This is a genomic window from Paraburkholderia sp. J11-2 (assembly GCF_905220185.1).
GTDB lineage: Bacteria > Pseudomonadota > Gammaproteobacteria > Burkholderiales > Burkholderiaceae > Paraburkholderia.
On sequence record NZ_CAJMYY010000009.1, the window covers coordinates 113825 to 170599 of the forward strand.

Consider the following 56775-nt stretch of genomic DNA (forward strand, 5'->3'; position numbering starts at 1 on the left):
CAGTCTTAAACATCGCTCGCTCCTGCGGGCCGCGCGTCTTCTTCGTCATCGCCTGGCGCGCGCTTGCGGCTCAGCCATCTGCGCGCCACCACATAGAACACGGGCGTAAAGAAGATGCCGAACAGCGTGGCCGTGAGCATGCTGCCCATGATCCCGGTGCCTACCGCCTGGCGGCCCGCCGCACCCGCGCCCGTGGCGACCACGAGCGGCAGCATGCCGAGCACGAAGGTCACGCTCGTCATCAGAATCGGGCGCAGGCGCTGGCGCGCGCCGTTCACCGCGGCACTCACGGTATCGCTGCCCGCAGCCTCTTCCTTGATGGCGAATTCCACGATCAGAATGGCGTTCTTGGCCGCGAGACCGATGATCGTCACGAGGCCGATGTTGAAGTAGACATCGGCGGAAAAGCCGCGCGCCATGGTAAGGAGAACCGCGCCCAGCACGCCCAGCGGAATGATGAGCAGCACGGCAACGGGAATCGCCCAGCTCTCGTAGAGCGCGGCGAGCAGCAAGAACACCACGACGAGGGAAAGCAGCAGCAGCGCGCCGATCTGCCCGGCCGCCTGCTGTTCCTCGAAGGCCGTGCCGGTCCATTCGTAGCTCAGGCTGCCGGAAAGCACGTGGTCCGCAATACGCTCCATCTCCGCGAGCGCCGCGCCGCTGGAGCGGCCAGGCGCCGCCTGCCCCGAGATCGTGGCCGAGGGAAATCCGTTATAGCGTTCGACCTGCTGTGGCCCAGCGGTCCAGTGCACGCTCGTGAACGCCGAAAACGGCACCATCTCCCCCACGTTGTTGCGCAAGCGCAGCGCGCCGATGTCCTCGGGCCGCATGCGCTGGTCGGCGTCGGCCTGCATGAGCACGCGCAGCACGTTCCCCTCGTAGACAAAATCGTTCACGTAGTTCGCGCCGAATGCGAGCGCGAGCGCGCTGTTCACCTGGCCGATCTGCAACCCCAGCGCGCGCGCCTTCACGCGATCGATATCGACATAGAGTTGCGGCGCGGGCGGCAAGCCGTCAGGCCGCACGCCCACCAGCAAGGGGCTGCGCGCGGCCTCGGCTAGCATGCGCGCGCTCGCCTGCTGCAATGCCGCGCCGCCTACGCCGCTGCGGTCCAGGATCTTCATCGTGAAGCCGCTCGCGTTGCCAAGCGAGGGAATGGCGGGCGGGTCGAGTGCGAAGACGAGCGCTTGAGGGATATTGCGGAATGCCGCGTTCGCACGCCCAACGAGCGCTCCTGCCGAATTCGCCGCACCGGGCCGGTCCGACCACGGCTTCAGATCGACGAACGACATGGCTGCCGACTGCCCCTGGCCGAAGAAGCTGAATCCCGTGACCGACGCGATATTGCGTACCTGAGGCTGCTGCCTGAGAAAGGCCTCGACCTGATCGACGACCTGTTGCGTGCGCTGCGCCGTGGCGCCGGGCGCCGCCGTATACGCGACGAAAATGTGCCCCTGGTCCTCGCCCGGTATGAAGCCGCGCGGCAACTGGGTAAAGAGGAACCCGGTCGCCCCGCAGACCACGACGAATACGAAGAGCCAGCGCACCGGCTTGCGCAGCATGGCCTCCACAGCCAGCACGTAGCGCTCGGTGGCCGTTTCCATGCCGCGGTTGAATGCGTCGAAAACGCGCTGCTGGATGCGCGCTGGCCAATGCCGGGCAGCGGGTTTGCCTGTACCGTCATCGGTCTTCGTCTTGCTGCCGAGCAGCGTCGCCGACATGGCCACGCCCAGCGTCAGCGCGAGCAAGGTGGACAGGAAGATCGAGACAGTGAGCGTGACCGAGAACTGGCGATAAATCGCGCCAGTGGAGCCCGGAAAGAACGCCATGGGAACGAACACCGCTATGAGCACGAGCGTACTCGCGATGGCGGCGCCCGCAATTTGCCCGATGGCCTTCACAGTCGCACGCCGCGCGCTGAGCCCCTCGTCCTGGATCACGCGCTCGACGCTTTCCACCACCACGATCGCGTCGTCATTGAGCACGCCGATCGCCACGACCATGGCGAACAATGAAAGCAGATTAATGGAGAGTCCGAACAAATAAATGCCGACGCAAGTGCCGACGAGCGCGATCGGCACGACCAGCGTGGGAATGAGCGTCGCGCGCCACTTCTGCAGGAACAGGAACACGATGACTGTCACGAGCAGCAGCGCTTCGACCATCGTGCGCAACACGCCGCTCAACGAGGTCGTGATGAACGGTGTGGTATCGAACGGCACGACCCATGTCACGCCCTTCGGGAAAGTCGGCTGCAGCTGCGTGAGACGCTGCCGCACGGCGTTCGCCACGGCCAGCGCGTTCGCACCGCTCGCGAGCTGGATGGCGATCCCGGCCGACTCCTTGCCGTTCACGCGAAAGCGAAAGCCATAGCTGTCGTTGCCCAGCTCCACGCGCGCCACGTCGCCCACGCGCACGGTCGACCCATCCGGGTTCGAGCGCACGATGATCTCGCGAAACTGCTCGGGCGTCGAAAAGCGGCCTCGCGTAACGATCTGCGCATTGAGTTCGGCGCCCGGCGCAAGCGGTTGGTCGCCGAGGCTCCCGCCCGCGGTCTGGCTGTTCTGCTCCTGGATGGCCGTCATCACTTCGTTGGCCGAAAGACCGAAGCTGCTCAGTTTTTCCGGATCGATCCATATCCGCATGGCATAGGAGGAACCGAACAGCTGCGCGTCGCCCACGCCGGGAATGCGGCGCAATTCGTTGACGATGTTATTGGCGGCGAAGTTGCCCAGTTCGACCGCCGGTATCGACGCATCGGCGGATTGCAGCGCAATGAGCATCAGAAAGCCCGACGACGCCTTCGTGACGGTCACCCCTACCTGCCTCACCTCCAGCGGCAAGCGCGGCTCCACGCGGCTCAAGCGGTCCTGGACCTGCGAGAGCGCGACGTCGAGATTCGTGCCGGGCCTGAGCGTGACGGTGATCTGCGCCGTGCCGTTCGAGCGGCTTTGCGACGACATGTAGAGGAAGTTCTCGACGCCGTTCATTTCGTCTTCGATGATCGACGTGACCGTGCGGTCCAGCGTTTGCGCGTCCGCGCCGCTGTATGCCGCCGATATCGTGAGCGAGGGGGGCGCGACGTCGGGGTACTGCTCGACGGGCAGCAGCATGAGCGCGAGGCCGCCAAAGAGCGCAATGAAGAGCGCAACCACCCACGCGAAGACCGGCCGGTAGACGAAGAATCGGTTCATGGCGCGCGCCGCTCAGGAGTGGCTCGGAGCGGCGAAGGGATGGGCGTCCACGCGCTGCCCCGGCTGCACCCTCTGCCAGCCGTCGACGATCACACGCTCGCCGGGCTCGAGCCCATCCTTCACGACCCATTGCCCCGCTTCCTGCGGCCCGAGAACGACATTGCGCCGCACGACGGTGCCATCGTCGGCCACGAGCGAGAGGCTCGCCCCGTTGTTGTCGAACTGCACGGCGCGCGCGGGGACAATCAGGCCGTTCGGTATTGTGCCGATCACGATGTGTCCGCGCACGAACTGCCCCGGCAACAAAATGCGCGACGCATTGTTGAAGCGCGCGCGCAGCACCTGCGTGCCGGTGGACGGATCGACGACGAGATCGGTAAAGTCGAGCACGCCCGGCTCGCTATAGTCGACGCCGTTCGAAAGCGTCAGCCGCACTTGCGCGCGGTCTGCGGCCGGCGCGGCGAGCGAGCCCGACGCGATCTGTTTGCGTACTTCCAGCAACGAGATATTCGACTGCGTGAACACGGCGTTCACGGGCGAGAGCTGATTGACCTGCGTGAGCAAGGTCGCGCCAGCCGCACTGACGAGCGCGCCTTCGGTCACGAGCGCGCGGCCGACACGGCCCGCAATGGGCGCGCGAACCGTGCATCGATCGAGGCGAAGCTGCGCGAGCGTCACGGCGGCGCGTGCGTCCGCAACATTCGCGTCGGCCTGCTGCAGTGCGGCCGTCGCGGCCTCGAATTCCTGGGCGCTCACCACCTGGCGCGCCACCAGCGGCTTGAAGCGCGCCACTTCCGAAGCCGCATTGCCCTGCACGGCCCGGGCCCGGTTGAGCGCCGCCTGGGCCTGCTGCAATGCAGCCTGGTAGTCGCGTGAATCGATGAGAAAGAGCGGCGCGCCAGCGCGCACGTCGGTGCCTTCCTCGAACAGACGCCGCTCGACTATGCCGTCTACGCGCGCCCGCACCTCCGCCGAGCGGATCGCTTCGATGCGCCCAGGCAATTCGATCACGCGCGGAATGGATTGCGCCGCAACCGTTTCGACCAGCACGCTCGGCGGCGGCGCAGCGCCGCCCTGAGCCTGGCGGTCGCGACATCCGAAGCCCGCCAGCAGCAACGCTGCCGCAACGACGATCAACAACGGTCGATAGCGTTTGAGTTCGCAGTTTGACACGCGAGGCTCCACCGAAAAATAGAGTCGGTACACGCGCGCCCGAACGGCTCGTTGCGCATGTTTTCGAACGGCTCACTGCGATGTTCTCTCAAACTGCGATTTGCGGCCCCCGATGTGTGCAGTCCGCAAGCGCGGACGCGTGGGAAAAGCACACCGCATTTCGATCGTTATCTAACAGATAACGCTTTCATGCATTCACAGGATTTACGCAAAACGGCCACAAAATCAACCATTCGCAAATTTCTTGAAGTCGGAATTCCGTTTACTACTATGGATAGACGCTTCACACCCTTATTCACACCGCTGGATTTCTCCGTATTCCAGCCATTGCCCATACGCTTTTAAGGGCACGTTCGTACAGTCGGACATCACGGCTTTCAGGTTGTTCTATAACCGAATAAGCCATACGTCATGGCGACGTCAATCATCTTCTTGCCTCAGGAGATCGAATCATGAAAAGCCAACTCGTCCTCTCAGTCATCGCTGCGCTCGTCGTCGGTGTCTCCTCGTCAGCAATTGCACAAGGCTCCGGCGGCGATCAAAGCCAGGGGACAGGCCGCCAGCAGGTCATGCCGACCATGCCACATCGCGACTGGCACGAGGGCGATCAGGTCCCCTCGAAATACCGGCATTACAACTATCAGATGAAGGACTGGAAATCGCATAACCTGGACGCACCGAAGCGCGGGCAGCAGTGGCTCGGCGTGAACGGCGACTACGTGCTGGTGTCGAGAAGCAACTGGAAGATCGCGAAGATCGTTCCGGGTACTGAATAAGCGGGATCACACAACGGGCTACGTGTGCGTAGCCCGCGCGATTGCTGCCTGATTCATGCCGGGGCGGTTGCCGTGCCGGCCGCCCCGCTTAATCGACGAGCCGCGAGCGAAGGCGCTTGTACTCGTCGTCTGAAATCGACCCTGTCGTTCTGAGCTTGTCCAGCTTCTCGATTTCGTCTGCGACACTGTAGCCCACAATGTGGCGCAGTTCTTCGCGTGCCTTCTGCGCCCGCTCCTGGTTGCGATGCGCCATGTCCCTGCCTTGCGTGAGCACATAGGCGAATATGCCGATATACGGCAAAACAATCAGAAATATCACCCAGACGATCTTCATGAATCCCGATATATCGGTTCGGCGAAACAGGTCGCTCGTGATCGTGATGAACAACCAGAACCACAGAATGAACATGAATATCGAAAACGCATCGATAATGAAGTTCGAAAACGTAAAGCCATTTGCGAAGATCATGAATCGCCTCCGTCGGTTTTGCGTGTGGAAAACGGTAACTGTGCGCTGACACGAGCATCGAAGGCTACACCGAGCGCGCGAAACGTGATGCACGGACGTGACGCGCCAGCCAGCTTCGCTTTCATCAGGTCAGACAAGGCTGCGCCTGCGCTCCCGGCCGGCTAACGGCACCAAACCCATGGAAATGAGATCCAGCCCGAGGAACAGTCCGAGCAAGGGCAACGGCACGCTCGGGAAATTCGCGGCCAGAAAAATGGCGAGCAGGAAAGACAGCGCCGCGCTGACAATGCCGATATTGTTGAGCTTCACGTCTTGCCCGACCGACGCAATGATCTTGAAGAAGCCGTCGAGCACGAAGAAGATCATCAGCATCACGGTAAGACCGCGCGCCCGCGCGCTGTCGTTGACCAGAATGAGAATGCCGATGAGAACGGGCACGATGACTGGCGGAATGCGCCTGATGGCGAGCTTCCAGTCTTTCGTCGTGAAGAGATTCAAGGCATGCACGAAGCCGCAGAACAGCAGCATCCTTGCGATGAAAAGCGTTCCGATCATTGACCTTGTCGTGAGCGACAAGACGATGCAGATAATTCCCGCCGCGACGAGAAGGGTTGAACTGGCAATTGGAAAAATAGCACGCTTTGGCATATTCGAATGTAACTGCGTCAATACGGTTACATAGCTCGGCATTCTGACTTGCGCGTATTCTTGCCGAATTATAGGCTTAAGCGAAATTAAGCGTTCTACGATCAGCCGTGGAAGTATAGTGCTTGAGTCCGCAAATACAAGGGCGCGATTGCACTGTGAACCTCGAACGCAGCCACACCTTCTCGTTCAGCCCCGACGGCCAGCAGTTCCTGCTCGACGGCGAGCCCTTCCAGATTCGCAGCGGCGAGATGCATCCCGCGCGCATTCCACGCGAGTACTGGCTGCATCGTATCCGCATGGCCAAAGCGATGGGCATGAACTGCATCGCGTTGTACATCATGTGGAATTACCACGAGCCGCGCAAAGGCGTGTTCGACTTCGAGAGCGGCAACCGCGATATCGAAGCGTTCATCCGTCTGTGTCAGGAAGAAGCGCTCTGGGTGCTGTTGCGGCCAGGGCCGTATGTTTGCGCCGAGTGGGACCTGGGAGGCCTGCCCTCTTATCTGCTGAGCGACCCGGACATTCAACTGCGCACCGACTCGGCCACCGACGCGCGTTACATGGCGGCGGTTGCGCGCTACATCGGCGAGCTGGTTCCGCGTATCAAGCCGTTGATGCTCGAAGCAGGCGGGCCGATCCTCATGATCCAGATCGAGAATGAGTTCGGATCGTACGCCAGCAATCCCGCATATCTGGAAGAACTCAGGCAGCTTTGGCTACGAGGCGGCATAACAGGGCCGTTCTATACCGAAGACGGCCTTGCGCAACTCGAACGCAATCGCAGCACCGTGAAAGGCGGTGCGATTGCGTTGAGCAACGGCAACGCGCAGCAAATCGCAACGGTGCGCCGCGCCTTTCCCGCGGTGCCCGCGATGGCGGGCGAGGTCTACCCCGGCTGGCTCACGCATTGGGGCGAGCCGGTATTCGCTGGGCTCGATTACGACCTTTCCGCCGTCTTGACGGAATTCATGCGCTCGCAATTGTCGTTCAACCTCTATGTCATTCATGGCGGCACGAGCTTTGCCTTTTCTGCCGGCGCGAACGTGGACGAGTCAGGCAACTATCAACCCGACATCACGAGCTACGACTATGGCGCGCCGATCAATGAACAAGGAGCGGCCACGGCGAAATACGTGAAGTACCGCGACATCATTGCGAGCTACCTGAGCGAGCCTTTGCCGGACATTCCCGATGCCATCGCCACACTATCGGGCCTCGCGCTCGCGCCAACCCTCTACGCTTCGGTCTGGGACAATCTGCCGTTGCCCCTCACACGCGAGTCAAGCGCCGATCCGCATTCCTTCGAACACTACGGCCTGACATCGGGCTTCATGCTGTATCGCAGAACGTTGCCCGCGCAACCCGCCAGCGCGCTGGATATCAGCGGCGTTCATGACTATGCGGCGGTTTTCGTCGGCGAGCATTACGTGGGTGGCGTCTCGCGCGCACAGATTCCGCACGGCTATGCACAAGCGTTGCGCGTGACGCATCGCGCGCCGCTCGCGCTGCCCGCCACCTCGACTGCCGCGCCGAGTGCGCTGGAAATCCTCGTAGAGGGCATGGGGCGCGTCAATTTCGGGCCTGCGATTGTCGACCGCAAAGGCCTGCTGGAGCCCGTGAAGCTGCAATACGCCGACGGGTCCATCTCGTCGCTCAAGGACTGGGAAGCCTTTTTGCTGCCGATGGATGAAGCGTTCATCGCCGGGTTGAAGGAGCGCTGCACGAATCCGCTGAAACCCGGGCTCTTTTTCAAGGCGCGTCTGGACTTGAATGAGGTCGGCGACACATGGCTCGATATGAGCCATTGGACCAAAGGCGTGGTGTGGGTCAACGGGCACAATCTCGGGCGCTACTGGAGTATCGGCCCGCAACAGCGCTTGTATTGCCCCGCTCCGTGGCTCGCGCAGGGCGGGAACGACGTGCTGATCTTCGACCAGCACCAGACCGAGGCGAAGCCGGTGCACCTGGTCAATTCGTTGTACTAGCAACCATATGCCGGCAGCAGTTCCAGCGTGAGCACTTCGAATGGGGCGAGCGATATTTCAAGCGGTGCGTCGGCGTCCAGTACCGCCGGAATGCTGGCCACATTCGCACGCCAGACACTGCGCGCGTGAAACCGCCCCGCTGCCGCTATCGGCAGTTCCAGTTGATGCCGCAGCGTCAGTACAAAGCGCTGCGCCTCGTCGTGCGGATTGCGCAGCGTCACAATCGCCTTGTGCGGCGCCCACGCCGCCCAGCCGTAGATGGCCGCTTCGTCGGGCGCGCCGCCAATCCAATGACTGTCGAGCAAAACGTCGCCGTTCGCTCGCGCCCATCGGGCAGCTTGCGCGAGTGCGTTCCAGTCGTCTTCGCCCAGCAGCGAAGGCGTGACGTATAGCTCCTGCAATTGTGTTCCGCTTGCGAAGAACGACCAGACTTCGTGAGCGAATGCGCCCCCTTCCGGCGTATTCAGACGCGGATTGCACTGTGCAAGGACGATACCGTGCAGCATGAGCGAATTGAGTGGAAAGAACGGGCTGCGCTGCACGACGTTGTGATAAGTCTGCGCATCGCGGTAGGTAATCCAGCGTTCGCGGTTCGTGCCGCTGCCCGCTTGACCGTCGTCGTTGCCACCGCGCCAGATTGCATCGACGTGGCGCAGCCAGAACGGCGATGCGTGCGTGCCGGTCGAGAGATTGATAAAGGTTTCGGGTTTGGCCGCGCGAATGTCGCCGATGAGCTGGATCGCCGCGTCCCAGTCACTATCGAAAAGGCTGCCAGGAAACACACTGTCTGCGTTGCCCGTCCCGTCGAACTTGAACTGGTTCACGCCGTCTCTCGCAAGCAGGTTCATCACGACTTCGTGAAAACGCGCGTAATACCGCGGCCCCGATAACGCAAAGCCGTTGTCGATGACTTCATAACCGGCGGCACGGCCCCGCATGACCCGCTGCTCCTTTGGCGCGCAATATCCCCCCCAGGGAGACAGCCATACGCCCGGCGCGGCGCCAAATCGTGCTGCGGCGTCGCGCAGCGGCACGAAGCCCTGCGGAAATGCGCGGCTGAAATGCCAGCCGCCGCCAAGGTCGTCCCAGCCATCGTCGAAAAGAAACGAGTCGATCTGTACGCCGCGTACGCCATGCAATTCGCGGCCGATCGTTTCGATACGCTCCAGCGCCTGCTCCTGCGTATAAGGTGTGAGGTACCCGATATCCCACCAGCTGTTGTAGTGCAGAAACGGGCGATAGGGGCGGGCGCGCTCCTGTTCGAGGTATGCGGCGAAATCGCGACGTAATTGACCTTCGCGAGCCACGCCGGCCACTGCGGAGTAAGTCAGCGTCCGGTGCTTTTCGAGCGGCAGCGCGCGTTGCAGCGTAAAGCTCACGCTTGCCCCTTCCACGTGGCTGGTTGCAAGCGGCAGCTCGAAGCCCAGATAGAAGCTGCCCGCCACGACCGGCGTGCCCTTGCGTTCGCTGCCAGCCTGTGCGCCCGCGACCCGAGTCTGCAGCAGCGAAACCACGGCGATGGCTTCGTCCTGGCGCCGTGCGCTCAGGTCCAGCGTCATACGCAAATATCGCGCGCCGTCACGCTGCTCCACGCTCCATTGCGCACGCAGGCGTCCTTGGGCGTCTTCCAGCGCAACACTTACGCGGCGGCCCGCCAGGCGCTCGGCCAATCGCGAAGCTCGAGGGTTGGCGGCGAGCGCCTGTTCCCGTACCGGCGCAACGACGCGCATGTCGCTCGGGCCGAGAGTGGCGCCGTCCGCGAGGGTCAACGCAAAGGGCGCGACGATCGGCAACGCGCGTTCCCCTGCGCAATCGACGACTGAGAAGCGGGTGAGGTGTTCATCTGCGAGTGCCCAGTGCAATGCGATGACATCGTTCCCGAACGAACAGGCGTCGCCCTGCTTCCGGAATTCGGGCATGCAGGCTTGCGTAGAGGGTCGATCGTCGGCACGCATCGGGCAACCTGTCGTGGGCGCAAACAGTTCTCATAGGGTAATGGCAACCGGCACGCGCATTCAACCCGCACCGCGCACATGCGTGTAATGACCCTAAAGCGGCATACCCAAACGAATGCCGACTCCGCGCCCCAAAATATTCTTATGAGAACCTTAAGGGAGCGCGCTTTCCCGTTGCTTTACCACCGGTTACACGATTGACAATTCCGCGCATTCCTTCCGTAAGCTCAGCGACTAGAATCCGCTTCCATTGCAACCGCGTCCGTTCAATGGAATAGAGATCATCATGAATCGCCTGACGTTTTATCTACTCGCAGGGCTCGCAGGGACGTGTGTCAGCAGCGCGGCATCCGCCCATGCCGATATCGGTGTCTATCTCGGCGTTCCCGGTCCGGTTTATGCCGCGCCCGAGCCGGTGTACGAGGCGCCGCCGCCCGTCGTTTATGCAGCGCCCCCCGCAACGGTCTACGAAGCGGCCCCGGCTTACGGCTACTACCGCTACGACCACGACGAGGACGAGCGCCACTGGCATGACCATGGGCGCCATCGCGGCTGGGGACATCATCACGGCGACGACGACGATTGACCGGCAAGCGCTTCCCAGATAGTTGCGCGCGCAACCTGATGCGCGCGCCCGCCCCCGTACTCGCGCCACTCGCGCGATAGCAGTTCTCGCTGGCTAGCCGCTTCTAGTTGTCTAGCCAATAACTGCTTACAACGCTCTCCGCCCCCCCCGAAGCCTCCCTTCCAACTTGTAACGCTTATATGTCAAAGCGATTACACCTCCCGCCAGCAAAAACCCTACTTGCCTCAATATGTGAGATTCCTTATCTTGTCTATACAACATGGCTGACGTGATGGCCCGCTGTTGACCAAGCCGCCATCCGTCAAGGCGGCGTTGAAAGACATATTGGAGACTCCACGTCAATGAAGAAGTTTGCCCTGTGCATGGCGATGCTCGCCGTCGCAACCTCCGTCTGTGCGAAGGACTGGACCACCGTCCGCTTCGGCGTGGATGCAAGCTATCCCCCGTTCGAATCGAAAAGCACGGACGGCAAGCTCGTCGGCTTCGACATCGACGTCGGCAATGAAATCTGCAAGCGCATCAACGCGAAGTGCGTTTGGGTGGAAAGCGAATTCGACGGCATGATTCCGGCGCTCAAGGCGAAGAAGTTCGACGCCGTGCTCTCTTCGATGTCGAAGACGCCGCAGCGTGAAGCGCAAATCGCGTTCTCGTCGAAGGTCTTCCACACGCCCAGCCGTCTCGTCGCGAAGAAAGGCTCGACCCTGCAGCCCACGGCCGATTCGTTGAAGGGCAAGACGGTTGGCGTCGAGCAGGGAACGACTCAGGAAACCTATGCCAAAGCGAATTGGGCGCCCAACGGCGTGAAGATCGTGCCTTACCAGGATCAGGACCAGGTCTACGCGGACCTGCTCTCCGGCCGCCTCGACGCTGCGCTGCAAGACGCGGTGCAGGCCGACCTGAGCTTCCTGAAGACCCCGCGCGGCGCAGGTTACGCGTTCACGAGCGGCGAGCTGAGCGATCCGGGCGGCATCCTCGGCAACGGCGCCGCTATCGGCCTGCGCAAGGACGACACCGACCTGAAGGTCAAGATCGACAAAGCGCTCGCAGACATGATCCAGGACGGCACGTACAAGAAGATCGAATCGCGATACTTCGCATTCGACGTGTACGGTTCGTAAGCCCAGGCACGCTACACACGACGAAGGCGCGGGACATTCCCGCGCCTTTTGCCCTGTTTCAGCCGCTGGACGTTCACCTCGCGCTCACGCCATCATGCAAACGCAAACCCATCCGCTCATTTCGCCGGCGCTCGGCACCGCGCGGCACCTCACGAGCTTCCACTACGGTCCAACCGGCGCACAGAAGATCTACATCCAGTCTTCGCTGCATGCCGACGAACTGCCCGGCATGCTGGTCGCCTGGGCGCTGCGCAAACGCGTGGCCATGCTCGAAGCCGCAGGAAAACTGCGCGGCGAGGTCGTCGTGGTGCCCGTGCCGAATCCGATTGGCCTCAATCAGCGCCTGCTCGGCCAACTGCTTGGCCGCTTCGAAAGCGGCACCGCCGCCAATTTCAACCGCCATTTCCACGATCTCGCCGAACTCGTGCTTCCGCGTGTCGGCCCTCGACTCACCGGCGACGCGCAGCAGAATCTGCTCACCGTGCGCGCGGCGATGCGAGAAGCGCTTGACGAACAGGCGCCGACCACCGAACTCGGCTCGCAGCGTCTCGCGCTCCAGCGCCTTTCATACGACGCCGATGTCGTGCTCGACCTGCATTGCGACTTCGAAGGCGCGATGCATCTCTATACGAACCCCGACCTGTGGGCCGATGTGGAACCGCTCGCTCGCTATCTCGACGCGAAAGCATCGCTCTTCGCGCTCAATTCGAACGGCAATCCCTTCGATGAGATTCACAGCTTCTGCTGGTCCGCGCTGCGCGAGCGCTATGGCGAGCGATGCCCCATTCCCAACGGCGCGGTTTCCGTGACGATCGAGCTGCGCGGCCAGGCGGATGTGAGCTACGACTTCGCCGAGCGCGATGCGAACGCCATCATCGACTACCTCATGCATCGCGGCGTGATCGAGGGCACACCTGCGCCACTGCCCCGGCTCGAATACGCGCCTACGCCGCTGGCGGGCGCCGAATCGCTCATCGCGCCGGCCTCCGGCGTGCTCGTGTTCCGCACACCGGTTGGCGTCAAGGTCGAACCTGGCCAGCCGATAGCCGATGTGGTGGATCCGCTGACCGATCGCGTCGTCACGATCGCGAGTTCCGTGACCGGCATGCTGTACGCACGTCAACGCACACGCTTCGCCACGGCAGGGATGGAAGTGGCGTGGGTAGCAGGCGCCACGCCGCTGCGCAGCGGGTCGCTGCTGCCCGATTAACTTATGTGGGGTCACAGTTCGCCAGCAATGAATCTGTGACGAGGCGTAACAGCGCGGGAACAACACGCCTGCAGGCATATCGCAAAGGACATTGCCTGCCTTTGCGGCGCAGTGAGCACGCACGCAAGCGCCATTTACACTTGCTTGCGATTCTTTACCTATGCGCGCCGGGTTGAAACTTACGATTGCCAACGCCTAACGCATTGGGCGCCAGGGCGGCCGGGGACTTCCGTTTCCGGCCGCCTTTCTCATTCGTAAATAAAGTCAGCAGAATGGCCCACAATAAATGAACAGTTTCGATACCGTCATTCTGGGAGCGCTCACCCGAATCGATCTGCCGCCCCTGCTCAATCACGCGATCCGGGTGATGGCGGGGCTCTACACGTTCAAAGGTTATGTCCTCATCCCGCTCATCGCGTGGATCTGGTTCCAGCCAAACGAGCGTCGCGAGTGGCGGCGCGAGATGATGTTCGCCACGGTGGCCAGCGGCCTGATCGCGCTGGCCGTGGGTCGCCTCCTCGCGCGCTTTCTACCGTTCCGGCAACGGCCAATTTTCAATCCCGATCTGCATCTGCATTTCGCCTCGTCGTCCTTGCGGGCGGCTGGACTGACTGACTTCAGCTCGTTTCCAAGCGATCACGCGATGCTGTGGGTGGCGATTGCGGTGGGGATCTTTCTTGTGTGGCGGTTCGTCGGCGCGCTGGCGATTTTATATGTGCTACTGATTATCTGCTTGCCGCGTGCCTATCTCGGCTATCACTATCCCACCGATCTGATCGCGGGCGGCGTAATCGGTGTCGCGATCACCTGGCTGATGACGCGCGACGCCATCAGGAAGCGAACCGCCGGACCCGCGCTGCGCTTGATGACGCGCTTTCCCGGCCCGGCCGCCGCAATGGCATTTCTCGTATGTTTCGAACTGGTCACGCAGTTCGACGATCTGCTGCGACTCACCCACTCCGTGTTGCACGCAATGAGCTGAAATCTGGCGCGGGCGACGCTTTTGGCGCGCCGCCCGCGCGGCATCACACTGCGCCCGGATTGACGTACGCCGTCTTGACGGTGGTGTAGAACTCGCGCGCGTAGCTGCCTTGCTCGCGCGGGCCGTAGCTCGAACCCTTGCGGCCGCCAAACGGAACGTGATAGTCCACGCCCGCCGTCGCGGTGTTCACCATGACCATGCCGGCCTGCACGTGGCGGCGGAAATGGTTGGCATGATTGAGCGACGTCGTGCAGATACCCGCCGACAAACCAAACTCCGTGTCGTTCGCCACGGCCAGCGCCTCGTGATAGTCCTTGACCTTGATGACCGAGGCAACCGGGCCAAACACCTCTTCGCGGTTGATGCGCATTGCCGAAGTCGTGCCGGTGACGAGCGCGGGGGCAAGGAAATAGCCGCGCGTGGCGCCTTCAACACGCTCGCCGCCGTACACCTCGCCACCTTCTTCGCGCGCAATCGCGATATAGCGCTCGTCCTGCTGAAGCTGCTTGTCGTCGACAACCGGCCCGATATGCGTGCCGTCCGCGAGCGCGTCGCCGGTCTTCAGCGTCTTCATGCGCGCCTTCATCGCTTCGACGAAACGGTCGTGAATGCCTTCGGTCACGATGAGTCGGCTCGACGCCGTGCAACGCTGCCCCGTGGAGAAGAATGCGCCGTTGATGCAGGCTTCGACGGCCACGTCGAGATTGGCGTCGTCGAGCACGACCATCGGGTTCTTGCCGCCCATCTCCAGCTGGAACTTCTTGCCCGTTGCAAAACACTTCGCACCAATCGCGCGGCCCGTCGCGACCGAGCCGGTGAAGCTCACGGCGTCGACGTCAGGAGAGCTGACGATTGCCTCGCCCACCACCGAGCCGCGCCCCATCACGAGGTTGATGACACCGGCCGGCGCACCCGCTTCCGCGATGATCTTCACGAGTTCCCACGTGCTCGCCGGCACGAGATCGGCAGGCTTGATGACGACCGTGTTGCCGTAGGCCAGCGCAGGCGCGATCTTCCAGGCGGGAATGGCGATCGGGAAGTTCCAGGGCGTAATGAGCCCGATCACGCCGATCGGCTCGCGCGTGACCTCGACGGTCATGCCCGACCGCACCGAGGGCACGATCTCGCCGCCAAGGCGCAGCGCTTCGCCGGCGAAGAACTTGAAGATTTGCGCGGCGCGGCCCACTTCGCCGATGGCCTCCGGCAGCGTCTTGCCCTCTTCACGCGCGAGCAGGCGGCCCAACTCGGCCTTGCGCGCAAGAATGACGCTGCCTACCTGGTCGAGCAGGTCGAAGCGTTGCTGTGGCGTAGAAAGCGACCACTGCGCGAAGGCTTTGCGCGCGGCGGCAATGGCGTCGCGCGTCTGCGCGTCGTCTGCCTGCGCGAATTCGCCGATCGCGTCGTCGAGATTGGACGGATTGACGTTGGTGGAGGCCGTGGCGCCGCGCACCCATTGGCCGCCAATGTAATTGTCGAACTGGTTCATGTTGCGTTTCCTGATTCAGTGGCTCACAGCAATCCGCGCGAAGCCAGATTGCGATAAAGCGCGCGCACGCCGAAGGTCCACGGCGCGAGTGCCGTGCTCAGTTGCACGGTGTTGACCAGCGCGCCGAGTTCGGGCGCGGAGATAGTGACCTTGTCGCCGAGATGGTGCGTAAAGCCGCCGCCCGCCGTATCGCGGTCCTTGATCGGCGAGAACATGGTGCCGAGAAAGAGCATGAAGCCATCGGGATACTGGTGATGCGGGCCCCACGTTTGCGACACGAGGTCGGCCGGGTCGCGGCTGATTTCGCTCATGTGGCTGATGCCCTCCAGAACGAAGTCATCGTCCGTGCCTTCGACGCGCAATGCGACGCTCGTCTTGCGCACGGTGTCGAGCGTGAACGACGCGTCGAACAGGCGCACGAACGGGCCAATCGCGCACGAGGCATTGTTGTCCTTGCACTTGCCGAGCAATAGCGCCGAGCGTCCTTCGATATCGCGCAGATTCACGTCGTTGCCGAGCGTCGCGCCGACGATCTCGCCGCGGCTGTTCACAGCCAGCACGATTTCCGGCTCGGGGTTGTTCCAGACCGAGGCCGCCAGCAAGCCGACATCGTCGCCAAAGCCCACTGCCGACATGGGCTGCGACTTCGAAAAAACTTCCGCGTCGGGCCCGATGCCCACTTCCATGTACTGGGACCACGCGCCACGGCGCTCGAGTTCCGCCTTGAGCTTCATCGCTTCTGCCGAACCCGGCTTGATCTTCGAGAGATCGGTGCCGATCGTGGCCGCGATGGTTTCGCGAACTTCCTGCGCCTTCGCGGGGTCGCCGCCGGCCTGCTCCTCGATCACGCGCTCGATCAGGCTCACAGCGAACGTCACGCCGCATGCCTTGATGGCCTGAACGTCGTTCGGCGCGAGCAGACGCAGCGCCGGCGCCACGCTGCCGGGCAGATTCGCTTCGATCAGCTTCTCCACCGGGCCGAGCGATTCGCCGCTCACCGTGCGTGCAAATTGCGCGACGTCTTCACGGTCGAAAAGGTCCGCGGTGGTCGGCGCGCTCGCCGTGATATCGATGACTTCGCCGTTGCGAACGAGCACGACGCAGGGGCCTTCGTGCTCGCCTGCACGGCGCCACACGCGGCCAACGAGCAATGCCTGCCCGACGTCGCTGGGAAGCCAGTTTGATGAGGTGTTCGAGGTCATGCTGCCTCCAGTTTAATGTCCGTTATTTAGTGTGAATGGCGCGGGTTGCCGCGCTCGGCAATGACTTTCAGATAAAGCGTGGCGGGTTCGAGGCAACCGCCCGTGGACAGTTGCCCCACCGTCTTGCGATACAGCTCCTGCCAGGGCGTTTGTGCAGGCGGAACCTCGAAGTGCGCGGTTTCGCGGCGGCGCGCAAGCTCGGCTTCGTCAACCAGCACGTTCACGCTGCGCGCGTTCAGGTCGACGCGAATGCGGTCGCCCGTTTGCAGCAGCGCGAGGCCGCCGCCCACCGCCGCCTCGGGAGACATGTTCAAGATGGACGGGCTGGCCGACGTGCCGCTCTGGCGGCCGTCGCCCAGCGTTGGGAGCGACGTGATGCCCTGGCGCACCAGTTCCGCCGGCGGCGCCATGTTCACCACTTCGGCGCTGCCCGGATAGCCCACCGTGCCCGTGCCGCGAATCACGAGAATGCAGTGCTGGTCGATTTCGAGCGACGGGTCGTTGATGCGCGCGTGGTAGTCCTCCGGACCGTCGAACACGATCGCGCGCGCCTCGAACGTATTCTCCGCGCCCGGCTCGCTCAAATAGGTCTGACGGAAGGCGTCGCCAACCACGGACATCTTCATGATCGCGCTGTCGAAGAAGTTGCCCGATAGCACCATGAAGCCGGCGCCATGCTTGAGCGGATCTTCAGTTGTCTTGATGACTTCGCGATCGGGCTCGGGCGTGCTGTCGGCAATCGCGCCAATGGTGCGGCCCGACACCGTGAGGCAGTCGCGGTGCACGAGGCCCGCGCGGTCGAGTTCGCGCAGCACGCCGGGCACGCCGCCCGCGCGGTGGAAACTTTCGCCGAGAAATTCGCCCGCCGGCATGCAGTTCACGATGAGCGGCACCTGTTCGCCCACGCGCTGCCAGTCTTCAAGGCTCAGTTCGATGCCCATGTGCCGCGCGATGGCGATGAGGTGCGGCGGACAATTGGTCGAGGCGCCCAGCGCGGAGGCCACGACGATGGCGTTCTCGAACGCCTCTTTCGTCATGATGCGCGAAGGCCGCATGTCGTAGCGCACGAGGTCGACAATGCGCTTGCCCGTTGCGTACGCCATCTGGCCGCGCTCGCGGTAGGCCGCCGGAATGCTGGCGCAACCGGGCAGCGACATGCCCAGCGCTTCGGCGAGGCTGTTCATCGACAACGCCGTGCCCATGGTGTTGCAGTGGCCGATGGAGGGCGACGAAGCCGTCGTCAGTTCCATGAAGCCCTCATAGTCGATTTCACCGGCCGCCAGCAGGTTGCGCGCATGCCAGATCACGGTGCCCGAGCCAACGCGCTGGCCGTTATGCCAGCCGTCGAGCATCGGACCGCCCGACAGCACGATGGCGGGCATATCGACGGTTGCCGCGGCCATCAGGCACGCGGGCGTGGTCTTGTCGCAGCCCGTGGTCAGCACGACGCCGTCGAGCGGGAAACCGTGAAGAATCTCGACGAGACCGAGATACGCCAGATTGCGGTCGAGCGCCGCCGTGGGCCGGCGGCTCTGCTCGGCGAGCGGATGCACCGGAAATTCCATCGGGATGCCGCCCGCGTCGCGAATGCCCGCCTTCGTGCGGGCAGCAAGCTCGATATGGTGGCGATTGCAGGGAGCGAGATCGCTCCCCGTTTGTGCGATGCCGATGATGGGGCGGCCCGATTGCAGTTCTTCGCGGGTCAGACCGTAGTTCATGAAACGCTCGACATAAAGCGCGGTCATGTCCGCATGGGCCGGATCGTCGAACCATTCCTGGCTGCGCAGGCGCCGTGCGTTGGGCTGGGTCATATCACTCACTCCGTTATTCCTTGTCTCGACGATGTCGCGGGCGCATAGATGCGTTCGCGCCGATTTGTTATCGGTAACATTTCTGGATCTTAGCACTTTGTGGTCGCGCTGTGCACCAGGACAGACCACGCGTTTTCCCGGTTGCGGCAACGCGCCGGAGGCCCTCAGCGCACTCGCCCGACTTGCCCTGGCACCCGCAGCCGTGCTAATTTAGCGCCCGCAGTGTTACCGATAACAAATAGCGTGCTGTTCACTGCCAGCACAGAGATCCAGCAAACACACCACGAACGACGTGGAAATAGCCTCCCCTGCTGCGGGACCGTTCAAAGGCATATGTGAAAGGAGACACATCCCATGCCAACCCTGACCCAGATTGCGGACTCGCCGTCCGCCGTCAATGAAGCCGAAGACCTCTTGTACCGCAAGGTATTGAAGCGCATCTTGCCGCTTTTGCTTCTGTGCTACGTCGTCGCCTACCTGGACCGCGTGAACGTCGGCTTTGCCAAGCTGCAGATGCTGGATTCGCTGGGCCTGAGCGACAGCGTGTACGCCGTGGGCGCGAGCATTTTCTTCTGGGGATACTTCCTCTTCGAAATGCCGAGCAACCTGCTGCTGCACCGCTATGGCGCGCGTTTCTGGATCGCGCGCATCATGGTGACGTGGGGCATCGTTTCTTCGTCGCTCGCCTTTATCGCGCCGCTTGCGAGCGTCTTTCACGTGCAAACCTCGACGATGTTCTACATCCTGCGGTTTCTGCTCGGCGTGTGCGAAGCGGGCTTCTTCCCCGGCATCATTCTCTACCTGAACTACTGGTTCCCGGCGCGCCGCCAGAGCGTCGCGATGTCGGGGTTCCTGATCGCCATTCCGGTGAGCCTCACGCTTGGCGGGATCGTCTCGGGGTGGCTCATGGAAAACACGCATGGCCTGTTCGGCCTGGGCGGCTGGCAATGGATGCTGTTGCTCGAAGGCATTCCTTCGATCCTCGTCGCCTTCGTGGTGCTGGCGCGCATGGGCGACGGCATTCAGTCGGCGAAATGGCTGAGCGCCGCCGAAAAAGCGGTGCTGCAAAAGAATCTCGAACAGGAGAGCGGGAAGAAAACGCATAGCGCCATGGCGGCACTGAAAAGCCCGCGCGTCTGGCTGTTGACGTTCATTCTTCTCACCTTCAATACCGGCTTCTATGGCCTGGCATTCTGGCTGCCTTCGATCATCAAGGCTTCCGGCGTGAAGAGCACGTTCAATATTGGCTTGCTGACCGCCATTCCCTATCTCAGCGCAGTGGTCGCCATGATCTGGAATGCGTCGCACTCCCGCAAGACGGGCGAGCGCCGGCTGCATGCGGCCATTCCGGCTTGTATTGGCGGCGTCGGCCTGATTCTGAGCGCACTGTTCGCGCACAACGTGGCGCTTTCGATCGTATTCCTGACCATTGCCACCTGCGCGATCCTTGGGCTCATGCCGATCTACTGGACGTTCCCGGGGCAGATTCTCTCGGGCACCGCAGCGGCGGCCGGTATTGCGCTCATCAACTCGGTCGGCAATCTGTCGGGCTTCACGGGCTCCATGATCACCAGTGTGGCGAAGGACCTGACCGGCGACATCAATAACGGCACCTATGCGCTGGGCGCCTGCTTGCTCGTGAGCTGCGTGCTCATTCTGTCGATTCCGAAGAGCATGCTGAACCGCGATCCGGTGGAAGAGAACTGAGCCTTATGCAATTCAGCTAGATCGTCCGTTGCGAAGGCCACCATCTGGCTGCGCCTTCCTTACACGATCCCTTTTTTGCAAATTGCGCCGGCCTTGTGCCGGCGCTTTTTTTTGGGGCCTCCGAAGTCCGGCCATTACGCGCAATTGGCCCCCTGACCATCCCAGCGCTTGCACAAAAAACGTCCAAAATAAACAATGCGAAGTGCCTAAAGAATTTCAGCACGCTGCCGTTAAGCCGTGAAGACTGCTTTCCGCCCGATACACCACGATCGGGCCACCATCAAGCCATGGAGACGCTGTGATTCGACACTGCCTTGGGGGCCTGCTGCTGGCGCTCGGTTGTCTTGGCACCGCGGTTGCCGCGGGCCCCGACTGCTCGCGCTCATTTACGCTCGCCTTACACGATCACGGGCTGCTCTACTCGGTCGACACGGACACGGGCATCGACAAGGACTTCGCCGACGCATTGGCGCGGCGCAGCGGCTGCCAGATCCGCGTGAGCCTGATGTCGCGCGCGCGCATCTGGAAACTCATCGAGTCGGGTGCGCTCGATTTCAGTCTTTCGGGTATTGCGAACGAAGAGCGCAATCAATACGCCGATTTTGCCTGGTACTTCAGCAACAAGTACTATCTGCTGGTTCGCAAGGATTCGGGCATCCACCAACTGGCCGATTTCGAGCACAACGACAAGTTCCAGCTCGGTGTGATTCGCAGTTTCCGCTACAGCGCGTCGGCCAATCGCCTCGTCGACTCGCTCTCCGCCGAAAACCGTGTGAGCCAGGCCGGGGGTCTCGAGCCGCTTTACCAGGCGCTGATTCTCGGGCGCATTCAGGGAATGATCATCGAGCCGTTCGATTATCCGGCTATCGATGAAGCGAAGATCCGGAGCGTGACCAATATCGTGGAGTTCGACGATCCACCCATTCCGCATGGACTCATCATGTCGAAGAAGGCGCTCTCGCCCGAAGAGCGGGACAAGTGGCGCGCCCTCGTCAACGAAATGATCGCCGACGGCACGGTGCGACGCATCTTCACGAAGTACTTCAAGCCCGACCTCGCCGACTCGATGGTCCCCTTCTAGACGCCACCATGACCCGGACGCGCCTCGTTCTGCTCCCGCTACTGGTTCTCTGCGCCGCCCTCGGCGTGACATGGGCGCTCTGGAACCACGAGCGTGAAGCGGCCCGCCACGAACTGCTTACGCAGTTCGACTTTTCGCTCGGCGACGTCGTGAGCCGCATCGAACAGCGCATGGGCACGTACGAGCTTTTGCTGCGCGGCGTGCAGAGCCTCTTTGCCGCGAGCGGCGAAGTCGACCGCGACGCATTCCGGGCTTACGTCAACACGCTGAATCTCGACGCCAACTTTTCCGGCATCCAGGCGATCGGCATCATCGCGTGGGTGCCGCAAACGCAAAAGGCGGCGCATATCGCGGCCATGCAACAGCGCGGCCTGCCCGGCTACGCGATCGAGCCCGATGGCGCACGCGAAAACTACGCCCCCATCATTCAGCGCGAGCCGTACATCGGCGCCAATCGCGCGGCGCCCGGTTTCGACGCATGGGCCGACCCGGTGCGCCGGCGCGCCATGGAGCAGGCGCGCGACACCGGCATGGCGACCATTTCCGGCAAGGTGCGCCTTTCGGTGGACACCGATCCTGGCGCCGACCCCGGCTTCGTGATGTACATGCCGGTCTATGCACGCGGCCAGCAGGCGCCGGAAAACGCCACCGACCGCCAGGCGCAGCTCGTTGGCTGGGTGTACGCGTCCTTTCGCATGCACGACGTCATTGCCAGTCTTTACGGCGAGGAGCCGCCCGGCCTCTCGGTTTCGATCTACGACGGCGTGGAATCGTCGCCGGACGCGCTGCTCTACAAAACGTCCGGCGCTACCCCTCATCACGTGCCCGGCGAGCTCTCGGCGACCGAATATCTCGTCGTTTGCGGACACGACTGGATGCTCAAGCTGATGGCGCGCGACGGTTTCAAGGCGCGCTTCGGCCGCGACGCGGCCACGCTCATCGCCATCACCGGCACGGGCCTAAGCCTGCTGCTCGCGCTGCTCACGCGCCTCATGATGACGGGCCGCAGCCGCGCGCTGCGGCTGGCCTCGTCGATGACGAAGGAACTGCGCGAAAGCGAGGAAAAATTTCGCGCCATTGCCGACTGCACCGTCAACTGGGAAATCTGGTGGTCGCCGGAGGGCAAGCCGCGCTGGATCAACTCGGCGGTGGAGCAGTACATCGGCTATACCGTCGAAGAATGCATGGCCATGAGCGATTTCGCGTGCACGGTGATCTATCCGGACGACGCCTCCTACGTCGCCCCCGAGTTTCGCGGCGCGCAGCTGGGCTCGCGCGGAGACAACCTGGAGTTTCGTTGCGTGCGCAAGGATGGCTCGCTCATGTGGCTATCCGCTTCGTGGGTGCCGATTACCGACTCCAAGGGCGATTTCATCGGTTTCCGCACGAGCGGGCGCGACATCACCGAGCGCAAGATCGCCGACCAGCGCATCAAGGAACTGGCCTTTTACGACGCGCTTACCGGCCTGCCCAATCGCACGCTGCTGCTCGACAACCTGAAGGACGCCATTACCGAGAGCGCGAGGAACGGCACGAGCGGCGCCCTGCTGTTCATCGATCTGGACCACTTCAAGACGCTCAACGACACGCTGGGCCACGACAAGGGCGATCTGCTGCTGCAGGAGGTGGCCAAACGCCTCGCGGCGAGCATCCCGGCAGGCGACACCGTGGCGCGCGTGGGCGGCGACGAGTTCGTCGTCGTGGTGGGCAATCTGAATCCCGTTCCCTGTGAAGCGGCCCGCCAGACCGAGACCCTGGGAGCGCGAATTCTCTCAGTGCTCGGCAATCCTTATCGACTCGACGATATCGACTACCGCAGCACGGCCAGTATTGGTGCGACGGTATTCAAGGGCTTCCAGGCATCGACGGACGACCTCATGAAGCAGGCCGATCTCGCCATGTACAAGTCCAAGGAACGCGGACGCAACGCGGTGCGCCTCTTCGACCCCGACATGCAAACCGTCGTGGTGGAGCGTGCCGCGCTCGAGGCGGCGCTGCGCGAAGCGATCGAAAACGAACAGTTCGTGCTGCACTACCAGATGCAGATCGACCGCGACCGCGTAACCGGCGTCGAGGCGCTGGTGCGCTGGCGTCATCCCGCACGCGGGCTCGTGTACCCGGCCGATTTCATTCCGGTGGCCGAAGAAACCGGGCTCATTGCCGAGTTGGGCAGTTGGGTTCTGCGCGCAGCCTGCACCCAACTGGCGCGCTGGGCCGCGCAGCCCGACACCGAGCATCTCACGATCGCGGTCAACGTCAGCGTGCAGCAGCTTCACCAACCGGACTTCGTGGAAAGCGTGCGAGCCACGCTCGAACAAACCGGCGCGCGAGCAGACCGGCTCAAGCTCGAGTTGACGGAAAGCGTGCTGGTCGACAACGTGCAGGAGATCATCGAGAAAATGGAAGCGCTGAAGACGGACGGCATCGTCTTTGCGCTCGACGACTTCGGCACCGGCTATTCGTCGCTCGCGTATTTGAAGCGCCTGCCGCTCGACCAGCTGAAAATCGACCGCTCATTCGTGCGCGATGTGCTCATCGACCCGAACGACGCCGTGATCGCGCGAACCATCGTAGCGCTCGCGCACAGCCTGGGCCTCGGCGTGATCGCCGAAGGCGTGGAGACCGAGGAGCAACGCGCCTTCCTCGCCTCGGCGGGATGCTACGCGTATCAGGGCTATCTCTTCTGCCGCCCGGTTCCTGTCGAAGCGTTCGAAACGGCGTTGCGCGGACTCGAAGCGCCGCAGTGCGTCACGGAGTAGGCGCGCCACGCCGCTTTTCGTCTTAGGTTGTGCCACGCTGGCGCGGCACGAGCAGGTCGGACATGCCCACGCGGTGCAACATCTCCGCTCTCACGCGGTCCAGTACCGCGAAGCCGACGTCCGCACCGTCCTGAGTCGGATCGACATGCACGCGGAACGGCCGCTTCCCAAAGGGGGCATCGACCGCTTCGACAATCGCCTCGGCCACGAGGCCCACGTCGGCTTCCGGCGGCACGATGGCGGCGAACGCTTTCTGGATCTGCTCGCCGAACCCGGCATAAGGGCCCGCTTCATACGCCGCGACCACGCCCTTGTCTTCCGGACTGCCCGCATGCGAAAAGTGATTCGTGCCCGAGGTAAAAGCGCCCGGCACGATGATCGACGTTTCAATGCCCCAGCGCGAAAGCTCGCGTGCGTACTGAACGGCAATCGCGTCCATGGCGGCCTTCGCCGCAAAATACGGCGCGAGGTAAGGCGGCGTGCCGCCTGCGGAACTGCTGCTCGACACCCACACCACGAGACCCTCGCGCCGCTCGCGCATGTGCGGCAGCACCGCACGATTCACCCGCTGCGTACCTAGCACGTTGATATCGTACAAGTGCGCATACTGCTCCGGGCTGAACGCTTCGGCCGGCCCGAAGGCCATGTGACCCGCGTTGTGGACGATGACGTCGATATGCCCGCTTTCGGCGATCACGCGGGCGATGCCCTCGTCCACGGACGGCTGCGACTGCACGTCGAGTTCGACGGTGCGCAGATCCACGCCGTTGTGCCGCGAGAATACCGCCATCTGCTCGGCGACCGGGGCGTTGCGCCCGGTGGTCGCGCGCATGGACGCGTAGACGGTATGGCCCGCGTGGGCGAGTGCTTCGGCGGCAAGGCGGCCAAACCCGCTGGATGCGCCGGTAACGACAATGACTTTCTTCATGATGGGCTCCTTGTTCATCGTGAAAATTATGATCAGGACATCAAACAATGCCGCCGTTCACGCGTATCGTTTGACCGTCGATCCAGCTTGCGCCGCTGCCAACGAGAAACGAGACCACCTCCGCGATGTCGTCCGCCTGGCCGAGCCGCTCGAGCGGCGGCATCTTCGCGAGGCGCTCGATCTGCTCGGGCGTCTTGTCCTTCAGGAACAATTCGGTTGCGGTCGGTCCGGGGGCCACCGCGTTCACGGTGATATTGCGGCCGCGCAGTTCCTTGGCGAAGATATTGGTCATCGTTTCCACGGCGGCCTTGGTGGCGGCGTACACCGAGTAGCCCGGCAGCGCGAGCGCCTGGATGCTGCTCGAAAAGTTGACGACGCGGCCGCCCTGGCGCAGCTTCTTCGCGGCAATGCGCAGCGTATTGAAGGTGCCCTTGAGGTTGATCGCGACGAGCCGGTCGAAGAGCGCGTCGTCGGTATCGGCCAGATTGACGAGACCCGGCTGCATGACGCCCGCGTTGTTCACGAGGATATCCACGCCGCCAAAGAGCGTAATGGCCTGGTCGAACATCGCGGCCACCTGGGCCGGCACGGCCACGTCTGCCTGAATCGCCGCGGCGCGGCCGCCGGCTGCCTTGATTTCCTCCACGACCGCGTTGGCGTCCGCCGCGCGGCCGGCGTAGTTGACGACGACTGCGATGCCCTCGCTCGCGAGGCGTTTGGCGATGGATGCGCCGATACCGCGGGAAGCGCCGGTAACGATTGCGACTTTGGGGGTGTTGGCTTGCGTGCTCATGGTGATGCTCCGTTTCGGTTGGGCGGGATGTAACGCGGTGCAACGTGATGCGATGGGTGCATCTTCCCGCCAGGCAGCATTCCACGGTAGCCGCATAGCCAGCATATCGGTTATGCTTCCAGCGTATGACCATCTTCAACGACCTCAGTCTGCTGCAGGCGTTCGTTTCCATCGTGGAAAGCGGCAGCATCTCCGCAGCGGCGCGCAAGCTGAACCTGAGCCAGCCCACGCTGAGCCGCCAGTTGCGTTCGCTCGAAGATCAGTGCGGCGCGGCGCTGCTGCGGCGCGACACACACCGCATGAGCCTCACGGAAACGGGCCACCAGTTCCTCGCCGACGCGCAGGCGCTGCTCGCGCTAGCCGAGGAGTCCGAGCAGCGCATGCGGCGCGACCAGAGCGCGCTGAGCGGCAATATCCGCGTGTTCTCCACGATCGACTTCGGCCAGTCCGTGGTGAGCCGCATGATCAGCAGTTTTATCCAGGCGCACCCGGCGGTGAGAATGGAGTTGGCGTACTCGAACCGACCGCTGCACATGATCGAAGAGGGCTGCGACGCCGGTATCGTCGCGGGCGCGCTCACCGACGATCGCGTCGTTGCGCGCACGCTCGGCGAGATCCGGCGCTATCCGGTTGCCTCGCCTGCCTTCCTGAAGGATCACAAGCTCGCCAGCAAGCCGGAAAGTCTCCAGGCCTTACCGTGGATCGCACTTTCGAGCCGGCAATTCGGCGGTTCGAGAGATGTCACGCTGTATTCGGGGGCCGCCACGCATACGCTGCAGATCGAGCCCGTGATGATTTCGGAAGGGGTGACGAGCATGCGCGAGGCCGCACGCATGGGGCTGGGCCTCGCCGTGTTGCCGGAATGGCTGATCGAGGAGGACCTGATCTCAGGCCGCCTCGTGCGCGTATTGCCGAAATGGCAGGCGAAACCGCTCGCCGCGCAAATCGTCTATCCGCTGCAAAGGCGGCTGCCGTTGCGCGTGCAGGCGTTGATCGAATTCGCGACGGAATATATGACGACGGTTCTGAAACCGCGCTAACGCCTGATTTCCTTTATGCGCCCCGGCGCGGCGCCGGGCCGCCGAACTCCGTAGCGCGCACGGCCTCGACCAGATAATCGACGAACGACACAATGCGCGCCGAGATCGCCGTGTTGCGGTAATACACGGCGTGAATGGGCTGCCGCACGTCCTGTGTCTGGCGCGCGAGCACCTGCACGAGGCTGCCGTTCGCGCGGTCCTGCGCCGTCATGAAGTCCGAAAGACACACGATACCCACGCCGGCGAGCGCGAGTTGCCGCAAGGTCTCGCCGCTCGACGACCACACATCGGGCTCGATGCGCAGCGGCTCGCCATCGGCGCCCGTGAGCGGCCAGACGTTGAGCGCTTCGGGCTGAGTGAAGCCGAGCAGCGTGTGCCTGCTCAAGTCCTCCACGCGCGCGGGCCGCCCGTGTGCCGCCAGATACTGCGGGCTCGCGAGCACCCGTATGCGGCTATTGCCGACCAGGCGGCTATGTAGCGTGGAGTCCTTGAGCCGCCCAATGCGGATCGCCACATCGGTGCGCCGCTCCAGCAAATCGATAATGCCCTCATTGCTGTTCAACTCCAGTTCCACCTGCGCATAGCGCTCGCGATAGCCCTGCACGAGCGGCACGATCACATGGAGCATGAAAGGCGACGCCGCATCCACGCGCAATCGCCCCGCCGGCATCTCGCGCCGCGCAAGCATCTGCTCCTCGGCGCCCTCCACCTGCGCGATGATGGCTCGCGCGTTGTGCAGAAAGGCCTTGCCCTCTTCCGTTAGCTCGAGCCGCCGCGTGGTTCTGCGCAACAAGGTCGTCTTGAGCTTTTCTTCGAGCCGCGCGAGCGTCCTGCTCGTGGCGGACACCGTGAGATCCAGTTGTTGTGCCGCCGCCGTGATGGAGCCGCTGTCCACCACCGTGGCAAAGGCCTGCAGTTCATCCAGAGTGATCTTCATTCTTGACTTGAAATCAAAACACTTTGGTTTATAGACCAGTTTTTCGTCAAAAGTAAAACCCGCACAATGCAGCGGTCCCAACTTGCCATTGCCCACCAAGGCACGACGTCATGCTCGAACGCGACCTCAGTCTACCCGCCACGGCCCGCCCTCGGCGCGCCGCCAACCCGCCTGCGCGCAGCGGCGCAGCGCTGCCGCTTCTGGCCCTCGCCGTTGGCGCGTTCGGCATCGGCACGACCGAATTCTCGCCGATGGGCCTGTTGCCCGTAATCGCCGAAGGCGTGCATGTGTCGATCCCCAGCGCGGGCATGCTGATCAGCGCCTATGCGATCGGCGTGATGGTGGGCGCGCCGCTCATGACGCTCGCGCTCGCCCGCTGGCCGCGGCGCACCGCGCTCATGGCGCTGATGGGCATCTTCACGCTCGGCAACCTGCTTTCCGCCATCGCCCCCGACTACACCACGCTGCTGCTCGCGCGGCTCGTCACGAGCCTGAATCACGGCGCGTTCTTTGGCATTGGCTCGGTGGTGGCCGCGAGTTTCGTGCCGCGCGAGCGCCAGGCAAGCGCCGTTGCGACGATGTTCATGGGCCTCACCATCGCGAACATCGGCGGTGTGCCGGCGGCCACGTGGCTCGGCGAGACCATTGGCTGGCGCATGTCGTTCGCCGCGACCGCCGGGCTCGGCGCGCTCGCCATTGCAGGCTTGTGGGCCGCGCTACCCAAAGGCGAAGCGGGCGACATGCCCAACCTGCGCGCCGAACTCGCCGTGCTCACGCGCCCGGTGGTGCTCGGCGCGCTCGCGACCACGGTGCTCGGCGCAGGCGCGATGTTCACGCTCTACACCTATGTCACGCCCACGCTCACGCATCTCACGGGCGCGACGCCCGGCTTCGTGACCGCCATGCTCGTGCTGATCGGCGTGGGCTTTTCGATCGGCAACGCGGCGGGCGGGCGTCTCGCCGACCGCTCGCTCGACGGCACGCTGCTCGGTTTTCTCGCGCTATTGATTGTCGTGATGCTGGCGTTTCCGGCGCTCGCCGCTACGCATGTGGGCGCGGCTGCGGCACTGCTCGTCTGGGGTGTCGCGACCTTCGCGGTCGTGCCGCCGCTGCAAATGCGCGTGATGCGCGCCGCTCACGATGCGCCGGGGCTCGCCTCCTCCGTCAACGTCGGCGCGTTCAATCTCGGCAACGCGCTGGGCGCCGCAGCGGGCAGTGCTGCGCTGTCCGCTGGTTTCGGCTACGGCGCGGTGCCGATCGTGGGGGCGCTCATCGCACTGGGCGGCGTTGCGCTCGTCGTCGTGCAGATCGTCGTGAAACGGCGCGCACGTTAATTCATTGTTAGTGCTCAGGTAACCCAATTAGTCACTTTTTAAGGAAAGCATCATGAGCCAGATTCCCGCATTCGGTCTTGGCACGTTCCGCCTGCAAGGGCAAATTGTCATCGACTCCGTGCGCAACGGCCTCGAAGTCGGCTACCGCGCCATCGACACCGCGCAGATCTATGGCAACGAAGCCGAAGTGGGCGAAGCGATCGCCGCTTCCGGCATCGCGCGCGACGAACTCTTTCTCACGACCAAGATCTGGGTCGACAATTACTCGCGTGACAAGCTGGTTCCGAGCCTGAAGGAAAGCCTGAAGAAGCTGCGCACCAATGAAGTCGATCTCACGCTGATTCACTGGCCCGCGCCCAACAACGGCGTGTCGCTGGAAGAATTCATGAGCGCACTGGCCGAAGCGAAATCACAAGGGTTGACGAAACAGATCGGTATTTCCAACTTCAATATCGAACTCACGAAGCAGGCCATTGCCGTGGCCGGCAAGGAAACCATCGCGACCAACCAGATCGAGTTGAGCCCGTATCTGCAGAATCGCAAGCTCGTTGGCTTCCTCCAGCAAGAAGGCATTCACGTGACCTCCTATATGACCCTCGCCTACGGCAAGGTGCTCGGCGACCCCGTGATCCGCGCGATTGCCGACCGACGCCACGCCACGCCCGCGCAAGTGGCGCTCGCCTGGGCGCTGCGCCTTGGCTACTCGGTCATTCCCTCTTCGACGAAGCGCGAAAACCTCGCCAGCAACCTGCTCGCGCAAACGCTGGAACTCACGAACGAAGACATGGCGCAGATCGCCGCGCTCGAACGCAACGGCCGGGAAGTGAGCCCCGAAGGCCTCGCTGCACAGTGGGATTGAAGCGGGATTGAAACAGCACGTTTTGCAATACGAAGGAACACCCATGCGTATCACCATTCCCTCGCGGATCGGCTTTGGCACGGCTCCGCTCGGCAACATGTACCGCGAGATTCCCGAAGAGGAAGCGCTCGCCACCGTTGAGGCCGCCTGGCAAAACGGCATTCGCTATTTCGACGCAGCCCCGCTCTATGGCGCAGGGCTCGCAGAACTGCGCCTCAGTGAGGCACTCGCGCGCCACCCGCGCAATGAGTATGTGCTGGGCACCAAGGTAGGCCGTCTCATTCTGGACGAAGTGGAGTCCACCACGGCGCGCGACCTCGGCGAAAAAGGCGGGCTGTTCGAGCACGGCCTGCCGAACCGCATCGTCTACGACTACACCGAAGCCGGCACGCTGCGCTCGATCGAAGACAGCCTCAAGCGTTTGCGCACCGACCATCTCGACTACGTCTGGATTCACGATCCGGCAGTCGATTTCCACGGCGAAGCATGGCGCGACGTATTCGACATCGCGATGTCGGGCGCGGCGAAGGCGCTCACGCGCCTGCGCGAAGAGGGCGTGATCAAGGCGTGGGGACTCGGCGTGAACCGCGTCGAGCCATGTGAACTGGCGATCGAGCGCGCCGACCCCGACGGCTTCCTGCTCGCCGGCCGTTACACGCTGCTCGATCATGCCGGCGCGCTCGAAAAGCTGATGCCCGCGGCTCAGGCGCGCGGACTCGGCATTATCGTCGGTGGTCCTTATAATTCCGGGTTGCTCGCAGGCGGCACGCATTACGAATATCAGAAGGCGCCGCAAGCGATGATCGATCGCGTCGAGCAGATCAAGGCAATGTGTTCGCGTTACGGCGTGGATATTCGCGCGGTTGCGCTGGCGTTCTCGCTTGCTCACCCTGCGGTGGCAGGCGTGATTCCCGGTGCGAGCCGCCCCGAGCGTATTGCGGAAAATCGCGCGCTCGCAAATTGCGCGATTCCCGCCGCGCTTTGGGACGAACTCAAATCGGCAGGCGTGATCAGCGCGAACGCGCCGACCCCGCAGAACTAACGCATGGAGCTGCCAACCATGGCTAACGTTAGCGTATCCATCGAAATCGCCGCGCCCGTCGAATCGGTCTGGGCGATGCTCGGCGATTTCAACGGTCTCCCCGCGTGGCTCGAGTTCGTGCGTTCGTCGCGGCTTTCGGACGGCGGCCGCATTCGCCACCTCGAAGCCATGGGCGGCGCGATCATCGTCGAAGCCCTGCTCGAGCACAGCGCAACGGAAAGGTTCTATCGCTACGCGATCGTCGAAGGCCCCGATCCGGTTTCGGATTATGTGGCGACGCTTTGCGCACGGCGAATCGATGCGGACACAACGGCAGCCACCTGGGCGAGCCGGTTCGAGCCGCGCGATGCGCACCAGGCCGCGTCGCTCGTCGGGCACTACGAGGTGCTGTACCGTGCTGGACTCGATCGCCTCAAGACGCTAGCCGAGGCGCGCGCCTGAGCGCGACCAAAGGCGCGCCGCGTTACATCGACGATTCGAGCATGGCGCGGTAATCGGCTTCCGAGGCCTCGCGCGGATTGGTCTTGTGGCTGTGATCCTTGAGCGCGCCCTTGATGATCTCGGGGAACATCCCAGCATGCACGCCAAGCTGCGCGAGGCCGGTCGGCAAACCGAGCCGTTCGGTCATCGTGCGTACCGCGTTCGCCACTTCGGCGCCGCTGCCCAACCCCATCGCCGTCGCCAGACGGTCGAGCTTGCCTTCGTCGCGCACCGAAGGCGCTGGCTCGTTGAACCGCAGCACCGCCGGCAGAAAGATGGCGTTCAGCGTGCCATGATGCAAGCGCGGATTGATGCCGCCGAGCGAGTGACTCAGACTGTGCACGCACCCCAGGCCCTTCTGGAACGCCAGCGCGCCCTGCATCGAGGCGCTCATCATGTTCAGGCGCGCGACGCGGTCGCCGCCGTCGCGCGTTGCTCGCTCGATATGGCGCCACGCGCGCCACAATCCGTCTAGCGCAATGCCGTCAGCGGGCGGATTGAAGGCGGGCGCGAGAAAGGTCTCCATGCAATGGGCAATGGCGTCCATGCCCGTCGCCGCCGTCAAGACCGGCGGCAAACCCAGCGTGAGTTCGGGATCGCAAATCGCCACACGCGGCACGACATAAGGCGAGATTACGCCGACCTTGCGGCCATCGTCGAGAATCAGGATCGCGCCGCGCCCCACTTCGCTACCGGTGCCCGCTGTCGTCGGCACCGCGATAACCGGGGCGGTCTTCGACGTGATATTCGCCGCTCCGCCTTCAATCACCGCGAAGCGCTGCAATGGCCCTTCGTGCGTTGCGCAAACGGCCACGCCTTTTGCGAGGTCGATTGCCGAGCCGCCGCCAACGGCGACAATGCCGTCGCACTCGCCGGCGCGGTAGGCCGCTACGGCCTCACGCACCGCCGCCTCATTCGGATTGGACGGTGTGCCGTCATAGATCGTTGCGCTCGCAACGCCTTCCAGTGCACCGAGGACGCTATCGATGATCCCCGCTGCGCGCACGCCCTTGTCCGTGACGATCAACGGCCGGCTGACGCCCACGCGTGCGCATTCGTCCTTGAGCAGACGGATGGCGCCAAATTCGAACTGGATCTGCGTGACGTAGTTGATGAGGGACATAGGATTGAGCTTCAGTTATAGTGAATTCAGCCATTGCGGCAGCAAGCTCTCGAGACTGCAATTTGATTACCGCATTTCGGCCGCATAGTGCTATTGTTTCGGGCCAGTATAGGGAGACGCCCATTACGCGGTAATTGAGAAGATTTGATATAGCTATAACTTTTCCTCAACCCCATGACCCCGTCGCTCAATTCGATCATCTCCCGCCTTCATGTGAAGCAGCTCCGTCTCCTGATCGCGTTGGGCGATCACGGCTCGCTGCTGAAAGCCGCGCAACAGGTCGCACTCACCCAGCCAGGTGCGAGCAAAGCGCTGCAGGAGATCGAAACCACGTTTGGCACGCCGCTTTTCAACCGCACCAATCGTGGGCTCGAGCCCACCGAAGCCGGACACTGCGCGATCCGCTATGCACGCCTGATCCATACCGACCTCACTCATTTGCGCGAGGAGCTGGTCGGACTTTCGCGCGGGCGTGGCGGGCGTGTGGCGGTTGGCGTCATCATGGGCGCGGTGCCGCTGCTCACCGAGGCGATTTCCACGCTGATTGCGGCGCATCCGGAAATGTCGGTTGAAATAGTCGAAGACACGAGCGCGGCGCTCCTCAGCCAGATCGACGCAGGCAGGCTCGACCTGGCGATCTGCCGCACCACGGTCAGCCAGACGCCGCAGCACTACGAGAGCGTCAAGCTTCAGGACGAAACGCTCGCGGTGATCGCCAACGTGCGGCATCCGTTGCGCCGCGCGAAGAAGCTCGCGCTCAAGGACATGGAGAAGTACCGCTGGGTGGTCTACCGCGCGAACATGCCAATGCGGCTATTGCTCGAACGCGAGTTTCGCGAGGCCGAAATCCGCTTTCCCATGCACCTGCTCGAAACAACCTCCGCGTTCGCCACGCTCGCGTTGCTACAGGGCAATCCGTCGTTCGTCGCGCTGGTGTCCATCGACGTCGCGCAGTTCTTCGCCAGCCAGGAGATGGCCTGCATCCTCCCGCTGCGCCTCGCTTCGCGCAGCGAACCCTATGAACTCGTCACGCGCAGAGGCGCGCCGCTCGCGCCCGCGGCACGGCTGCTCATCGAGACGCTGTGCGACAAGCAGGGCATCGAATTCTGAGCGCGTTTCTGAGTGCGCGACGACCGAACCCGGGGAAACCCTGGCATTGACCTAAATCAAATCCCTCCCGCACAATGAACCATATCGTGGACTTAACGTCCATATTATGGACAAACGAGAGTAATTGATGACGGACAAAACCTATTCCCCCATGACGCCGTATCAGCTTCCGTTCCCCAAGGAAGCGCAGCAGGAAATCGTCATTCCCCACGCCATTCCCACCGACGAGCGCGTGTGGGTGCCCCAGGCCGAGAACGTATGGTTCCGCCCGTTGTGCCTGAACACGGCACAGGGCTACTGGATGAACTTGCTGCGCGTGCGTAAGTCAGGTGTCCTGAGCAGGCACCGGCATCCGCAGGCCGTTCACGGCATGGTGCTCAAGGGGCGCTGGCGCTATCTGGAGCACGACTGGGAAGCGACCGAAGGCAGCTACGTGTTCGAGCCGCCCGGCGAAACGCACACGCTCTACGTGCCGGAAGACGTCGAGGAAATGATCACCTACTTCCAGGTGAACGGCGTGATGTTCTATTGCGATCCGTGGGGCAACTACACGGGTTACGAAGACGTGTTCACGAAGATCGACATGTGCCGCAAGCATTACGCGGCTGTGGGTCTTGGCGAGGACTACGTGGACCAGTTCATTCGATGAGCCGCGCCCAGTATGATTTCACGGGGCGCGTGGCCGTCGTGACCGGCGCGGCGGGCGGCATAGGCCGCGCGATCTGCAATGCGTTCGCGCGCGGCGGCGCGCGCACGGTCAACTGGGACCGCGTGCCCGGCTCGCTCGATGCGCAAAATGCGCCGCGTCATATCGAAGCCGACGTCACGCGCCCGGAGACGATCGAAGCGGCGCTCGCCGCCACACTCGCTGAATTCGGGCGCATCGACTATCTCGTGAACAACGCGGGCTTCGCCGGCTCGACCGTGCCCCTCGACGCCTACGATCCCGCCGAATGGCAACGCATTGTCGACGTGAATCTGGTGGGCACCTATCACGTTTGCCGATACGTCGTTCCCGCCATGCGCCGCGCGGGTTCGGGGCGGATCGTCAATGTCGCCTCGCTTGCCGGCAAGGAAGGCACGCCGAACGCGTCCGCGTACAGCGCGGCGAAGGCCGGCGTGATCGCACTCACCAAATCGCTCGGCAAGGAACTCGCGCAAACGGGCATTCTTGTGAATGGCATTGCGCCCGCTGCCGTGGAAACGCCGTTGCTCGCGCAGATGTCGCCCGCCCACGTGCAGACGATGATCGACAAAAGCCCGCTCGGGCGCCTCGGAACCGTCGACGAGGTTGCCGATCTCGCGCTCTGGCTTTGTTCGGATTCCTGTACGTTCAGCACCGGTGCGACATTCGATCTTTCCGGCGGCCGTGCAACGTACTAGCGTACGAGCCGCCCCCCCCACACACACGATAACAGCCAAAAGGAGACACGCCATGATCAAAAAATCGCAACGGCTCAAACGCACGCAGACGATAGCCATCGCCTTTCTGACGATAGCGGGCATCGTGAATTATCTGGACCGCAGCACGCTTTCCATCGCCAATCATTCGGTGGCGGAGGAACTGCATCTGAACGCTTCGCAAATGGGCTTGCTGCTTTCGGCATTCTCGCTCGCCTATGCGTTCGCGCAATTGCCGGTGGGCGCTATGCTCGACCGTTTCGGCTCGCGCGTGATGCTCGGGCTCGGCATGCTGGTGTGGTCGCTGGCGCAGGTCACGGGCGGGTTCATCCAGACAATCAATCACTTTCTCGCGGCGCGCGTAGTGCTGGGCATTGCCGAAGCGCCGCTCTTTCCGGCGGGCGCCAAGGTCATACACGAATGGTTTGCCGTGCGCGAACGCGGCGCGCCAACCGGTACGTTCGTATCTTCCTCGACCATCGCGCCGATGATCGCGCCGCCACTCCTCACCGTGCTGATGCTCACGTTCGGCTGGCGTCCGATGTTCATCATCATGGGCGTGCTGGGCGTGCTCGTCGCGATCGGCTGGTATGTGGTCTATCGCAACCGCGACCAGGTCACGCTCACAGCCGAAGAAACCGCCTGGCTCGAAGACGGCGCCACCGAAGCGCCGAAAAAGAGTGCGCTGAGCTTCGCCGAGTGGGGCATGCTGCTCAAGCAGCGCAACACGTGGGGCATGATCTTCGGCTTCATGGGTGTGATCTACATGGTGTGGCTCTATCTCACCTGGCTGCCGGGTTATCTGGAGAAGGAGCGTCATATTTCCATCGCGCATACGGGCTGGCTCGTCGCCATTCCCTATGTGTTCGGCACGATCGGCATGGCGAGCAGCGGTTTTATTTCCGACTACCTGCTCAAGCGCGGCATGGCGCCCATCCGCAGCCGCAAGTGGCCGCTGTGTGTCGGCCTGATCGGCGCGGCGGCCTTCACCGTCCCCGCCGCCTACACGCCGAGCACCGCGCTCGCCATTACCTATGTTTCCGTTGCGATGTTCTTCGTGAACATGTCGAGCGGCGCGGCCTGGGCGCTCGTGAGCGTGGCGGCCCCCCGCCATCTCGTGGCGTCGCTTGGCAGCATGCAGAACTTCGGCGGCTATTTCGGCGGCTCGTTTGCGCCGGTCATCACCGGCATCGTGGTGGACCAGACGCATTCGTTCGTGAACGCCCTGCTCATTAGCGCAGCCGTCGCGTTCGCCGCCGCGTTCGTCTATCTCTTCGTCGTCAGGGAAGTCGCCCCCGAAGGCGAGCGCCAGGCGGCTGCTACCCAACTCACCTGATTCACTCATTCATTCGCACTACGCATCATGACATTCAAGGACAACTTTCTCGCGGGCAAGGTCGCGCTCGTGACCGGCGGCCACTCCGGCATCGGCGCGGCCATTGCCAACCGGCTCGCCCAACTCGGCGCACGCACGACGGCCGCGGGCCTGCCGCCTCCCGCCGGCACGCCCGACGCGCTCGATGCCGGCGTGCAGCGCGCCGCGCTCGACGTGCGTTCGACGGAAGACGTCACGCGGCTGATTGGCGGTTTCGAGCGGCTCGATATCGTCGTGAACTGCGCGGGCGTGATCAGCCGCGGCGAAGAGCACCAGATCGAGGCGTTCGAGCGCGTGCTCGACATCAATCTCAACGGCACCATGCGCGTGTGCGCGAGCGCGCGCGAATTGCTCAAGGCGTCGTCTGGCTGCATCGTCAATACGGCCTCCATGCTGAGCTTTTTCGGTGGCGGGCTCGTGCCGGCCTATAGCGCCAGCAAGGGCGGCGTGGCGCAGCTCACGCGCTCGCTCGCCATCGCCTATGCGCCCGACAACATTCGCGTGAACGCGGTTGCGCCCGGCTGGATCGCCACGCCGCTCACGCAGGCGCTGCAAGACGACGGCGGCCGCTCGCAGGGCATACTCGAGCGCACGCCGATGAAGCGCTGGGGCCAGCCCGAGGAAGTCGCGAACGTCGCCGCGTTTCTGTGCTCGCCCGCCGCTTCGTTCATGACGGGCGCGATCGTGCCCGTGGACGGCGGCTATCTGTGCGCCTGATCGCCTGAAATTGCGGGCATAATGGCGCCACACATGGTGCCCGCAAGCTTTCCGATGTCGACCACAGATTCTCCCGCCTCCTCCCAACCCGGCGACGCCAAGGGCGTTGCCGGCACGGCTGCCTTTTCGAAATTCATCGCCGTGCTTCAGCTCATTGCCGACGCCAGCACGCCGCCGAACATCGCGAAGCTCGTGGCCGCGAGCGGCTATCCGCGCCCGACCGTGCATCGTATCGTCGCCGCGCTGCAGGCCGAAGGGCTCGTCGCGGCCGTGGGCGGCGGCAACACCTTCGCGCTCGGGCCGCGTCTCGTGAATCTCGCGAGCCGCAGCTGGGAGCGCTCCGACCTGCGCATCGCCGCCGTCGACGCCCTCATGGAGCTGCGCAACACCACCTCGGAAACGGTGCATCTCGCCGTGCCCAGCGACGGCGCGATGGTGTACATCGAAAAGCTCGAAAGTCCGCACGCCGTGCGCATGGCCTCGCGTATCGGCACGCGCGTAGCGATCACGTCGAGTTCGGTTGGCAAAGCGTGGCTCGCCACGCTCACGCCTGCCGAGCGCGAGCCGCTGCTTGCGCAGGCGCCGCGCGTGCGCTTCACCGAACATACGATGACGGACCTCGACGCGATTCGCGACGAGATCGAACTCACGGCGCAACGCGGCTATGCCGAAGACCGCGAAGAAAACGAGCAATCGATCTGGTGTTACGGCGCGGCGATTCTCGGCGCCGATGGCCAGGCCGTGGGCTGCGTGAGCGTCAGCATGCCGATGTTTCGCCGCCAGGAAGACGCGCAACGCAGCTACATCGAACCGCTGCTCGCCGCGTGCCGCACGATTGCCGCGCGGCTTGGCCCCATTGCCACGCGTTAGTGCAATAGTCGCCGGGCTCGCCTGCTTCGCCTCTTGCACACGCCGCTCGTCGGCATTGCCTGAATATTTTGCCTGCCCGAAGCGTGTGGGCCGGGTACGTGTTCCCGCGGTCGTCGGCTATGCCATTACAATGAGCGTCTGGGGTGACCAGAGCTGTCTGCACACTCATATCGCGCCCGAACAATCCATTTGAACAGGCTTAGCAAGATATGCAAGCAGAAAACGAAAGACGCTCGGGAATCGCAACTCAGCAAAGCCGCTCCCGACGAGGGACCACGCTAATCCGGATCGCGGTCGCGGTTACGCTTCCAGTGCTGTTAACCGTGCTGTTCGTCTCAAAGACCATGACGAGGCCGGAGGAAGCAAGGCATACTCTCGCGAAACAGGACATTGCCACCATCATGCAAGCCCTGGATAGCTATCGTCACGACAACGGCCGCTATCCGACCCAGGCGCAAGGCCTGCGTGCGCTGATTGAAAAGTCCAACACCGATCCCACGCCAGGCGTCTGGAAGGAAGGCGGCTATCTTGCGCGCTTACCAGACGATCCCTGGGGCAATCCCTATCAGTATCTCAATCCGGGCGTGCATGGTGAGATCGATGTGTTCAGCTACGGTCAGGACGCCAGGCAAGGCGGCGAAGGCGACGACACCGACGTGGGCTCATGGGAATAGTTGCGTCGTCAGCTTCGGGCAAGCACTGGCGAGAAGCTGACGTTCCTCCGAAAGGCACGCGTTACTCCATTCACTCGACCACGAGCGTCGATTTCAAGCCAACCGCATTCGCGAGGTTGTAGACGTTAGGGGACGTCGCCATCACCGCGTCATGCACTTGCTCGAATTGCTCCCTGGTGCCGTTGCCCCTGATACGAACGGTGTACCGCAAAGACTCGTAGCCGTTCGCGATCTGCGGGTCGAGACCGAGAAAGCCCCTCAGGTCGATGTCGCCCTCGGTTTCTATCTCGAGCGACTGCAACGTGATCCCGCGGACGGCGCATTGTGCGACGTAGCCCACCGTCATGCACGCGTTCAGCGCCGCAATCAGATGTTCCTGGGGATTTGCAAACCGATTCGCACCGCCGAGTTCGCATGGCTCGTCGATATCGATCGTGAACCGGCGCGGCACCTGCTGGCCACCGATCGAAAACCCGTGGACCTCTGAGCGACTGCGCGTCTGGCCCATCCAGGCGGTCGCGACGCGCCAGTTGGTCGCCGCTTTCGACGTATCGCGCTTGACGTCTTCGATCAGCGCGAGCAGATCGTCGACGTTGAGCCCGTTGACGACGTTCGCTTCGGTTGACTGTGCATTGGCATTCATGATTCTCTCTCCTTGAACTTGAATGTTTCATTCACGTTGCGTCACGCTCAATGCAGTGTGGCGAGCGCAGCGCGGATACGCATTCCTTGCTCTTCGGAGACGAGCCGATCGAGCACCTGTGCGAAATGGGGATGATGCATGCCGGAATGAATGTACTGCCACCGGTAGGCGTGATGGAAATTCGCTTCGATTGACGTGGCTTCGTCCTCGTCGACCACGCGCCCGCAGTTCGCCATGAAATATCGCGAGTCCGCAGCCGCCTGCGCGCGCAAGAAGCCGTCGAACGCGACCACCAGGTCGATGAACTCGTTGACTGCGCTATCGCGCGCTGCATCCGTGAGGGTGGCGTCGTTTCGTTTCCACTCGAGTTCGTCGAGAATGGCGTGCTGACTTTCTTCCTTCCAGTGGTAAAGAAATACATCCTTGAACAGTTCGGATAGCTGATCGTCTGCATGAATACTCTGTCGATAGTGAATCTGCGAGAAGAGTTCGATATGCAGCGTCATGGCCTGCACCGCCCAGGTGCTCTTGCCAAGGACCACGGCGGCGAGCGCGTCGGGGTCGACGTCGAAGCGATAACCAGCAGGCAGCGTTTCGCCGATCATGTGCTCGATACGGCGGAACAGCGCCTGGTGTTTGAGCTCTTCGTCGCTGAAGCGAACGAGCGCTTCGAGCGCCACCTGATCGCCGAGCCAGTAGTCGCGGCTCACTTCCAGCACTTTGGCGTTGATGAAGCGCTCGACCAACCCGAACACGTTCGCGTAAGTGCGCCCCTGTATCTGGCTGACGAACCGCTTCTCGCTTTCCGAGAGCGTGTTGAAATCCGGCACTAGCGAGAGGCCGTCGGGCAAATATTTCTGGGACATATCGAAGGCACGGCCGCCAATCACGTCGCGGTCGATGTCCCAACTGACCCTCTTCGAAGCGCGAATGCATCGGGCGTACCGATCGCGATCGGACTCGGGCAATACCAGGTTCATGGAAGTTCTCCCAATAGAGACCGTGGAGCGGTCTGGTGTTGAGCGTGGACTCGCCGGGCATAGCCAGTTGAGCGAACTGGCATTCCCGGCACGCTCAATCTACGATTGGGTGTTTTGAAGTTCTATGATCGAGTCGCCGGGCGATATGACTGAAACGCCTTTTCGGCTCGCTGGCGGACATGCTTCGAGCCAGACGATGCTGTCGAGAGTGCACTGCGTCTCGCGGCATGCATCACGAATCCGGCGATGCCGCAACGCCACTCAAGTGTTGTGAGTGCCGAGCTGATGCGTCCAGGTCGTCCGTCTTTTCCTTGCTCTTGCGCCAGCCGGCCGGCGGCATGCCGAATTCGCGTCTGAATGCGCGACTGAACGCGGCTTCCGACTCATAGCCAATCTGTTCAGCAACAGCGATCATCGACTTGCTACTGGTCAGAAGTTCGTGCGCGGCAATCTGCATGCGCCATCTCGCAAGGTATTGCATGGGCGGCTGGCCCAGAAGCTCGGTAAAGCGTTGCGCCAGCGCGGAACGCGACAAGCCCACTTTTCGTGCGAGCTCGTCGACGGTCCACGCATGCGCCGCTTGAGCATGAAGCAACGACAGCGCGCGTCCAACGTAGCGGTCACGCACGCCGGCAAGCCAGCCGGTCTGGTCCTCAGGTAGCGCTTCAATACAGCTACGGATCGCTTCGACAAACAACAGCTCCGAGAGCCTCGCAAGCACAATCGTGCCGCCCGCGCGCGCCTCGGCCGCTTCGGCGGCGGCCAGCTTGAGAGAGGATTCGAGCCAGGCGGCACGCGGATCCTGGCGCATATCAATCTTGAAGAGCCGCGGCAGCGTTGAGAGCAGCGGGTTGTTCAGGGTGTCGTCGCTGGCCAGAAAGCCGCACACGATGCGCGTCGCCGCTCCGCCGCCGCCATGGCACAGCGTCATCACTTCACCGGGCGCTGCCGCCATCTGCCCGGCCAGCAGCGAGTCCGACGGCACGGGCGCAAGATCGATCGCGCTACCCATGATGTGCGTCTCGCCCTGCGGCACCACGATCAATTCCCCGGCATGGACGTGAATAGCCGAACCGGGATCGTCGGCGAGCTGCGCCCAGCAATTTCCCTCGACGACCAGATGATAGGAAACGATACGCTCGGAAGGGGGCAAATACGCGCCGCAGAGCGACGCATCGGTGCGACCGATCAGACACCACGGCGCGGTGAATGTCCCGTTCAGAAACACGGCGCCGCTTAGACGAATGGCGCGCAGAACATCAGAGACTGCATCCATGAATAGCTCGCGTGAAATGCGATTTCCCTGGCGGCAATTCGCGCCGCCGGTCATTCGTCACGATGGACAAGGGCTACATGTTATACCCGCAATCTCACTCAATGACAGTTCCCTTACTGACGATTTCAACCTGCTTAATGAAGCACTTTGCGCGTATCGGACGCTTGCCATATCGCCGCGCGGCCACCGGAGCGCACGCTCGATCAGGATGACCTGGTAATTTTTGGACGCCCGGCAATGGGCACGCAACGCATCGTCAAGAAGTGGACGATCGGTCAAAAAAGATCGACGTACGAGCAGGACTGCAAAGGCTCCACGCAGGCAATGTTCGTCACAGGAAGGAACATCACGGACCGGCGTCATCCCTGCATCGCAATCAAGCCTTCCTCGGACTCTGGAAACCTGGCGCGCCAACCCACTCGCACGAATCGGTTCACACACAGTGACTTACCGCTTCGGGCAAATGCGAAAAGCGTGAGATACCGATGAAATGCCTGATAAGCCGTGTGATCCATCACCCAATGGTCGCGCTATCCGTTTTCTATGTGGCCGACGTGATGCATCACGTCGATTACAGCGTCTCTGGCGCTCTTCTGGTTCTGACCGCGAAAACGGTCTCGCGCATTTTCAGTGTATTGAACAGGCAATAGCGCGGAGATATAAAGCGGTTACGGATGAATTCCCAGGCGCAGCGCGGGGCTTGCAGGGTCAATTTCAAATGTTTTGTGCGAGTTGCGGATTCAACTCGAGATGCAGCACGACGAGCCAGCGGCGGGGGCACGCGTTGGCAATGTCGAGTGGCGTTCCCTGAGCGCCGCCGGTCGGCGCGGGCCCGATGAATCCCTGCTCTTTTGCCGCAGCCCATGCAGCCCGCGCGTCTGCCACCAGCCAGTGGCTCACGAGAAAGCACGTAATGCAGCTGAAGATCACCGTCTCGACGTCCGAAATGCCCGGATCGATTCGTTGGGTCGCGTAGCCGAACACGGCAGTCAGTATCTGGTCCACGGAAAACGTGAGCAGCGCGAGCTTGAGCCAGCCTCGAAAGCGCATTGGCATGATTAACGGAGTACCACGGGATTGAACGGCGGGTGATCAAACACGGCAACGCCTCGGGCAGATTCGACGCGCAAGTGTAGGCGTGGCGTTGTTGCCCGCACAAGAAAAAATGCCGTAAAAATCGCTGCATTGACGCACCGGCAGCCGATCTTTTACCGCGTAAGGCGTGCCGTACCGCCACGCTCCGGGACCCGCGGAGCGCGGCATCGCAGCGTGCGTGGAACGCGGCGGCGCAATAGCACCGCGCCACGTGAATGCGCGGTCAACGCGAGGTCAACCCGAACGCGTGCATGGCGACAAGGCACAGGGACCATCCGAGCCATGGCATGTTCGAAAACGTGCAGCGTGCGACATTGCCGTGCCGCCGCCGCGCAATGCGGGCTACTATATTGTCAGTGTATTGGGCTAGCTGGCAAAGGAGGCTCGATGGCCGACTGGTCGAACATGATTCGAGATTTCGTCGACGAGATCGCTGCGAGCGTGGCCATGATCGGCCGCGACGAGCGGGGGCAGTTCGTCGTCTCGGCCTGCAACGATCATTTCATGCGGATGACGGGCGGCAGACGCAATGCGATCAAGTCATTCCCGGCGTCGTTCGATGCGCTCATTCCCAACTACGCCAGAACCGAATTCCGCCAGAAACTGACCGAATGCTTTGAATCCGGCGTCGCCCGGGAACTCGAGCAAGCCTACGACCTGAGGGACGGAACGCACTGGTGGCGCTTGTCGTTGAAGCCGATACGGCACGCCGAAAGCGGCGTCTCCGTGCTCGAAATCATGGTGACGGGTCTGGAAATCACCACGAAAATGTTGCTGACACATGAACTCGAAGTCAGCACTTCGCGCTTTCGCTCCGTCGTGGATGCAGCGTACGACGCGATCATCACGATCGACCAGCAGCATTGCATTACGCTGTTCAACCGTGCCGCCGAAAACCTGTTCGGCTACTCCGCCACGGAAATGCTCGGGCACCCCATTACGGAACTTCTGCCGGAGCGCTACCGCGCCAATCATTCGCAATACGTCCACCAGTTCGCGCGCTCGCCCGTACGCTCGCGGCAAATGGACGAACGCAATCGTGTTTATGGGCTCCATCGCGACGGGTCGCTATTGCCGGTTGAAATCGCGATTTCGAAAATCAACGTGGGCGGGCTGATCGAATTCACCGCCGTGATTCGCGATATTGCCGATCGCGTTCAATTGATGGACTTGCTCCAGAAGCAGGCCGTGACCGACGAGCTGACCGGCCTGCCGAACCGCCGTGAATTCGCTGACACCGTTGAAAAGCTGCTCGAATCGGACAACACGCTCTCCGTGTTCATTCTCGATATCGATTACTTCAAGAAGATCAACGACAGCTACGGACACGACATTGGCGACGAAGTGCTGCGTGTCCTGGCCAAGGTCGTGATGAACTCCGACTGCCGGATTCGCGTGTTTGCCCGCTGGGGCGGCGAAGAATTCGTCGCTGCATTGCCCGACTTCGATATCGAGCAGGCAACGGCGGCAGCCGAAGAATTGCGGCTTACGATCGAGCAGCGCAATTTCGAACACACCTGGCGGCTGGGCAAGCCCGTTCCATTTACGGTTAGCATTGGCGTGACCGAGCGCCTGCCGGGCGAGTACGACCTGGGTCCGCTCATCAAACGCGCGGACCTCGCGCTCTATCGAGCCAAGGACAACGGACGCAACCGCGTGGAAATCGGTTAGTCCTCTCTCGCCAAGGAGCCTCTAATGGACAGAATCGCGCTGGCCTGTGTGGCCGTGCTGGGCCTTTTGCTGTTTGGCCTCGGCGTGAGCATATCCATGCTGCGCTTTCGCGAGGGCACACTCTCGGGTTGCGCAACGGACCCGGCCAGCCTGCTGCACAAGCTGGTTCGCGCGCACGCGAACACCGCCGAATATGCACCCTTCCTGGCCGTGCTGTTTCTCTATCTGGGCGCACACTCGCCCTCGCCCGCAACGCTCGCGCTGATCGTGGCGGCAACACTCTGCCGGTGCCTGCTCGTGGTCGGGCTGATCGCGTTTCCCTCGATGGCGAAGCCCAATCCCGCCCGATTTGTCGGCGCGCTCGGCACCTATGCCGCCGGCATTGCGTTGAGTTTTGCGTTGCTACGTTGAGTCGAAGAGCGTGAGCCGTGCGCGGCGACGCCCCCTTGATTATGCGCGCAACGATGCGAGCAGTTGCACGAGCGCTTCGATGTCTTCATCCCGCGTGCGCCACGACGACACGCTGATGCGCAACGCGGGCCGCCCTTGCCACGTCGTACCGCCGAACCACGTTTCGCCACTGGCCTGCACGGCGCTGCGCAGCGCCTGCGTTTGCACGTCGGTTTCGCAGCGGAACAGCACCTGATTCAGCACAACGCGATTGAGCACCTCGTAGCCGAGGCGCTCGAGTTCCGCACCGATGCGCTGCGCCTGCGCGTGGTGGCGCTCGACCATGGCCGCGACACCGCCGCGGCCCAGCGTGCGCAGCGCCGCCCACACGGGAATACCGCGCGCGCGGCGCGAAAACTCCAGGGTGAGGTTCTTCTGCGCGTCGGCACTCGCGGACAAATAGGCCGCGTCGCTGTTCATCGCCTCGGCCAACGCCTGCGCGTCGCGGCAAATAACCATCGCGCAGTCGTACGGCGTGTTCAGCCACTTGTGGGCATCGGTCGTCCAGCTATCGGCGCCTTCGATGCCCTCGGTCAACGCGCTCAACGCGGCTGACGGTGCGGTGCGCGCCCACAGGCCGAACGCACCATCGACATGCACCCACGCGCGTGCCTCCCTCGCACGCGCAATGATCGACACAAACGGGTCGAATTCGCCGGTATTCACCTCGCCGGCCTGCAGGCAGAGGATCGTATGGTCGTCGAGCGTCGGGAGGCGCGCAACATCCACGCGCCCATGAGTGTCGACGCTCGCATAGACGATGCGATCGAGCCCGAAGCCCAGAATGCGCAGCGCCTTCTTCACCGTGATGTGGGCGAGTTCCGATATCACGACCTTGATCTCGGGCGCGCCGATCAACCCCTGGCGGTCGAAATCCCAACCTTGCCGTGCAAGCAGCGCGCGCCGGGCGGTCGCGAGCGCGCCGAGCGTGCATGCCGTGGCGCTGGTGCCGAAGCCCACGGCGCTTTCGCGCGGCAGGTCGAGCGCTTCGAGTACCCAGCGGCCCGCGACTCGCTCCACCGTGGCGGCGACCGGTGAGTTGTCGAACGTCGAGGCGCACTGGTCCCACGCCAGCATGAGCCGCTCCACCGCGGCTGCCGCAGGCAGCGCCGCGCCGATCACGAAGCCGAAGTAGCGCGGGCCGTTCGAAGCCGTGGTCGCCGGCGAGCCGACACGGTCGAGCAAAGACAGCGTGTCTTGCGCGGGCAATCCGCTTGCGGGCAGCGGCTCGTCGAACGCACTGAGCGCCGCGATGGCTTCGTTCGAGGGGAAAACACGCCGCGTGGCGTTTCCTTCGACATAGCGCAGGCCGCGTGTGTCGGCATCCGCCAGCAGTTTCAGTTCATCCATTCACGCCTCCTGTCCGAGTCCATTCATATCTCAGTTCAACGTTCACGCACGCGAGGCCGCGCACGGCATGCTTCGCACCGTAACGGCCCAGAACAGCAGCGCCAGAAAACTGACTGCCGCACCTAGCATACACACGCCATGCCAGCCAGCCACGGCATACGTCGCCGTCGTGCCAATCGCGCCCAGCCCGCTGCCAACCGCATAGAACAGCATGTAAAGGCTCACGAGCCGGCTATGCAGTTGCTCGCTGCCGCGAAAGATCAAGCTTTGATTGGTTACATGCAGCGCCTGGCCGCCAAGATCGAGCAACACGATTCCAGCCAGCAGCATCCACAGCGAATGCCCCGGCATCGAGAGCGGCCACCACGCCAGCAACAAGAGCACCAGCGCGGCAGCGCTGGTGCGCTGGCCCCAACCCCGGTCGGCCCATTGGCCGGCGCGCGCGGCGGCAAGCGCGCCCGTCGCCCCGGCGATACCGAACGCTCCAATCGCCGTATGGGAAAAATTGTAGGGTGGCGCACTCAACGGCAGGACCAGCGCGCTCCAGAAGATATTGAGAATCGCGAACATCAGCAGCGCGAGCACGCCGCGCGTCTGCAGCACGCGATCCGAGCGCAGCAACGCGAACATCGAGATGATCAGTTGCCCATAGCTCATCGTGGCCTGCTCGGTGCGCCCAAGCTTCGGAAGCCGACGCCACAGCGGCACGGCAAGCGCGAGCATGACGGCGGCGGAACAGCCATACACCCCGCGCCAGCCCGCCAGATCGCTCACGCCACCGGCGAACACGCGAGCCAGCAGCAGGCCAATGAATACACCGCTGCCCGCTGCGCCCACCACTCGCCCGCGCTCGTCGGGCGCGGCCGCCGCCGCCGCATAGGCGATCAAACCCTGCGTCATGGCCGTACCCAGCATGCCAACACCGAGCATGCCAGCCAGCAGCACCGCGACGGATCGCGCGAGACTGACCACGCACAGCGCGCCCGCCAGCGCCAGCAATTGCACGAGCATCAGGCGGCGGCGCTCCACCCTGTCGCCCAGCGGCACGAGCAGCAGCAACGCCAGCGCGCAACCGGCCTGCGTCGCCGTGACCACGCCGCCAACCGCGGCGCGGGTAATGCCGAAATCGCGCGCCAAAGCGTCCAGCAAAGGCTGCACATAGTAGACATTGGCAACGCACAGGCCGCTAGCCACAGCGAACAGCAGTACGAGGCCGCGCGGCATCGGTGCGCGCGACCGGACGAAAGCATCGCGGGCTGGCGATGCAAGCGCGATGGAATCCGTGTCCATGATTTGCAATCCAGTTTCAAAACAAAACTGGTTGAATGGTAGGGCAGCTAGTTTTAAAATGCAACTACGTGAGGCGAGCCCATTTCGTCGCTGCGTACCCGCAAATCAGGAAATCGCCATGGCAAGCCGCAAATCCGCGAAGAGGGAAACCTGTCCCGTTGCACGCTCGGTTGACGTGATCGGCGACCGGTGGTCGCTGATGATCCTGCGCGACGTCTTCGACGGTGTTTACCGCTTCGGTGACATTCAGCGCAATCTGGGCGTGGCGCGCAATATTCTCTCTGGCCGTTTGAGCCAGCTGGTCGAGGCCGGCATTCTCGAAACACGGCCGGCCTCCGACGGCACGGCCTATCAGGAGTACGTGCTAACGAAGAAAGGGGAAAGCCTCTTCCCCGTTATCGTCGCCCTTCAGCAGTGGGGCGAGCGCCATTTGTTCGAACGCAACGAGAAGCATTCGTGGTTGATCGACAAAGCAACGGGCAAGCCGTTGCTTTCCATGTTCCCGCAGACCCGCGAAGGGCACCCGCTCACGCCTCACGACACCGTGGTCAAGAAACCCGCGTGACGGCCCTTTCGTCAGGCGCAGCGCCTGCCCGGCTCACACGGCCGGATCGATAGGCGAAGGCGGCGCGCCGCGTTCTTCGATCGCCTGGCCCGCCAGCAAACACAGGTCCTCGCGAAAGTGCCCGGCCACGATCTGCACGCCCACCGGCACGTCCTTCACCATGCCCGTCGAAACGACGAGTCCCGGCAAGCCCATGGCGGGCAACGCGCGCATGGTGAGTTGCGCATCCCATACGCGCTGGAAGCCCGCCGCGCCCTGCATGTCGAGGTTATCGGGGAACGGCAGTTCGCCCGAAACCGGCAGCAGCAGCACGGGATACTCCGCAAGGAACAAGCGCCATGCGCGCGTGAGCGTCGTGCGGCGCACCAGCGACGGCACCACCACGTTCTCGGGCATCGCCGCGACCTTGGCGCGCACGCCATCCACCACGGCCTGCGCACCCGGGTCGCCGTCGCGCGCCACGGCGTCGGCGAGCGCAGGGAAACCGTCGCCGAGCCACAGGCGCTCCTGCACTTCGCCGGCGTCGCGCAAGAGCGGCACGTCGTCGATCTGCTCGACCGTCCAGCCCGCGTCGGCGAGCCGGCGGCCGGCGTCGAGCAAGGCGTCCTCCACTTCCTTCGTAATGCTCATGCCGCCCGGGCGCAGGCACAGCGCCGCGCGCCGCGGCACGTCGGGCCCGATGAGCGGCGCAGGCGCCCACCAGGGGTCGCGCAGGTCGGGCGCCGCCAGCGCCGCGAGCGCCACGCGCAGGTCCTCGACCGTGCGCGCCATCGGGCCTGCGCCCGACATCATCTGCGCGCCGATCGGCCGCTCGGGCGACGACGCGTTGAACGCCGGCACGCGCCCGATGCTGGGCCGCAAGCCATGCACGCCGCACGCATACGCGGGGTAGCGCACCGAGCCGCCAATGTCGGTGCCGAGTGCGATATGGCCGATGCCGGCCGTCACCGCCGCCGCCGCGCCGCCGCTCGAGCCGCCCGGCGTGAGCGACGCATTGCGCGGGTTCTTCGTATGACCGTGCACCTGGTTGCTCGTGAACCAGCGCAGCGCGAAAGTCGGCGAATTGGTGCGGCCGAGCAGCACTGCGCCCGCGCGCACGAGGTTCTCGACAGCGGGGCTGTTCACCTGCGCGATCAGATCCTTTTGCAGGCGCGTGCCGTTGGTCGTGGCAAAGCCCGCCTGGTCGATGTTGATCTTCGTGGTCACGGGCACGCCCGCGAGCGGCCCCGGGTCTTCGCCGCGCGCGAGCGCCGCATCGATCCTGTCGGCCTGCTGGAAGACCCATTCGGGCCGATAGTCGATCACCGCGTTGATGAGCGGATTGACGGCTTCGAGGCGCTCGAGCGCGGCCTTCGCGGCCTCGCGGGCGGACACCTCGCGCGCGCGAACCTGCTTTGCGAGTTCAGTTGCGGTTAAACGCCAAAGTTCAGTCACGATCCCTCCGGTTCGTTGGCAAATTGAGAATGAGTCGGTCAGGCGCTCGCCGATAACGTCTCGACACGCCGCCTGTCACGCAGGACGGCCAGCGCGAGCGCCGCCAGCCCGCACGCCGCGATGAGCGCGAGCAGCGCCGCGCGGCCGCCGTGCACCAGCACCCAGCCGCCCACAGTCGGAAACCCGAATGCGCCGACGAAGTACGCCGCGACGAACCACGTGAGCGCGGCGCGGCGGTGCGCGGCGACGGAGTCGTTGACGGCCTGAAGCTGGACGATCGGGTAAGCGAGCCCGTACCCGGTGCCGAGCAGCACCGCGGCGGCCGATTGAAACAGCACGTGAAACGGCACGACGAACATCGCCGCGCTGCCGAGCACCATCATCGTGAGCAGCACTTTCGTCGCCGTTTCGGAGCGCAGCTTGATGACCACGCGCGAGAGCAGCCAGCGCGTGGCGATGACGGTCACCGTGTAGACGCTGAAGAAGGTGGTCGCTTTCGCCTCGGTGCCCTGCACAAGCGACATCTGGAATGTCATGAGGCCCGAGAACACGCAGCCGCCGAGCGCGATGATGACGATGGGATACACCGCGCGCGTGCGGGCGATCACGCCGGCCTTCAGGAGCCACGGGTCCGGCGAGGCCGGCTCCTGCGTCACGGAAGCGGAGCGCACGTGCGGCGCAATGCGGCCGAATAGTTCGAGCAGCACGGCCGCCAGCACGCACAGGCCGCCGATCGCGTAGAGCACGCCGCCAAGCGGCATGCGCCAGAAGCGGATCGCAAAGCCCGCAATCGCCGGGCTGCCGCCGATGCCCGTCATCTGCATGGTGGCGAAGCGCAGGAACCAGAGCCCGCGTTCGGCGTCGTTCGTGCGCTCGGCGAGCGCCATGGGGGCGGCGAGACAAAACGCACCCCAGCCGAAGCCCACGAGGAAGCCTGGCACGACATCGAAGCTGCTCACGTGCTCGACGAGCGCGAAGCTCACCACGCCCGCGCCCACACAGAGCGCCGCCAGCGCCGCCATGCGCGCCGCGCCCACATGCTGGGCGACCCAGCCGGTGAGCGAGACGCCCACGAAGGTGCCGAGGGCCGCGCCTGCGAGCGCCACACCGGTATTGATGTCGTTCCCGCCGATGGCGTGCACGCGCATGGAGAACAGGAACGTCGCGCCATAACCTGCCGATGCGAGCAGGACGCCGACGAGCATGATGAGGGCACTGAATGGACGCACGGCAGGCCTTCCGGACGATGAGGCAAGCGTGCACATTATCAGTCCCTGTGCCCAGCGCTGCATTCGGGTGCTCCTCGGGGTGCGATGACGGTGGCATGCGGGCCGCCGGGCAGTGGAAGCGCTTCCACTGCCCGGCGGGTTACGGGCGGCGTGCGGGTTACTTTGCGTCCTGCTGCGCGTGCTCGGCAGCGTCGATGATCGCGTCGGCCACCGCCTTCGGCTGGCTCAGGATCGAGACGTGGCTGCCGTTCACGCGCGTCACCTTCGCGCCGATATGTTTGGCCATCGACTCCTGCAGCGCGGGGGCGATCATGCGGTCGCGCGCCGTCACGACGAAATACGAAGGCTTGTCATGCCACGCGGCCTGCGTGACCTTCTGCGAGAGCGCGCCGCTGAACCACGGGCCCTGAGTGGCCGCCACGACGCGTTGCTGCGCGGGCGGCAGGTCGGGTGCGAAGTCCTCGCGAATCGCCTTGTCGGAAAGCGTCAGGTAACCCGCCGAGTCTTTGCGCAGTTCGCTCGCCCACGGTGCGTCCGGCTGGCCCTGCGTGATATCGGCGATCGACTGGCCGTTGTCGGGCGCGAAAGCCGCGACGTACACGAGCGACTTCACCTTCTCGTCGTTGCCCGCCTCGCTGATCACAACGCCCGCCCACGAATGGCCAACCAGCACCACCGGGCCCTTCTGCTGCTCGATCACGCGCTTCGTCGCGGCCGTGTCGTCGGCGAGCGAGCTGAGCGGGTTCTGCACGGCGACCACGTGCAGGCCGCGCGCTTCGAGCAGCGGGATCACGCGGCTCCAGCTCGAGCCGTCGGCGAACGCGCCGTGCACGAGCACGACGTTGGTGCCTTTCAGATCGTGCGGCGGCGCGGCGTGCGCCGCCTGCAGCGCGAAGAGGCCGCCGATGAGCGCCACGGAAGTGAAAATCTTTTTGATCGAAGCCATCGTCTTTCTCTCTTCTTTTATCGGGTCGTTCGGTGGGTCGGGACGGGCGTATTACGAATGCGCGTAGATCGGGCCGAGGCCGGGGACATCGTCCTGCGCAGCGCGTGCGGCGTCCGCGTCGCGATGCGCCGCGCCCGAAGCGGACGAGCCGTTCGCCACGCCGCCATACGACGGCGCGGTGGCTTGCTGCGGGGCCTGCGAGGCTTCCACGCGCGAGAGCGCTGCCTGGATGTTGCGCGGGTATTGGGTTTCGTCGGCGGCGGGGTTGTAGCCGGCCTTCTGCAACTGCACGAGTTCGGCGCGCACCTGCGCACGGGTAACGGGCTCGTTCGACTGCGCGAACGAAAGAACCGGGGCGGCGGCGAGAGCAGCAAGGGCGAGGAGCTTGAGGGCTTTCATGACGTTCTCCAAAGATGAGGTCGGGTTCGAATCGGGTTGCCGTTCAGCGCGAGGGGTGTATCGAGCTGGTGTAGGGGTATTTGAACGCCCGGATGTATCTGCCGTGTTTCCATTTGGGGCGCGGTTTGCGTATCAACGTGTCCGGATTGCGCGCAGATACATTGCGCTACAAAAAGCCCCCATGAGGCGCGGCGCGGGCCGCAACGCAAACGCCGCCGCGCCCGCGAGGGCACGGCGGCGTGGCGTGGGGTTAGCGCGTATCAGCCGAACGTGAAGCTGTAGACGTGCGCGCCCGGGTCGAGAAAGCGGATCTCGAAGGTGTGATCCCCGATGCGGCCGGACTGGCGCACGAGCTGATACAGGCGCGGGCTCGTGGCGACGCCCGTGCCGTCCGCTGCGACATCGGCGCCATGCGCGGCGCCCGGCGGCGCGCCGTCGATGCTGATGCGAAAGCGCACGGGCTTGCCGTCGGCGGCGGGCGCAAGCACCAGGTGCAGGTCGCGCGCATGGAAGCGATAGGCGATGCTCGCCTGCGGCGCCCCCGCCACGGCGGATTCGGCGCCCACGTTCCACTGCCCGCCGAACGCCCACTGGTTCAGGTCGAGCTGCCCGGGCAATGTGTAGGACGCGGCCGTATCGCCCTGCACGCGCTGCGGGTTCGCATTGCCCTGCGCCTCGCGATAACCCACGTACGTTTCGCCCGAGCCGATGTCGCGCAGGTCCGCCGGCGCCAGCGCGCCGCTCGCCTGCGGCGCCTGCGGCGTGGCGGCGGGCGTGGCGCGGCCGTTGTCGGCCAGCAATTGCTGGATCGCCTGCTCGGCCTGGGCGTAGTCCCCTTCGCCGAAGTGGTGATAACGCACGCGGCCCTGGGCATCGACGAGATAGAACGCCGGCCAGTACTGGTTGCCGAAGGCGTTCCAGATGCGGTAGTCGCTGTCCACGGCAACGGGATAGCGGATGTTCAGGTCGGCCAGTGCCCGCTTGACGTTGCCCGTGTCATGCTCGAAACCGAACTCGGGCGTGTGCACGCCGATCACGACGAGACCGTCGTTGCGGTAGCGCTCCGCCCACGTCTTCAGATACGGCAGGGCTCGCAGGGAGTTGATGCACGAGTAGGTCCAGAAGTTGACCAGCACGACCTTGCCGCGCAGCGCTTCGGGCGTGAGCGGCGCGGAATTGAGCCAGGTGATCGCGCCGTCGAGCGGCGGCAAACGGCCTTCGACCGGCAGATCGGCGGCCGCGTGAGCGGGCAGTGAGACGCGCACGATGTGCGCGGACAGATCGGCTGATTGAGAGGCGAACTGAGAGGTCAACCGCGGCGCCGGGCTCGACTGTGCCTCCCGTTCCAGATGCGGCGCCGGTTCCGCGCGCTTCGCGCGATTCGCGGCGGGCGACGCCAGCAAATCGACGAGGCGCGCTTCCACGCCATTGGTCGGCGCGCCGGGCACGAGGACGAGCAAGCGCGTATCCAGACCCAGCGCGATCGCACCGACCGTGAGGAGCACGAGCGCGCCCATTGCGCGCCGCACATGCTCGCCCACGCCGAGCGAGCGCTTGAGCGCGGCCATCGCGCGATGACCGAGACCCGCCACTACCGCAAGCGAACTGGCGGCGCCCACGGCGTAGCCCGCGAGCGCGGCCCACGTCTGCCAGGTCACGCCGTGGCGGGCTGCACCGGTAATGATGAGACCGAGGATCGGCCCGGCGCACGGCGCCCAGAGCAGCCCCGTCGCCGCACCGAGCAACATGGCGGAGCCGATGCGGCGCGACGCGCCGTCGTCCTGCGAGCGCGCCATGAAGCGGTCGGCGAGCGCAGTAAGCGGCCCGGAGAGACGCGCAGCAAGCGCGGGAAAGAGCAGCGCAGCGCCGAACAGCGCGAAAAGCCCGAGCGCGATCCAGCGGCCGTACTCGCTCAACTGCGCCGCGCCGTTCAGACCCGCGGCGCCCAGCCCCGTGAGCAGCGCGAACGTGAGCGCGAGGCCGAGCAGCATGGGCAGGCGGCCGCTCAGGAACGGCTCTTCGGAGCGCGCGAACACGAACGGCACGACCGGCAGGATGCAGGGGCTCAGGACGGTGAACGCACCGCCCACGAATGCGACGACGATGAGTAACATGAGTTCGGTCTCCAGACGAATGTCGGCGGACTTGCCATGTGGCGTATTTCAGCGCGAGCATGTATCCGGGGAATGTCTGGAACGCGTGCGTCGTGCATCGTCATGTATCGCGAAAGCGGCTTGATACATGCCGATACAAACGCGCAGCGGTGGACGCGCTGTGGATGCGCAGCGAGCGATTTGTATCGCTACGTATCGCGCCCCGGCGGCGACACACTACGTTTCAACAGTGCCGCGGCGGGGACACGCGCCAGATACGTGGGAGCGTTCCAATACGCTCGTCGTCCACACAAGGAGAACCCTCATGATCTCTCGTCTCAAGATTGCCGCTGTCGCCATCGGCCTCGCCGCTAGCGCCGGGCTCGCCGCCTACGCCTCCAGCGAGGAACCTTCGCTCGGCTCGGCCGCGCTGCAAACCGGCGCGCAGGCGCCCAACTTCACCGGCATCAACAACTGGCTCAACAGCCCTCCGCTCGACCTCAAGCAGTTGCACGGCAAGGTCGTGCTCGTCGACTTCTGGACCTTCGACTGCATCAACTGCGCGCACACCATCCCGCATATCAAGGAGCTGGACGCGCGCTATCGCGACAAGGGTCTGGTGGTGGTCGGCGTGCACACGCCCGAGTATTCGTTCGAGCGCGACACCGACAACCTGAAAAAGGCGATCAAGCGATACGGCATTACGTACCCGGTTGCGCAGGACAACGGTTACGCGACGTGGAATGCCTACGGCAACCAGTACTGGCCGGCGGTGTATCTGATCGACCAGAACGGCAAGCTCGTTTATACGCACTTCGGCGAAGGGGATTACGCGCAGACCGAGCAGAAGATTCGCGATCTGCTGGGCATCCAGGGCAAGCAAGGATGATCGACTGGCGCGCGCCGCTCCGGGTTCCGGGGCAGCGCGCGTACCATGCGATATTGGGCGCAAACCCGAAAAAGGAAAAAGGCCAATGTCGAATGCCTGGAAAGGCCGCTGCCTGTGTGGCGCGGTGCAATACCACGCGCGCGGCGCCGCGCTGACGCAACTCATTTGTCACTGCCGCGATTGCCAGCGCGCTTCAGGGTCGGGCGGCTTGCCTGTCGTCGTCGTGAGCGCGGGCGAATTCTCGTTCGACGGCGAAATCCGGTCTTACACGATAACCGGCGGCAGCGGCATGCCGACCACGCGCAATTCGTGCGCACGTTGCGGCAGCCTGCTCTTTGGCACGCCCCAGCATGCGCCGGATATCGTGACGATCTACGCGGGAACGCTCGACGACCCTTCACGGTTCCATGCCGAATTCGTTCAGTTCACGTCCGAACGACATCAGCTCGATGCCCGCGAGCCCGGCATCGCTCAATATTCGGGACGCGCGCCCTGAGGCGATTCAAAGATGCCGCGTTTCCGGAGGCGGATTGCCCCAATCGTTCGCGAGACCATTGGCATAGGAGATCGGTGCATTCAACGCTTCGTTCAGGTCGAAGTCGTCGATACACATGATATTCACGTTGATGTACGGATAGCCCGTGCCGTTGGGCATGTCGATGCGGTCGAATACGTGCACGCCGCAGTGTTTGCAAAACGGATGATGGGCGACCGGGTTTTTCCCTTCGTAGTGCGTGAGTTCGCTTGCGCCGGAAAGTAGAACAAAGTCTTCCGGGCGGACCTGCACCAGCCAGAGCCGGAGTTTTCCACAGAAGCTGCAGTTGCATTTTCCCGTGCCCTTGCTGAAATCGATCAGGGCTTCGAACTTTATCGACTGGCAATGGCAACTTCCACGGTATGTCCGCTGCATGAGGGCGCTCCCGATCGGTTTGGCGACAACTGCGGATTATGTCACCGAATGCGCGGCTAGCACCCGTGCCTCCCATCAAGGCGCAAAGCGCGTAAACACGTAGTCGCGATCCTTCACCTTCGAAGCGTGGCACGCAAAACAGGTTTGATGCTGCGCCAGGTCGGCAGGCACGCCGTTCACGAAACGCCCGTACCCCCAGCCGCCCGTGGACGCATAGCGGCGCGAGTCCTTCACCATGACCTGCACGGTCGTGGGCTGGCCCGGCACCGTGGCGGTTGCGAAATCATCGGACTGCTTACGCTTGTACGCAAGCTTCACGAGGATCGTGCCGTCCGGATATGGCAGCGTCGCATTCTCGATGGCCTTGATCGCCACCGGATTGCCGAGCACCACGCGCAGTTCGTCGAGCGGCGCGGCCTCCTCCGCCGGGGCGATCATTTCCCACTTGCGGTAGCCGGGTGGAATCGTCACGCCGTAGATCGGCGAAGCCGCGTGGCCCGGCGCCTGCGATCGTGCTTGCGGCTGCGCTTGCGCGCCTTGCTGCGCCCATGCGGCGTGACCTTGCGTCAGACTCGCGAGCAGCGCGCCCGCGAGGAGCGCGCGACGCCTGAAAAAACGTATTTGCATCGCGGCCTCCGATCACAGATGCGTGACTTGCAGAATGGCCTGCGCGAACTCCTTGGGCGCTTCCTGCGGGAGATTGTGGCCAATGCCGCCGTCGATCGTGCGG

General features: G+C 63.6%; 53 protein-coding genes (2 of these 53 only partly in view). 26 read left to right on the plus strand and 27 right to left on the minus strand.

Annotated features, from left to right (window positions below; genetic code table 11):
• The 3 genes in view from U5A57_RS14730 to U5A57_RS14740 are tightly spaced (at most 12 nt apart) and all read right to left on the minus strand, a layout consistent with a single transcriptional unit that may run on beyond the window.
• A protein-coding gene (locus tag U5A57_RS14730) for an efflux transporter outer membrane subunit (protein WP_321911968.1) crosses the window boundary here: on the minus strand, positions 1-13 show its start. The gene continues 1460 nt to the left of window position 1, outside the view; only the first 13 of its 1473 coding nucleotides appear in the window; it begins with the start codon at positions 11-13; the stop codon falls past the left edge of the window.
• The gene (locus tag U5A57_RS14735; protein ID WP_321911970.1) at positions 6-3194 is read right to left on the minus strand and encodes a multidrug efflux RND transporter permease subunit; all 3189 of its coding nucleotides are present in this window, start codon (positions 3192-3194) and stop codon (positions 6-8) included. The genes U5A57_RS14730 and U5A57_RS14735 overlap by 8 nt, the downstream gene beginning before the upstream one ends.
• A 12-nt stretch (positions 3195-3206) precedes the next feature.
• Complete coding sequence (locus tag U5A57_RS14740) at positions 3207-4367, minus strand: efflux RND transporter periplasmic adaptor subunit (protein ID WP_321911972.1); 1161 nt, start codon at positions 4365-4367, stop codon at positions 3207-3209.
• Positions 4368-4819: 452 nt separating this feature from the next.
• On the opposite strand from U5A57_RS14740, the gene U5A57_RS14745 reads away from it, so the two are divergent.
• Positions 4820-5143 (plus strand): RcnB family protein, encoded by a 324-nt coding sequence (locus tag U5A57_RS14745; RefSeq protein WP_321911974.1) that lies wholly within the window; start codon positions 4820-4822, stop codon positions 5141-5143.
• 88 nt (positions 5144-5231) lie between these two features.
• On the opposite strand, the gene U5A57_RS14750 is transcribed toward U5A57_RS14745, so the two are convergent.
• Positions 5232-5612: a PLDc N-terminal domain-containing protein gene (locus U5A57_RS14750; RefSeq protein WP_158762316.1), complete on the minus strand. Its 381-nt coding sequence runs from the start codon at positions 5610-5612 to the stop codon at positions 5232-5234.
• 129 nt (positions 5613-5741) lie between these two features.
• Positions 5742-6302, minus strand: coding sequence for a DUF308 domain-containing protein (locus U5A57_RS14755; RefSeq protein WP_321911977.1), 561 nt, complete (start codon positions 6300-6302; stop codon positions 5742-5744).
• A 113-nt stretch (positions 6303-6415) separates the two neighbouring features.
• On the opposite strand from U5A57_RS14755, the gene U5A57_RS14760 reads away from it, so the two are divergent.
• Positions 6416-8245: a beta-galactosidase gene (locus U5A57_RS14760; protein WP_321911979.1), complete on the plus strand. Its 1830-nt coding sequence runs from the start codon at positions 6416-6418 to the stop codon at positions 8243-8245.
• On the opposite strand, the gene U5A57_RS14765 is transcribed toward U5A57_RS14760, so the two are convergent.
• Positions 8242-10164, minus strand: coding sequence for an enterotoxin (locus U5A57_RS14765; protein WP_321911981.1), 1923 nt, complete (start codon positions 10162-10164; stop codon positions 8242-8244). The genes U5A57_RS14760 and U5A57_RS14765 overlap by 4 nt on opposite strands.
• Positions 10165-10486: 322 nt before the next feature.
• On the opposite strand from U5A57_RS14765, the gene U5A57_RS14770 reads away from it, so the two are divergent.
• The 4 genes from U5A57_RS14770 to U5A57_RS14785 all read left to right on the plus strand — a co-directional run bounded on the left by U5A57_RS14770 (position 10487) and on the right by U5A57_RS14785 (position 14096).
• Positions 10487-10786, plus strand: a complete 300-nt coding sequence (locus tag U5A57_RS14770) for a hypothetical protein (protein ID WP_321911983.1) — start codon at positions 10487-10489, stop codon at positions 10784-10786.
• Positions 10787-11127: 341 nt separating this feature from the next.
• A complete protein-coding gene (locus tag U5A57_RS14775; RefSeq protein WP_321911985.1) occupies positions 11128-11904 on the plus strand; it encodes an ABC transporter substrate-binding protein in 777 nt (258 codons plus the stop codon).
• A 94-nt stretch (positions 11905-11998) separates the two neighbouring features.
• Positions 11999-13114, plus strand: coding sequence for a succinylglutamate desuccinylase/aspartoacylase family protein (locus tag U5A57_RS14780; RefSeq protein ID WP_321911988.1), 1116 nt, complete (start codon positions 11999-12001; stop codon positions 13112-13114).
• A 286-nt stretch (positions 13115-13400) separates the two neighbouring features.
• Positions 13401-14096, plus strand: a complete 696-nt coding sequence (locus U5A57_RS14785; protein WP_321911990.1) for a phosphatase PAP2 family protein — start codon at positions 13401-13403, stop codon at positions 14094-14096.
• A gap of 43 nt (positions 14097-14139) precedes the next feature.
• Here U5A57_RS14785 and U5A57_RS14790 read toward each other — a convergent pair whose 3' ends face one another.
• The 3 genes from U5A57_RS14790 to U5A57_RS14800 are packed head-to-tail and all read right to left on the minus strand — an operon-like array spanning position 14140 to position 18595.
• Positions 14140-15582, minus strand: coding sequence for an aldehyde dehydrogenase family protein (locus tag U5A57_RS14790; protein ID WP_321911992.1), 1443 nt, complete (start codon positions 15580-15582; stop codon positions 14140-14142).
• 23 nt (positions 15583-15605) lie between these two features.
• Positions 15606-16784 carry a fumarylacetoacetate hydrolase family protein gene (locus tag U5A57_RS14795; protein WP_321911994.1) on the minus strand — a complete coding sequence of 393 codons (1179 nt, stop codon included), beginning with the start codon at positions 16782-16784 and terminating at the stop codon, positions 15606-15608.
• 26 nt (positions 16785-16810) lie between these two features.
• Positions 16811-18595, minus strand: a complete 1785-nt coding sequence (locus tag U5A57_RS14800) for an IlvD/Edd family dehydratase (protein WP_321911996.1) — start codon at positions 18593-18595, stop codon at positions 16811-16813.
• 354 nt (positions 18596-18949) lie between these two features.
• Here U5A57_RS14800 and U5A57_RS14805 point away from each other — a divergent pair, with 354 nt between their 5' ends.
• The 3 genes from U5A57_RS14805 (at position 18950) to U5A57_RS14815 (ending at position 24142) form a co-directional block, all read left to right on the plus strand.
• The gene (locus U5A57_RS14805; RefSeq protein ID WP_321911999.1) at positions 18950-20302 is read left to right on the plus strand and encodes an MFS transporter; all 1353 of its coding nucleotides are present in this window, start codon (positions 18950-18952) and stop codon (positions 20300-20302) included.
• A gap of 298 nt (positions 20303-20600) precedes the next feature.
• On the plus strand, positions 20601-21383 hold the full coding sequence (locus U5A57_RS14810; protein ID WP_321912001.1) for a substrate-binding periplasmic protein: 783 nt from the start codon (positions 20601-20603) through the stop codon (positions 21381-21383).
• A gap of 8 nt (positions 21384-21391) precedes the next feature.
• Positions 21392-24142 carry an EAL domain-containing protein gene (locus U5A57_RS14815; RefSeq protein ID WP_321912003.1) on the plus strand — a complete coding sequence of 917 codons (2751 nt, stop codon included), beginning with the start codon at positions 21392-21394 and terminating at the stop codon, positions 24140-24142.
• Between the two features lie 22 nt (positions 24143-24164).
• Here U5A57_RS14815 and U5A57_RS14820 read toward each other — a convergent pair whose 3' ends face one another.
• Together U5A57_RS14820 and U5A57_RS14825 are read right to left on the minus strand one after the other, a co-directional pair.
• Positions 24165-25070 (minus strand): SDR family oxidoreductase, encoded by a 906-nt coding sequence (locus U5A57_RS14820; protein ID WP_321912005.1) that lies wholly within the window; start codon positions 25068-25070, stop codon positions 24165-24167.
• A gap of 40 nt (positions 25071-25110) precedes the next feature.
• Positions 25111-25863 (minus strand): SDR family oxidoreductase, encoded by a 753-nt coding sequence (locus U5A57_RS14825; RefSeq protein WP_321912007.1) that lies wholly within the window; start codon positions 25861-25863, stop codon positions 25111-25113.
• 125 nt (positions 25864-25988) lie between these two features.
• Here U5A57_RS14825 and U5A57_RS14830 point away from each other — a divergent pair, with 125 nt between their 5' ends.
• Entirely contained in the window at positions 25989-26903 is a 915-nt protein-coding gene (locus U5A57_RS14830; RefSeq protein ID WP_321912009.1) for a LysR family transcriptional regulator, read from the plus strand.
• A 13-nt stretch (positions 26904-26916) separates the two neighbouring features.
• Here the strand turns inward: U5A57_RS14830 and U5A57_RS14835 are convergent, their stop codons facing one another.
• On the minus strand, positions 26917-27840 hold the full coding sequence (locus U5A57_RS14835; protein WP_321912012.1) for a LysR substrate-binding domain-containing protein: 924 nt from the start codon (positions 27838-27840) through the stop codon (positions 26917-26919).
• A 110-nt stretch (positions 27841-27950) separates the two neighbouring features.
• Here U5A57_RS14835 and U5A57_RS14840 point away from each other — a divergent pair, with 110 nt between their 5' ends.
• Genes U5A57_RS14840 through U5A57_RS14855 form a run of 4 tightly spaced genes read left to right on the plus strand, consistent with a single transcriptional unit; the run spans position 27951 to position 31516 of the window.
• Positions 27951-29174 carry an MFS transporter gene (locus U5A57_RS14840; protein WP_321912014.1) on the plus strand — a complete coding sequence of 408 codons (1224 nt, stop codon included), beginning with the start codon at positions 27951-27953 and terminating at the stop codon, positions 29172-29174.
• Between the two features lie 52 nt (positions 29175-29226).
• Complete coding sequence (gene dkgB / locus U5A57_RS14845) at positions 29227-30033, plus strand: 2,5-didehydrogluconate reductase DkgB (RefSeq protein WP_321912016.1); 807 nt, start codon at positions 29227-29229, stop codon at positions 30031-30033.
• Positions 30034-30076: 43 nt separating this feature from the next.
• Positions 30077-31075: an aldo/keto reductase gene (locus U5A57_RS14850; protein ID WP_321912018.1), complete on the plus strand. Its 999-nt coding sequence runs from the start codon at positions 30077-30079 to the stop codon at positions 31073-31075.
• Positions 31076-31093: 18 nt separating this feature from the next.
• Positions 31094-31516 carry an SRPBCC family protein gene (locus tag U5A57_RS14855; RefSeq protein WP_321912019.1) on the plus strand — a complete coding sequence of 141 codons (423 nt, stop codon included), beginning with the start codon at positions 31094-31096 and terminating at the stop codon, positions 31514-31516.
• A gap of 22 nt (positions 31517-31538) precedes the next feature.
• On the opposite strand, the gene U5A57_RS14860 is transcribed toward U5A57_RS14855, so the two are convergent.
• Positions 31539-32678 (minus strand): iron-containing alcohol dehydrogenase, encoded by a 1140-nt coding sequence (locus U5A57_RS14860; RefSeq protein WP_321912020.1) that lies wholly within the window; start codon positions 32676-32678, stop codon positions 31539-31541.
• Positions 32679-32852: 174 nt separating this feature from the next.
• On the opposite strand from U5A57_RS14860, the gene U5A57_RS14865 reads away from it, so the two are divergent.
• The 7 genes from U5A57_RS14865 (at position 32853) to gspG (ending at position 38825) form a co-directional block, all read left to right on the plus strand.
• The gene (locus tag U5A57_RS14865) at positions 32853-33788 is read left to right on the plus strand and encodes a LysR family transcriptional regulator (protein ID WP_321912021.1); all 936 of its coding nucleotides are present in this window, start codon (positions 32853-32855) and stop codon (positions 33786-33788) included.
• 127 nt (positions 33789-33915) lie between these two features.
• Entirely contained in the window at positions 33916-34437 is a 522-nt protein-coding gene (locus U5A57_RS14870) for a 2,4'-dihydroxyacetophenone dioxygenase family protein (RefSeq protein WP_133181145.1), read from the plus strand.
• On the plus strand, positions 34434-35171 hold the full coding sequence (locus tag U5A57_RS14875) for an SDR family NAD(P)-dependent oxidoreductase (RefSeq protein ID WP_321912023.1): 738 nt from the start codon (positions 34434-34436) through the stop codon (positions 35169-35171). Before U5A57_RS14870 ends, U5A57_RS14875 begins: the two co-directional genes overlap by 4 nt.
• Before the next feature lie 52 nt (positions 35172-35223).
• On the plus strand, positions 35224-36525 hold the full coding sequence (locus tag U5A57_RS14880; RefSeq protein WP_321912025.1) for an MFS transporter: 1302 nt from the start codon (positions 35224-35226) through the stop codon (positions 36523-36525).
• A gap of 27 nt (positions 36526-36552) precedes the next feature.
• Positions 36553-37281, plus strand: coding sequence for an SDR family NAD(P)-dependent oxidoreductase (locus tag U5A57_RS14885; protein WP_321912026.1), 729 nt, complete (start codon positions 36553-36555; stop codon positions 37279-37281).
• A gap of 54 nt (positions 37282-37335) precedes the next feature.
• Positions 37336-38151, plus strand: a complete 816-nt coding sequence (locus tag U5A57_RS14890; protein ID WP_321912027.1) for an IclR family transcriptional regulator — start codon at positions 37336-37338, stop codon at positions 38149-38151.
• 209 nt (positions 38152-38360) lie between these two features.
• The gene (gspG, locus tag U5A57_RS14895) at positions 38361-38825 is read left to right on the plus strand and encodes a type II secretion system major pseudopilin GspG (protein ID WP_321912028.1); all 465 of its coding nucleotides are present in this window, start codon (positions 38361-38363) and stop codon (positions 38823-38825) included.
• A gap of 70 nt (positions 38826-38895) precedes the next feature.
• On the opposite strand, the gene U5A57_RS14900 is transcribed toward gspG, so the two are convergent.
• From U5A57_RS14900 to U5A57_RS14915, 4 genes are all read right to left on the minus strand, one after another.
• The gene (locus U5A57_RS14900; protein WP_321912030.1) at positions 38896-39468 is read right to left on the minus strand and encodes an OsmC family protein; all 573 of its coding nucleotides are present in this window, start codon (positions 39466-39468) and stop codon (positions 38896-38898) included.
• A 47-nt stretch (positions 39469-39515) separates the two neighbouring features.
• Positions 39516-40448: a hypothetical protein gene (locus U5A57_RS14905; protein WP_321912031.1), complete on the minus strand. Its 933-nt coding sequence runs from the start codon at positions 40446-40448 to the stop codon at positions 39516-39518.
• Positions 40449-40680: 232 nt separating this feature from the next.
• Entirely contained in the window at positions 40681-41724 is a 1044-nt protein-coding gene (locus tag U5A57_RS14910) for an AraC family transcriptional regulator (protein ID WP_321912032.1), read from the minus strand.
• A gap of 714 nt (positions 41725-42438) precedes the next feature.
• Positions 42439-42780, minus strand: coding sequence for a hypothetical protein (locus U5A57_RS14915; protein WP_321912034.1), 342 nt, complete (start codon positions 42778-42780; stop codon positions 42439-42441).
• 426 nt (positions 42781-43206) lie between these two features.
• Between U5A57_RS14915 and U5A57_RS14920 the strand changes: the two genes are divergently transcribed.
• Complete coding sequence (locus U5A57_RS14920) at positions 43207-44490, plus strand: diguanylate cyclase (protein WP_321912251.1); 1284 nt, start codon at positions 43207-43209, stop codon at positions 44488-44490.
• Between the two features lie 24 nt (positions 44491-44514).
• Positions 44515-44901 carry an MAPEG family protein gene (locus tag U5A57_RS14925; RefSeq protein WP_321912036.1) on the plus strand — a complete coding sequence of 129 codons (387 nt, stop codon included), beginning with the start codon at positions 44515-44517 and terminating at the stop codon, positions 44899-44901.
• Between the two features lie 39 nt (positions 44902-44940).
• Here U5A57_RS14925 and U5A57_RS14930 read toward each other — a convergent pair whose 3' ends face one another.
• Positions 44941-46290 (minus strand): pyridoxal phosphate-dependent decarboxylase family protein, encoded by a 1350-nt coding sequence (locus U5A57_RS14930; protein ID WP_321912038.1) that lies wholly within the window; start codon positions 46288-46290, stop codon positions 44941-44943.
• Positions 46291-46332: 42 nt separating this feature from the next.
• Positions 46333-47580: an MFS transporter gene (locus tag U5A57_RS14935; protein ID WP_415774624.1), complete on the minus strand. Its 1248-nt coding sequence runs from the start codon at positions 47578-47580 to the stop codon at positions 46333-46335.
• A gap of 118 nt (positions 47581-47698) precedes the next feature.
• Here U5A57_RS14935 and U5A57_RS14940 point away from each other — a divergent pair, with 118 nt between their 5' ends.
• Positions 47699-48145, plus strand: coding sequence for a helix-turn-helix domain-containing protein (locus U5A57_RS14940; RefSeq protein ID WP_321912253.1), 447 nt, complete (start codon positions 47699-47701; stop codon positions 48143-48145).
• A 33-nt stretch (positions 48146-48178) separates the two neighbouring features.
• On the opposite strand, the gene U5A57_RS14945 is transcribed toward U5A57_RS14940, so the two are convergent.
• The 5 genes from U5A57_RS14945 to U5A57_RS14965 all read right to left on the minus strand — a co-directional run bounded on the left by U5A57_RS14945 (position 48179) and on the right by U5A57_RS14965 (position 54267).
• Complete coding sequence (locus tag U5A57_RS14945; RefSeq protein ID WP_321912040.1) at positions 48179-49579, minus strand: amidase family protein; 1401 nt, start codon at positions 49577-49579, stop codon at positions 48179-48181.
• A 38-nt stretch (positions 49580-49617) separates the two neighbouring features.
• On the minus strand, positions 49618-50808 hold the full coding sequence (locus U5A57_RS14950) for an MFS transporter (protein WP_321912043.1): 1191 nt from the start codon (positions 50806-50808) through the stop codon (positions 49618-49620).
• 157 nt (positions 50809-50965) lie between these two features.
• Complete coding sequence (locus U5A57_RS14955; protein ID WP_321912045.1) at positions 50966-51754, minus strand: alpha/beta hydrolase; 789 nt, start codon at positions 51752-51754, stop codon at positions 50966-50968.
• A gap of 51 nt (positions 51755-51805) precedes the next feature.
• Positions 51806-52153 (minus strand): DUF4148 domain-containing protein, encoded by a 348-nt coding sequence (locus U5A57_RS14960; protein WP_321912047.1) that lies wholly within the window; start codon positions 52151-52153, stop codon positions 51806-51808.
• A gap of 260 nt (positions 52154-52413) precedes the next feature.
• Entirely contained in the window at positions 52414-54267 is a 1854-nt protein-coding gene (locus U5A57_RS14965; protein WP_321912049.1) for a cytochrome c biogenesis protein DipZ, read from the minus strand.
• A gap of 304 nt (positions 54268-54571) precedes the next feature.
• Here U5A57_RS14965 and U5A57_RS14970 point away from each other — a divergent pair, with 304 nt between their 5' ends.
• Positions 54572-55135 (plus strand): thioredoxin family protein, encoded by a 564-nt coding sequence (locus U5A57_RS14970; protein ID WP_321912050.1) that lies wholly within the window; start codon positions 54572-54574, stop codon positions 55133-55135.
• An 85-nt stretch (positions 55136-55220) separates the two neighbouring features.
• Positions 55221-55631: a GFA family protein gene (locus U5A57_RS14975; RefSeq protein ID WP_321912052.1), complete on the plus strand. Its 411-nt coding sequence runs from the start codon at positions 55221-55223 to the stop codon at positions 55629-55631.
• Between the two features lie 6 nt (positions 55632-55637).
• Here U5A57_RS14975 and U5A57_RS14980 read toward each other — a convergent pair whose 3' ends face one another.
• The 3 genes from U5A57_RS14980 to U5A57_RS14990 form a co-directional block, all read right to left on the minus strand.
• Entirely contained in the window at positions 55638-56045 is a 408-nt protein-coding gene (locus U5A57_RS14980) for a GFA family protein (protein WP_321912054.1), read from the minus strand.
• Positions 56046-56120: 75 nt separating this feature from the next.
• Positions 56121-56672 carry a cytochrome P460 family protein gene (locus U5A57_RS14985; RefSeq protein ID WP_321912056.1) on the minus strand — a complete coding sequence of 184 codons (552 nt, stop codon included), beginning with the start codon at positions 56670-56672 and terminating at the stop codon, positions 56121-56123.
• A gap of 12 nt (positions 56673-56684) precedes the next feature.
• Positions 56685-56775 carry the final stretch of an alpha/beta hydrolase gene (locus tag U5A57_RS14990; protein WP_321912058.1) on the minus strand. Its footprint extends 953 nt past the window's final position, so the window shows 91 of its 1044 coding nt (coding positions 954-1044); its start codon lies off the right edge, out of view — the gene reads right to left on this strand; its stop codon occupies positions 56685-56687.

What these genes read in the sequence shown, in the direction of transcription:
- dkgB (WP_321912016.1), top strand. Translation starts at nt 29,227, where the DNA reads ATGAGCCAGATTCCCGCATTCGGTCTTGGCACGTTCCGCCTGCAAGGG.
- U5A57_RS14940 (WP_321912253.1), top strand. Translation starts at nt 47,699, where the DNA reads ATGGCAAGCCGCAAATCCGCGAAGAGGGAAACCTGTCCCGTTGCACGC.
- U5A57_RS14790 (WP_321911992.1), bottom strand. Translation starts at nt 15,582, where the DNA reads ATGAACCAGTTCGACAATTACATTGGCGGCCAATGGGTGCGCGGCGCC.
- U5A57_RS14905 (WP_321912031.1), bottom strand. Translation starts at nt 40,448, where the DNA reads ATGAACCTGGTATTGCCCGAGTCCGATCGCGATCGGTACGCCCGATGC.
- U5A57_RS14965 (WP_321912049.1), bottom strand. Translation starts at nt 54,267, where the DNA reads ATGTTACTCATCGTCGTCGCATTCGTGGGCGGTGCGTTCACCGTCCTG.
- U5A57_RS14880 (WP_321912025.1), top strand. Translation starts at nt 35,224, where the DNA reads ATGATCAAAAAATCGCAACGGCTCAAACGCACGCAGACGATAGCCATC.
- U5A57_RS14960 (WP_321912047.1), bottom strand. Translation starts at nt 52,153, where the DNA reads ATGAAAGCCCTCAAGCTCCTCGCCCTTGCTGCTCTCGCCGCCGCCCCG.
- U5A57_RS14800 (WP_321911996.1), bottom strand. Translation starts at nt 18,595, where the DNA reads ATGACCCAGCCCAACGCACGGCGCCTGCGCAGCCAGGAATGGTTCGAC.
- U5A57_RS14980 (WP_321912054.1), bottom strand. Translation starts at nt 56,045, where the DNA reads ATGCAGCGGACATACCGTGGAAGTTGCCATTGCCAGTCGATAAAGTTC.
- U5A57_RS14815 (WP_321912003.1), top strand. Translation starts at nt 21,392, where the DNA reads ATGACCCGGACGCGCCTCGTTCTGCTCCCGCTACTGGTTCTCTGCGCC.
- U5A57_RS14820 (WP_321912005.1), bottom strand. Translation starts at nt 25,070, where the DNA reads ATGAAGAAAGTCATTGTCGTTACCGGCGCATCCAGCGGGTTTGGCCGC.
- U5A57_RS14755 (WP_321911977.1), bottom strand. Translation starts at nt 6,302, where the DNA reads ATGCCGAGCTATGTAACCGTATTGACGCAGTTACATTCGAATATGCCA.
- U5A57_RS14795 (WP_321911994.1), bottom strand. Translation starts at nt 16,784, where the DNA reads ATGACCTCGAACACCTCATCAAACTGGCTTCCCAGCGACGTCGGGCAG.
- U5A57_RS14970 (WP_321912050.1), top strand. Translation starts at nt 54,572, where the DNA reads ATGATCTCTCGTCTCAAGATTGCCGCTGTCGCCATCGGCCTCGCCGCT.
- U5A57_RS14955 (WP_321912045.1), bottom strand. Translation starts at nt 51,754, where the DNA reads ATGGCTTCGATCAAAAAGATTTTCACTTCCGTGGCGCTCATCGGCGGC.
- U5A57_RS14830 (WP_321912009.1), top strand. Translation starts at nt 25,989, where the DNA reads ATGACCATCTTCAACGACCTCAGTCTGCTGCAGGCGTTCGTTTCCATC.
- U5A57_RS14735 (WP_321911970.1), bottom strand. Translation starts at nt 3,194, where the DNA reads ATGAACCGATTCTTCGTCTACCGGCCGGTCTTCGCGTGGGTGGTTGCG.
- U5A57_RS14775 (WP_321911985.1), top strand. Translation starts at nt 11,128, where the DNA reads ATGAAGAAGTTTGCCCTGTGCATGGCGATGCTCGCCGTCGCAACCTCC.
- U5A57_RS14930 (WP_321912038.1), bottom strand. Translation starts at nt 46,290, where the DNA reads ATGGATGAACTGAAACTGCTGGCGGATGCCGACACACGCGGCCTGCGC.
- U5A57_RS14900 (WP_321912030.1), bottom strand. Translation starts at nt 39,468, where the DNA reads ATGAATGCCAATGCACAGTCAACCGAAGCGAACGTCGTCAACGGGCTC.
- U5A57_RS14890 (WP_321912027.1), top strand. Translation starts at nt 37,336, where the DNA reads ATGTCGACCACAGATTCTCCCGCCTCCTCCCAACCCGGCGACGCCAAG.
- U5A57_RS14875 (WP_321912023.1), top strand. Translation starts at nt 34,434, where the DNA reads ATGAGCCGCGCCCAGTATGATTTCACGGGGCGCGTGGCCGTCGTGACC.
- U5A57_RS14985 (WP_321912056.1), bottom strand. Translation starts at nt 56,672, where the DNA reads ATGCAAATACGTTTTTTCAGGCGTCGCGCGCTCCTCGCGGGCGCGCTG.
- U5A57_RS14910 (WP_321912032.1), bottom strand. Translation starts at nt 41,724, where the DNA reads ATGGATGCAGTCTCTGATGTTCTGCGCGCCATTCGTCTAAGCGGCGCC.
- U5A57_RS14870 (WP_133181145.1), top strand. Translation starts at nt 33,916, where the DNA reads ATGACGGACAAAACCTATTCCCCCATGACGCCGTATCAGCTTCCGTTC.
- U5A57_RS14765 (WP_321911981.1), bottom strand. Translation starts at nt 10,164, where the DNA reads ATGCCCGAATTCCGGAAGCAGGGCGACGCCTGTTCGTTCGGGAACGAT.
- U5A57_RS14785 (WP_321911990.1), top strand. Translation starts at nt 13,401, where the DNA reads ATGAACAGTTTCGATACCGTCATTCTGGGAGCGCTCACCCGAATCGAT.
- U5A57_RS14915 (WP_321912034.1), bottom strand. Translation starts at nt 42,780, where the DNA reads ATGCCAATGCGCTTTCGAGGCTGGCTCAAGCTCGCGCTGCTCACGTTT.
- U5A57_RS14770 (WP_321911983.1), top strand. Translation starts at nt 10,487, where the DNA reads ATGAATCGCCTGACGTTTTATCTACTCGCAGGGCTCGCAGGGACGTGT.
- U5A57_RS14750 (WP_158762316.1), bottom strand. Translation starts at nt 5,612, where the DNA reads ATGATCTTCGCAAATGGCTTTACGTTTTCGAACTTCATTATCGATGCG.
- U5A57_RS14885 (WP_321912026.1), top strand. Translation starts at nt 36,553, where the DNA reads ATGACATTCAAGGACAACTTTCTCGCGGGCAAGGTCGCGCTCGTGACC.
- U5A57_RS14920 (WP_321912251.1), top strand. Translation starts at nt 43,207, where the DNA reads ATGGCCGACTGGTCGAACATGATTCGAGATTTCGTCGACGAGATCGCT.
- U5A57_RS14865 (WP_321912021.1), top strand. Translation starts at nt 32,853, where the DNA reads ATGACCCCGTCGCTCAATTCGATCATCTCCCGCCTTCATGTGAAGCAG.
- U5A57_RS14825 (WP_321912007.1), bottom strand. Translation starts at nt 25,863, where the DNA reads ATGAGCACGCAAGCCAACACCCCCAAAGTCGCAATCGTTACCGGCGCT.
- U5A57_RS14850 (WP_321912018.1), top strand. Translation starts at nt 30,077, where the DNA reads ATGCGTATCACCATTCCCTCGCGGATCGGCTTTGGCACGGCTCCGCTC.
- gspG (WP_321912028.1), top strand. Translation starts at nt 38,361, where the DNA reads ATGCAAGCAGAAAACGAAAGACGCTCGGGAATCGCAACTCAGCAAAGC.
- U5A57_RS14925 (WP_321912036.1), top strand. Translation starts at nt 44,515, where the DNA reads ATGGACAGAATCGCGCTGGCCTGTGTGGCCGTGCTGGGCCTTTTGCTG.
- U5A57_RS14975 (WP_321912052.1), top strand. Translation starts at nt 55,221, where the DNA reads ATGTCGAATGCCTGGAAAGGCCGCTGCCTGTGTGGCGCGGTGCAATAC.
- U5A57_RS14840 (WP_321912014.1), top strand. Translation starts at nt 27,951, where the DNA reads ATGCTCGAACGCGACCTCAGTCTACCCGCCACGGCCCGCCCTCGGCGC.
- U5A57_RS14780 (WP_321911988.1), top strand. Translation starts at nt 11,999, where the DNA reads ATGCAAACGCAAACCCATCCGCTCATTTCGCCGGCGCTCGGCACCGCG.
- U5A57_RS14745 (WP_321911974.1), top strand. Translation starts at nt 4,820, where the DNA reads ATGAAAAGCCAACTCGTCCTCTCAGTCATCGCTGCGCTCGTCGTCGGT.
- U5A57_RS14805 (WP_321911999.1), top strand. Translation starts at nt 18,950, where the DNA reads ATGCCAACCCTGACCCAGATTGCGGACTCGCCGTCCGCCGTCAATGAA.
- U5A57_RS14860 (WP_321912020.1), bottom strand. Translation starts at nt 32,678, where the DNA reads ATGTCCCTCATCAACTACGTCACGCAGATCCAGTTCGAATTTGGCGCC.
- U5A57_RS14855 (WP_321912019.1), top strand. Translation starts at nt 31,094, where the DNA reads ATGGCTAACGTTAGCGTATCCATCGAAATCGCCGCGCCCGTCGAATCG.
- U5A57_RS14935 (WP_415774624.1), bottom strand. Translation starts at nt 47,580, where the DNA reads ATGGACACGGATTCCATCGCGCTTGCATCGCCAGCCCGCGATGCTTTC.
- U5A57_RS14835 (WP_321912012.1), bottom strand. Translation starts at nt 27,840, where the DNA reads ATGAAGATCACTCTGGATGAACTGCAGGCCTTTGCCACGGTGGTGGAC.